41 protein-coding genes (1 of these 41 running past the window's edge) are annotated in these 57671 nt (G+C 42.9%); 22 read left to right on the top strand and 19 right to left on the bottom strand.

Features of this window, described 5'->3' with window-relative positions:
• From D9603_RS11660 to D9603_RS11640, 5 genes are all read left to right on the top strand, one after another.
• On the top strand, positions 1–594 hold the 3' portion of the coding sequence (locus D9603_RS11660; protein ID WP_128731438.1) for a D-hexose-6-phosphate mutarotase. Its footprint begins 258 nt before the window's first position; the window shows 594 of its 852 coding nt (coding positions 259–852); its start codon lies off the left edge, out of view; the stop codon is at positions 592–594.
• A gap of 390 nt (positions 595–984) precedes the next feature.
• On the top strand, positions 985–2334 hold the full coding sequence (locus tag D9603_RS11655) for a sigma-54 dependent transcriptional regulator (RefSeq protein WP_128731437.1): 1350 nt from the start codon (positions 985–987) through the stop codon (positions 2332–2334).
• Positions 2312–3583, top strand: coding sequence for an ATP-binding protein (locus D9603_RS11650; protein ID WP_128731436.1), 1272 nt, complete (start codon positions 2312–2314; stop codon positions 3581–3583). The genes D9603_RS11655 and D9603_RS11650 overlap by 23 nt, the downstream gene beginning before the upstream one ends.
• A 61-nt stretch (positions 3584–3644) precedes the next feature.
• Positions 3645–3881 (top strand): hypothetical protein, encoded by a 237-nt coding sequence (locus D9603_RS11645; RefSeq protein WP_125250737.1) that lies wholly within the window; start codon positions 3645–3647, stop codon positions 3879–3881.
• A 91-nt stretch (positions 3882–3972) separates the two neighbouring features.
• Positions 3973–6783: a hypothetical protein gene (locus tag D9603_RS11640; RefSeq protein WP_128731435.1), complete on the top strand. Its 2811-nt coding sequence runs from the start codon at positions 3973–3975 to the stop codon at positions 6781–6783.
• A gap of 78 nt (positions 6784–6861) precedes the next feature.
• On the opposite strand, the gene D9603_RS11635 is transcribed toward D9603_RS11640, so the two are convergent.
• Complete coding sequence (locus D9603_RS11635) at positions 6862–8673, bottom strand: PKD domain-containing protein (protein ID WP_128731434.1); 1812 nt, start codon at positions 8671–8673, stop codon at positions 6862–6864.
• A gap of 386 nt (positions 8674–9059) precedes the next feature.
• Complete coding sequence (locus D9603_RS11630) at positions 9060–10217, bottom strand: hypothetical protein (protein ID WP_128731433.1); 1158 nt, start codon at positions 10215–10217, stop codon at positions 9060–9062.
• A gap of 213 nt (positions 10218–10430) precedes the next feature.
• Between D9603_RS11630 and D9603_RS11625 the strand changes: the two genes are divergently transcribed.
• Positions 10431–11045 carry a PQ-loop domain-containing transporter gene (locus tag D9603_RS11625; protein ID WP_128731432.1) on the top strand — a complete coding sequence of 205 codons (615 nt, stop codon included), beginning with the start codon at positions 10431–10433 and terminating at the stop codon, positions 11043–11045.
• Between the two features lie 135 nt (positions 11046–11180).
• Here the strand turns inward: D9603_RS11625 and D9603_RS11620 are convergent, their stop codons facing one another.
• Positions 11181–13685, bottom strand: coding sequence for a zinc-dependent metalloprotease (locus D9603_RS11620; protein WP_128731431.1), 2505 nt, complete (start codon positions 13683–13685; stop codon positions 11181–11183).
• A 262-nt stretch (positions 13686–13947) separates the two neighbouring features.
• Here D9603_RS11620 and D9603_RS11615 point away from each other — a divergent pair, with 262 nt between their 5' ends.
• The 7 genes from D9603_RS11615 to D9603_RS11585 all read left to right on the top strand — a co-directional run bounded on the left by D9603_RS11615 (position 13948) and on the right by D9603_RS11585 (position 27480).
• The gene (locus D9603_RS11615; protein ID WP_128731430.1) at positions 13948–15189 is read left to right on the top strand and encodes an HlyD family efflux transporter periplasmic adaptor subunit; all 1242 of its coding nucleotides are present in this window, start codon (positions 13948–13950) and stop codon (positions 15187–15189) included.
• Positions 15190–15199: 10 nt separating this feature from the next.
• The gene (locus D9603_RS11610) at positions 15200–15904 is read left to right on the top strand and encodes an ABC transporter ATP-binding protein (RefSeq protein ID WP_125250832.1); all 705 of its coding nucleotides are present in this window, start codon (positions 15200–15202) and stop codon (positions 15902–15904) included.
• 10 nt (positions 15905–15914) lie between these two features.
• Positions 15915–18302 carry an ABC transporter permease gene (locus D9603_RS11605; RefSeq protein ID WP_128731429.1) on the top strand — a complete coding sequence of 796 codons (2388 nt, stop codon included), beginning with the start codon at positions 15915–15917 and terminating at the stop codon, positions 18300–18302.
• Positions 18302–20686, top strand: a complete 2385-nt coding sequence (locus tag D9603_RS11600) for an ABC transporter permease (protein ID WP_128731428.1) — start codon at positions 18302–18304, stop codon at positions 20684–20686. Before D9603_RS11605 ends, D9603_RS11600 begins: the two co-directional genes overlap by 1 nt.
• Positions 20687–20923: 237 nt before the next feature.
• On the top strand, positions 20924–22093 hold the full coding sequence (locus tag D9603_RS11595; protein ID WP_128731427.1) for an efflux RND transporter periplasmic adaptor subunit: 1170 nt from the start codon (positions 20924–20926) through the stop codon (positions 22091–22093).
• Positions 22094–22108: 15 nt separating this feature from the next.
• On the top strand, positions 22109–25264 hold the full coding sequence (locus D9603_RS11590; RefSeq protein ID WP_128731426.1) for an efflux RND transporter permease subunit: 3156 nt from the start codon (positions 22109–22111) through the stop codon (positions 25262–25264).
• A gap of 152 nt (positions 25265–25416) precedes the next feature.
• Positions 25417–27480: a S9 family peptidase gene (locus D9603_RS11585; RefSeq protein WP_128731425.1), complete on the top strand. Its 2064-nt coding sequence runs from the start codon at positions 25417–25419 to the stop codon at positions 27478–27480.
• A 123-nt stretch (positions 27481–27603) separates the two neighbouring features.
• On the opposite strand, the gene D9603_RS11580 is transcribed toward D9603_RS11585, so the two are convergent.
• Complete coding sequence (locus D9603_RS11580) at positions 27604–28077, bottom strand: Dps family protein (protein ID WP_125250725.1); 474 nt, start codon at positions 28075–28077, stop codon at positions 27604–27606.
• Between the two features lie 373 nt (positions 28078–28450).
• Here D9603_RS11580 and D9603_RS11575 point away from each other — a divergent pair, with 373 nt between their 5' ends.
• Positions 28451–28660 (top strand): hypothetical protein, encoded by a 210-nt coding sequence (locus D9603_RS11575; RefSeq protein WP_125250724.1) that lies wholly within the window; start codon positions 28451–28453, stop codon positions 28658–28660.
• On the opposite strand, the gene D9603_RS11570 is transcribed toward D9603_RS11575, so the two are convergent.
• Together D9603_RS11570 and D9603_RS11565 are read right to left on the bottom strand one after the other, a co-directional pair.
• Positions 28657–29298 carry an alpha/beta fold hydrolase gene (locus D9603_RS11570; RefSeq protein ID WP_128731424.1) on the bottom strand — a complete coding sequence of 214 codons (642 nt, stop codon included), beginning with the start codon at positions 29296–29298 and terminating at the stop codon, positions 28657–28659. The genes D9603_RS11575 and D9603_RS11570 overlap by 4 nt on opposite strands.
• 67 nt (positions 29299–29365) lie before the next feature.
• Positions 29366–30526 (bottom strand): porin, encoded by a 1161-nt coding sequence (locus D9603_RS11565; RefSeq protein ID WP_128731423.1) that lies wholly within the window; start codon positions 30524–30526, stop codon positions 29366–29368.
• An 85-nt stretch (positions 30527–30611) separates the two neighbouring features.
• On the opposite strand from D9603_RS11565, the gene D9603_RS11560 reads away from it, so the two are divergent.
• Both D9603_RS11560 and ylqF read left to right on the top strand, forming a co-directional pair.
• Positions 30612–32495, top strand: a complete 1884-nt coding sequence (locus D9603_RS11560) for a methyl-accepting chemotaxis protein (RefSeq protein ID WP_128731422.1) — start codon at positions 30612–30614, stop codon at positions 32493–32495.
• Positions 32496–33143: 648 nt separating this feature from the next.
• Positions 33144–34088, top strand: coding sequence for a ribosome biogenesis GTPase YlqF (gene ylqF, locus D9603_RS11555; protein WP_128731421.1), 945 nt, complete (start codon positions 33144–33146; stop codon positions 34086–34088).
• On the opposite strand, the gene D9603_RS11550 is transcribed toward ylqF, so the two are convergent.
• Entirely contained in the window at positions 34085–35494 is a 1410-nt protein-coding gene (locus tag D9603_RS11550; protein WP_128731420.1) for a sensor domain-containing diguanylate cyclase, read from the bottom strand. The two genes, ylqF and D9603_RS11550, sit on opposite strands and share 4 nt — an antisense overlap.
• Before the next feature lie 2426 nt (positions 35495–37920).
• Between D9603_RS11550 and fusA the strand changes: the two genes are divergently transcribed.
• A complete protein-coding gene (gene fusA, locus D9603_RS11545) occupies positions 37921–40008 on the top strand; it encodes an elongation factor G (protein WP_128731419.1) in 2088 nt (695 codons plus the stop codon).
• 247 nt (positions 40009–40255) lie between these two features.
• Positions 40256–40645 (top strand): hypothetical protein, encoded by a 390-nt coding sequence (locus D9603_RS11540; RefSeq protein ID WP_128731418.1) that lies wholly within the window; start codon positions 40256–40258, stop codon positions 40643–40645.
• Positions 40646–40929: 284 nt separating this feature from the next.
• On the opposite strand, the gene hemB is transcribed toward D9603_RS11540, so the two are convergent.
• From hemB to D9603_RS11485, 11 genes are all read right to left on the bottom strand, one after another.
• Positions 40930–41940, bottom strand: coding sequence for a porphobilinogen synthase (hemB, locus tag D9603_RS11535; protein ID WP_125250716.1), 1011 nt, complete (start codon positions 41938–41940; stop codon positions 40930–40932).
• 1 nt (position 41941) lies between these two features.
• A complete protein-coding gene (locus D9603_RS11530) occupies positions 41942–43771 on the bottom strand; it encodes a diguanylate cyclase (RefSeq protein ID WP_128731417.1) in 1830 nt (609 codons plus the stop codon).
• Between the two features lie 17 nt (positions 43772–43788).
• Positions 43789–44565 (bottom strand): TatD family hydrolase, encoded by a 777-nt coding sequence (locus D9603_RS11525; protein ID WP_128731416.1) that lies wholly within the window; start codon positions 44563–44565, stop codon positions 43789–43791.
• The gene (locus tag D9603_RS11520; RefSeq protein ID WP_128731415.1) at positions 44565–45077 is read right to left on the bottom strand and encodes a hypothetical protein; all 513 of its coding nucleotides are present in this window, start codon (positions 45075–45077) and stop codon (positions 44565–44567) included. The genes D9603_RS11525 and D9603_RS11520 overlap by 1 nt, the downstream gene beginning before the upstream one ends.
• Entirely contained in the window at positions 45074–45817 is a 744-nt protein-coding gene (gene tatC / locus D9603_RS11515) for a twin-arginine translocase subunit TatC (protein WP_128731414.1), read from the bottom strand. The genes D9603_RS11520 and tatC overlap by 4 nt, the downstream gene beginning before the upstream one ends.
• Before the next feature lie 111 nt (positions 45818–45928).
• On the bottom strand, positions 45929–46237 hold the full coding sequence (tatB, locus tag D9603_RS11510) for a Sec-independent protein translocase protein TatB (RefSeq protein ID WP_125250711.1): 309 nt from the start codon (positions 46235–46237) through the stop codon (positions 45929–45931).
• 5 nt (positions 46238–46242) lie between these two features.
• Entirely contained in the window at positions 46243–46491 is a 249-nt protein-coding gene (tatA, locus tag D9603_RS11505; RefSeq protein WP_125250710.1) for a Sec-independent protein translocase subunit TatA, read from the bottom strand.
• 60 nt (positions 46492–46551) lie between these two features.
• Positions 46552–48156 carry a ubiquinone biosynthesis regulatory protein kinase UbiB gene (gene ubiB, locus D9603_RS11500; protein ID WP_128731413.1) on the bottom strand — a complete coding sequence of 535 codons (1605 nt, stop codon included), beginning with the start codon at positions 48154–48156 and terminating at the stop codon, positions 46552–46554.
• A 1-nt stretch (position 48157) separates the two neighbouring features.
• Positions 48158–48772, bottom strand: coding sequence for an SCP2 sterol-binding domain-containing protein (locus D9603_RS11495; protein WP_125250708.1), 615 nt, complete (start codon positions 48770–48772; stop codon positions 48158–48160).
• Between the two features lie 8 nt (positions 48773–48780).
• Entirely contained in the window at positions 48781–49536 is a 756-nt protein-coding gene (gene ubiE, locus D9603_RS11490; protein WP_125250707.1) for a bifunctional demethylmenaquinone methyltransferase/2-methoxy-6-polyprenyl-1,4-benzoquinol methylase UbiE, read from the bottom strand.
• Between the two features lie 273 nt (positions 49537–49809).
• On the bottom strand, positions 49810–50811 hold the full coding sequence (locus D9603_RS11485; RefSeq protein ID WP_128731412.1) for a GGDEF domain-containing protein: 1002 nt from the start codon (positions 50809–50811) through the stop codon (positions 49810–49812).
• Positions 50812–51186: 375 nt separating this feature from the next.
• Here D9603_RS11485 and D9603_RS11480 point away from each other — a divergent pair, with 375 nt between their 5' ends.
• On the top strand, positions 51187–52965 hold the full coding sequence (locus tag D9603_RS11480; RefSeq protein ID WP_128731411.1) for a DUF885 domain-containing protein: 1779 nt from the start codon (positions 51187–51189) through the stop codon (positions 52963–52965).
• Between the two features lie 65 nt (positions 52966–53030).
• On the opposite strand, the gene mtnK is transcribed toward D9603_RS11480, so the two are convergent.
• Positions 53031–54233, bottom strand: a complete 1203-nt coding sequence (gene mtnK, locus D9603_RS11475) for an S-methyl-5-thioribose kinase (RefSeq protein ID WP_128731410.1) — start codon at positions 54231–54233, stop codon at positions 53031–53033.
• A 119-nt stretch (positions 54234–54352) separates the two neighbouring features.
• Here mtnK and mtnA point away from each other — a divergent pair, with 119 nt between their 5' ends.
• From mtnA to D9603_RS11465, 3 genes are all read left to right on the top strand, one after another.
• A complete protein-coding gene (gene mtnA, locus D9603_RS11470; RefSeq protein ID WP_128731409.1) occupies positions 54353–55375 on the top strand; it encodes an S-methyl-5-thioribose-1-phosphate isomerase in 1023 nt (340 codons plus the stop codon).
• 80 nt (positions 55376–55455) lie between these two features.
• Entirely contained in the window at positions 55456–55986 is a 531-nt protein-coding gene (locus D9603_RS22120) for a hypothetical protein (RefSeq protein ID WP_241651646.1), read from the top strand.
• Positions 55987–55989: 3 nt separating this feature from the next.
• Entirely contained in the window at positions 55990–57399 is a 1410-nt protein-coding gene (locus D9603_RS11465) for a S9 family peptidase (protein WP_241651645.1), read from the top strand.
• The last annotated feature ends 272 nt before the right edge of the window (positions 57400–57671 follow it).

The raw sequence follows: 57671 nt of genomic DNA, 5'->3' as shown, positions 1-57671 counted from the left end.
GTCGCGCGTAAATTGGTCTGGCGTGCTGATAGTGTGATAGAAAACGACAACGAAATTATCGTAAAACTCACTTTGCCAATGACCTTGGTCGAAGCGCAATATTGGCCCCATCAATCAACATTAGCAGTTGAATTTGTGCTTTCAGATAAACTGGCTGTGCGACTGACCAATACGAATACAGGTGATGTGCCTTTCACTCTGACACAAGCTTTACACACCTATTTTCCGACACCAGAGATTGGCAGCACCACGGTGGATGGGTTACAAGGTGCTAAGTATATTGAGTTTGGTGAAGGCCCATATGAGCAAAATGAGATAGTGAGTTTTGCGCGCGAAACAGACATGGTTTATACCCAAGCGGGCGCAGTACAAACGATTAATACCCCAGCTGGAATTATTGAAGTAAAACGTGAGCAATCTAGCTCTTGTGTATTGTGGAACCCCTGGATTGAGAAATCACAACGCCTAAGTAATTTTAATGACGGGGAGTACCACAACATGCTGTGCTTGGAAGCTGCGAATGTTATGGACGATGCTGTACAGTTGGCACCTGGAGAAAGTCATACACTAGGCACGGTGCTGCGCTGGTTATAACGCGTGTTTGTGTGTGCTTTGCTTCTAAATCAAACACTAACGGCATTAAATGTTGTTATTTAGTACAAACTAAATAGCATAAGGATGTACAGGTCGTAGTGATAGCGGTGATACCGACTAGGTTTCCTCGGTGAAAAGTAGCCCACTTAACTAAGCAAATAACTGAGCAACCTGAATTCGGGATAATAACTTGAACTCTAGCAGCTGTTACCTCTTACTACAGCGTTAAATTTGTTTAGCTATTGACGCACAAATTTGCTTTGTATCAAGAAAGAACTGCGAGCTAGCGTGATATTACATCTTTTGAGCTCAGGTTCAGTATTGGCATAAATGAAATCTTTGCGGAGTAACTTCGCTCCGCAAAAGCAATAAAAGAATAAAAACTCTGCTATGGAAAATCCGACCATCTTGGTTATTGACGACAACGCTGAAGTTCGTCTAAGTGCTGCATTTTTTTTGGAAGATCAGGGTTTTAATGTAATTGAAGCCGACACACCTGAGCTTGCTAAAACACTCATTACTAAACACAAGGTTGCCCTTGCGCTGTTAGATATGAATTTTGCTCGCGATACCACCTCGGGAAATGAAGGTATTGCTTTTTTACAGTGGTTACAGTCACAGCACATTACGCTGCCGGTGATCTGCATTACCGGTTGGGGGAATGTGACCTTGGCTGTATCTGCAATGCAGCTTGGTGCGTGTGACTTCATCGAAAAACCATGGGATAACCAGCAATTACTACAAGCAATACAACAACAACTCACCATCACGGCAAAGCAAACGAATATCACGTCGCAGGTGCCTACTACCTCAGAGTTCCAGTGGCAATCTAGCGTGATGCGCTCGCTGTATAAGCAGCTTGAAAAAGTTGCGAAAACACAGGCGCGAGTATTATTGACAGGACCAAGCGGAACTGGAAAAAGCCATTTAGCTCACTGGTTACATCAACACTCTGAGCGATCTCAAAAACCTTGGGTGGAGGTTAACATGGGCGCTGTACCTGCATCTTTGTTTGAGAGTGAAATGTTTGGTCACAGTAAAGGTGCCTTTACTGATGCAAAACAGCATCGGGTAGGGCGCTTTACGATGGCACAAGGCGGAACATTATTTCTTGATGAAATAGTGACGATCCCACTACCGTTGCAAGCCAAATTGTTACGCGTTTTAGAAAATGGCAGTTTTGAAGTCGTTGGAAGCAGTCAAACTCAACAAGCGGATTGCAGGCTCATTTGCGCAACTAATGCCAATCTTGAGCAGATGGTTAGCGCCGGTGAGTTTAGAGAAGACTTATTTTACCGTATTAATACCATAGTGATTGAGGTGCCACCACTGGCTGAACGACATGGGGATATCGTACCGTTGGCTGAATTTTTTATTGCCAAGTACAGCCAGCAATATGGTGAACCTGTAAGGCAATTAAGCGATGAAGCTAAGGCGGCATTGGTAGAACATACTTGGCCGGGTAATATTCGAGAATTGAGTCACGTGATAGAGCGGGCAGTGTTGATGGCTGAAGGTGGTTATATTGCGCTAAGCGATTGCCAATTACGGTTTAAACATGCGCCTTCAATCGTGCCGAGTGGTTCTGGACAGACTTTACAACAAGTCGAGCGCGATATGATAGAGCAAGCGATGCAGCGCGCTCAAGGAAACGTCGCCGTTGCGGCTAAAGCCTTAGGGTTAACTGCTTCTTCGCTTTATAGGCGGTTAGAAAAGTATGGCCTTAAAACTGCTAACTAGTGCCGAACAGCGGCTCAACTGGTATTGCACCGTATTAACCCTAAGTTGCTCGATACTTGTGCTGCTATTACTTATTCAGTCTCCATTACATATCGTATGGGTCGGGGTGATAGTATCGAGTGTCTTTATCTTGTTAAGCGCTTTACAACTGCGGGTGTTATCCCATTGTCGGCGTATTATCACACGTGCCAATTGGCAGCTAGAAGCCATAGCACAGAGCGACTTTACTCAAACAATGAAGCCCCACTATAAAACAGGTGTGGTTGCTGAGTTTGAGCAACGGCTGTTGGCACTAAGTACTCAGCTTCATACTCAAAAGCGTCGTTATCATAGCCAACAATTTATTATTTATCAGCTAATTGACAGCTTAAATACGCCCATTTTAATGTTTGATGATAACTTGAAATTAGCGTATGCCAATGGCGCTTTTTCGTCACTTTATCATCGTCCATGGCAAGAATGTAAAGGCGTAAATGTCACTCAATTTGGACTAATGCAGCAGGATGGGCATTGGCAGTTTCGAGATCCCACAAAACAGTCGCGATGGCAGCTACACAGGAGTGAATTTTTTCAAGAGGGTAAGCAGTTTTCTTTATTGGTGGCGTTAGATATTACCAAAGCTCTGCGTCAGCAAGAGCTGGCAGCATGGCAGCACCTGATCCGAGTTATCAGCCATGAAATCCATAATAGTTTGACACCGGTGAGCTCTTTAGCGCAAACGTTACTGGCTAAAGCACAGAATGATAGAGATAAACAGGCGCTGAGTGTGATCGGTCAGCGTTGCCAGCACCTACGGCAATTCGTTGGCCAATATGCAAAAGTCACACAAACGCCAGAGTTAACCCGAGAGCCGATCTCTGTGAAGATGTTGCTATCGTCGGTGGCAGCCTTGTTTGAGTCAACTGACATCGAAGTAAATTGTACTGTGAGTAGCTTACAACTAGATAAAGCGCTGATTGAGCAAGTATTGATTAACCTAGTCAAAAATGCCATTGAGGCATGCACAACAGAGGCACAATTAACGTTAAAAGCGTATTACCAGCAGCAACAGGCCGTTATTGAAGTGCTTGATAATGGTCCTGGTTTTGCTAATTTGGATAATATTCTTACACCATTTTATTCGACCAAAGCTGCTGGCCAAGGCATTGGATTGACTTTTAGCCGTAATATAGTGGAGCTACATGATGGACAACTGGTGTGTGAAAATACAGAGACAGGTGGACAAGTAAAAATGATCTTTTCTATTTGATAATAGTTATCATTAGCATATAATAAATGTTGTCTTCGAAATCTCAGCAAGGAGCTTTTATATGCTATTCACCTACCTATTGGCTTGTGCATTTATGTTTGTCGCGAATAGTTACTCCAAGTCTTGTCAACCTCAAGGGCAAACCAAAGCGAAATGTGCGGTGCTGTTAAGCGCAACTTTGATTGCGGCTGCAAAGTGGCAAGCTGGACTGAGTACGACAGTGATATTTTTTGTATTTGCGGTTTCTCTGGGTGTACTCAGTCTGTTTATAACGCTGGCGCAGCCACAGCAACAATAACGAAACTTAACGACTAACAAGTATAAAAATCACACTTTTTCTCTCAATATCTTGATAAGCTAGGCATAATCTAAGCGTTTTAGGACAGGTTATGCGTGCTCTACTCGTCGTATTAGTCGCTGTGGCAAATTTTGGTGCACAGGCTCAATGGCTAACCATTAAAACTGATAATTTTAATGTCCACTATCCCCGTTCATTGCAACACTGGGCCTATTCAGCGGCAAATGAACTAGAAATTGTAAGAGAGAAAGTGCTAGCCCAGCAAGGGCGGGCATTGGATGAGCGTGCTGATGTGGTGATCTATGACCCTGATAATGCGGCAAATGGCTTTGCGTTACCTAGCACAGATAAACCAATGATGGCACTGCTGGCAACGCCTCCCCAATCCGATTCCTTTATCGCAAACAACATGAGCTGGCAACAGCTTTTGATTTTGCATGAATATATCCATTTGGTACACCTTTCTCAGCCGAGCCGCAACCTGTGGCGTCAGCATCTGCGTGATTGGCACGATATTACTGACTTGCTGGATGCAGTACTACCACGCTGGGTGAGTGAAGGGTATGCCACTTTGTTGGAGTCAAGATTGACGGGTCGTGGACGGCTGTACGACAACTACAGTGAGAGCGTTGTGCGCTACTATGCGCAGCAGGGGGCATTGCCGACTTATGGTGCGTTAAACAATGGTGATAAATCTTATCTTTCTAATTCTATGGCGTATTTAGTGGGTGTACGTTTTTTAGCATGGTTGGAAGATAATTATGGTGCGCAGACTCTCGATGCGGTATGGACAAGAGTGCAAGCGCTTGAGTCTCGTAATTTTGAAACTGCTTTTCGAGGCGCGTTTGGAAAATCTGCCAATCAGTTATATCGACGCTTTGTTGTTGAGTACAGTTATCAAGCTATGCAGCAAGAATTGGCACTGCCACCAACAGCAAGCCAGTTGTGGCAGACGTTTTCATTTGATGCCAGAGATATTGTGTTTTCGCCGGATCGAAGCCGGTTCTTAGTGGTAGAGCAAGACCATAACCGTCGAGTGACACTAGGGATTTATGAAGCTAAAGACAATGACGAAGCTGCTGAGCAATTCAACATGCGCAATCAAGCCATCTTGGCTGCTGATCCAGAAGACGTACCGGATATTAAACCGGAAGTCTTTCCAAAAAAGCGTCTTGCACAATTTAATTCTCATAACTTTGGTGGGATCTATCACCCACAATGGCTCAATGATAAGCACATTTATTTTGTCGCAAAAACACCAACTTCAGAGCATACCTTCGTCAATGATTTGTTCTTGTGGCAAAGTGATACAGGTGTATTAAAGCAGCTAACCCGTGGTACTGGTATTCGCCGTTTTAGTATTATTGATGCGAATACTATCATCGCTGAGGTATCGCGTCAGGGCTATTCTCAATTAATGAAAATAGCGCTGGATTCTGGCGAGCTGACTCCGATCACTACAGCAAAACTTGGTGATGTCTATGATTTCCCTGTATTAGTTGAAAATAACTCGACATTAGCCTATTTGCGCGTGTCTCCAAATAAACGTTGGCAGCTGGTAGTTGAAGATCTTACAGGCAATTTAATTGATATTGTCTATCTACCAAAGCAGCACCAATATCTAACGGCATTACATTGGTCAGGCGATGAACATAAACTCTATTTCATCTCAGGGCTTGAAGGTCATATGAAAGTGATGCGTTATGATTTGTCGAGCCGCAAACTTGAAACCTTACCGAAAAACGCAAAGCCACTCAAGCAAGTATTGGTACACTCTCAAAAGGTATTTGTTAGTTATGCGGCTCCTGATGGCGTCAAATTGGCGCAAATTGTTTCACCGCGTTGGCAAGTCGTTCGGGTATCGGAGCCCGTCGATAATGCTGAGCGAAAAGCGCAGCATAAACATCAACTACCACCTGCGAAAATAGATCAAACAGCACACGAGGCCGTGGCGTATTCGGCATCTGAACAGTCTTACTCCATTGCTTTATCCGGTGCACTACACAGCGCTGCCTTTGACAGTGTTGGCGTGGCATTAAAAGGACAAGATGTGTTGAGGCAGCTTTCATGGCAGTTGGGGATTGAGAAAAGCATTAATAATGGAGCGTTATTGGGAGGGTTTGCTCAGCTTGAATACTATCAACATAATTGGAAAACAACGCTAGATGCGGGGTATCAAGATCTCGCACCGGATAAGCAATCCAATGCAATATTAGGAAAGGGGAATGAAGCTCGCTTTAAGCAATTTGCGCTCACATCTAGCTATCGTTTTGGTGACATACTCAATAATGTAACGCCTGAATTTGGTGTAATTCGGATACAACAGGGTGACACTGTTTGGAACGGCAGCCGCTATGGGGCAAACGGCAATTTGGTTTGGGATGCACAGCAACACGGTACTGCGCTGCATGTATCTGCTAGTCAATGGTTGGGAGAGCTAAATGGCTTTGATTACCAAGTAAACTTATTCGCAAAAGCGTGGCATATTCCTTTCTATGCTTCGGTTGATAGTCGTTATAGTAATAGTCTCCCTATTTCACTTGGCGGTGGTCAGTTGACAAGTACCTCAGTTAGTAACGGTTTGAACGCCATAAGTGAGCCAATGTTACCTTATTTGTTTGCCACAGGTAGTCGCTATTTGGGTTACGAATTTGCGACCTCATGGCAGCAAGGTAGACCTAAATTATTCTATAAGCAGCATCAAGTTGATAGAAGCGTTATTGGGCAAAGCTACGGGATAAAAATGCAATCATCATTATCAAAAACCGTGTTAGGCAGAGCCGCAAATTTTGCCCCTGCGGGCTTAACCGATCTGTATTTTAGTGCTGGTATTGGTCGCGTAGAAGGGCATAACATGGCAAATGAAAACCGAGTTTGGCTCGGAGTTTGGTACGAGTTGTAGTCAAAAAAGCGGGGGCAAACCCCGCTCTATGTGCTTTACACTGCAATTTATACCAGTTTACTATTGTAACTAACGGTATTAGTTATGGTCTGCGACAATCTGTAATCCTGAGTATGCGTTGTAACCACGGATCATCACCCAATAACGACCAGCCCCTTCATTTAAATTGCAAGACTCATTGTTACCGTAGCGGTAAGGTCGACAAGTCCAATTGCTGGTAGTTGGCTCTTGACCTTTGAGGACATACAGGTCTGCATCACCTGTTCCGCCACTAATATTGAAGGTCACTGTATTTACCCCCGCCGGTGCATCATAGTAGAAAAACATCTCACTACCGCTGCTTCCCGACAAGTTGCTTTTTGCCACACCTTTGAAAAGCTTTTGCTCTTCACCTGGTAGGCTCACAGTTACTTGCTGACTAGTTGATGCCGTTGCACCAGTATTGTCCGTTATCGTGAGCTCAACATTGTAGCTACCCGAACCTGTAAAACTGTGTGATGCTTGCGCACCTAATGCAGTTGCACCGTCACTAAACTGCCAACTATATTGTGTGATGGCACCATCGGGTGAGCTGGAACTTGAACCATCGAAACTACACGAAAGGTCAGTACAGTTATAGGTAAACAAGGCGATTGGTGTGGGATCGGTTGTGCCATTATCCCCAACCGGGATCTGACCACCGAAGTGGCTAGAAACTTGCGGCCAGATCAGGCTAATTTTGGCACCTTTGTTAGTACAGCCACCTAAATGGTGCAGTGCGACAACATTGTTAGTTGCAGCTGCCAGTACTGGAGAGCCTGAAGAGCCACCAATAGTGTCACAATAATAGCCGATATCTGTGCCCGTTCCCCTACCATTGGCATTTGCTTGGTTCACAGAGCAAAGGCCGCTATTGTCTTGGTCTGACTCAATTGACAACTCTTTTGGATTGCCAGAACCGTGTTGTGGGATATAAATACGCTCGCCTTGAGATGGGTTGCGCACATCAAGCCCAAAGTAGCCAAACGGCTGTGCTTTGGCGAAATCATTAATGGTGAAAAGCGTATAGTCTAGGGTGTAATCTGTTTTTAGGAAGTCTTTACCCGTCACTTTAACGACCGTTTCACGTTGGCTTCCATTACAGCTTGTGTTTTGATAGTTAAACCAGACCTCAGTATTTGCCAGCTCTGATGCAGAGCCAACACAGTGATTATTGGTAAACATGCGGTTATCAGCCCCGACACGCCAACCCGTACATAAGCCACTACCATTCATTAATAGCCTAGCCACAGGACGTGAGCGCTCAAACTCCACTGGGTGTGACTGCGCCCAGCACTGTACATCTTTACGCTCCATGGCACCACAGGTAGATAGAGTAGTGACATCGGTTGCACTCTCAAGATAGTTTTGACCTTCAACACCATGATAGTAAAAATCGATCTCAGGGATTTTATCGGTTTTACCTGCACCTGGGATATACTCAACGATGACCTTATCAGCAGACACCGACATCGCTGAAAATTGTGTTATGCCATCATCAGATATCGTAGGGTCGATGGTGGCAGCACGAAGATTGTCTTGGCTGTAAGCGTAGTATTCGGCATTGTTTTCTGAACGCACAATGAGTTTGCCACCTTGTTCAAGGTTCAGGTTTTTAAAGTGTAGCTTGATATAACTGGCGCCAGGGTGGGAGACTGTCTGGACAATTGCAGCTGAAGCGTTAGCTATGCTGGGACTTTGCTGCGATACGAGTGGTAAATGTAGATCATACTTCTTACCAATAGTTGCTTTACTCACCTTACTGGTGTATTCCATCATTTGGTTTTCTGTTAATGGTGCCTGTGCCATTGCCTGCGCCATTGCCAGACCAGAGGCCAAACCCAATACGGCAGTAATCATTTGTCGTTGCATTGTTATTCCTTTTGAGTGTGATTAGCGTAGATTGCTTAGTGGGTGATTGGTCATTGCGAGCCATTTGGTCTTATACCAATTAGCCTTAATACTTGCTCTGTTTGAAGGAGTTAACTGCGTAAAAATTTCTAACTTAGAGCAACTAAGTAGCGAAATTTTTATCTTGCCGATAGCAGGACGCGGTAGCGGTGTTATCGACAAGAGTTTCTCGCCTCAAAATAGACTACGTAATTACGGTAACTGGTATAACCTACGTGCACTATAGCGCACAAATTTAGCACGTTTTTTAAACACCCATACACCAAAGTAGAAACGACTGTGTGGATTGTAAAGTTTTTATTCACAAAATATACAAATAATTTACCTTGTGCGTTGATAATATTGCTTTATTGCATCATCAGTTGCGTTAGCATGTTTTGTTTCGCGCTATAAAGTGTTTTTTTGTATGTTTCTCTGGACTTATTAATTGCCTGATCAAAATATACTAATGCCGCTTGAAGGTTACCTTCTAAATAAGCGATTTTACCCAGCTCAGCATGGATCTCAGGCAGGTAGTGGTAGTTTAATAGCAGTGGCTCAATGAGCTTTTTAGCCTTGCTATAGTTTTGCTTATCAATATAACTCGAAGCCAGAGTTAGTGTGTCAAAAGGAGAGGCAGGACTGCGCTCGAGTTGTGCCAAAATAGATTCTCTCAAGGCGGTTTGATCCGCAGGTATATAGTTTAAATAATTAAGAAGTAGGTTAGTGCTAGTAAGTTGCTGCTGTGCTGCGTAGGCGTAAATTTGTTTTGCACGTACTCTATCGCCTACGTGTTTGTGTAACAGCGCGGAAATGTTAATTGTTTCTGGATCATTGGGTGCATACTCAAGTGCTGCCATCAGTAGCGAGTAAGCTTTGTCATAGTCTGCTGCTAATAAAGCTGAAACAGCCAAGTTGGTATAAAACTTTGCAACCAGATCTGCATAGGTTGCATTGCCAGAAAACACACTGTCTTGATTGGGAAAATAGTCAATAATGGTACCCGAAGAAAAAAATATCATACTATCGTTTTCTTGCTCTCTTGGGGTGATCAATTTGGTTTTAAAATGGCTGGAGGTCAGGACAAAGCTTTTATTTTTTTGGTAAACAGGGTAGCTATCAACTTTAGCATAACTGGTTTTTATCCCTAAAACATTGGCATAAGCTTGAGATACAATTGCTAACGAAATACAGTTTCCTGAGCGTTGTGAGAGGGCATCTTTGGCGATAAATGTTGCGCCATCATAGCTAAAGTCACCAATCTTATTTTGTAAAAAGTTACCGAGTAACTCATCTATGGTGATGTCACTATTTTTGTGTTTTTCTACATATTGCCACAGTGCTTGCACTTCACTCTGCGGCAGTGAAAAGATAGCTTGCTCTGATACTACAGGTTGAGGAGTGAATAATGCGTGATTAAATAATGAGGCAACCGTCATACTTGGTTTATCAGCTGTAGAAGAAGTCGGTGTTGAGCTACACCCGAGCAGTCCAATCGCGGTAAGTACTACAAATAGCCATTTCATTGTGAGTTCCCTGTATTTATTTTTATACGCCTGTATTTTAACCTTGCCAACACACTCAATACTGATCTCGCCATCATTCTTGTATTTTAAAAGTTAGCTCTTAAAATGCGCGCCTTCAAAAAATAAAACCTTAAAAATCATTATTTTACGGTTTTTTAGTAAAGGTTTTACAGCACTTTAACTTAGCAACATTTTATACATTTGGAGTTTGCATTGAGCGAGTATTTACCGATCGTTTCCTCTTTCGTTTTGGTTTTAAGCTTTATTCCTTTGATTGGGAAAATCCGTAAAAATCGCAGTGCGTCAGGTGTATCGCTGTTGATGATGAGCTTTGGTGTTGCGCAAAGCACTTACTTTATTGCTTACAACGTCTTTTTTGAACGTTTCTTTATGGTGCTGCCTTTTGTGGTCACTGGATTACTAAGTGCTTTAATTTTATATTATTTTATTCGCTATAATGCAAGCACCAAACAGCGTAATCAACTTGCATTGTTACTGGGTGCATCGGCGTTGCCATTTACATTATTAATGATTACCAATTTTGCCGCATCGGTGGTATTTGAAGCGCTCACTTATCTTGGCCTGGTTATGAGCTCTATTCGTGTGATGCCACAAACATATAAAACGCTAAAAAGTGGTGATGTTTCTAATTTAAGTGCAAGGTATTTTTCTCTGCAATTCTTGGCTGGTGGAATAGGACTAGCGGCGGAGTTGAGCCTTGCTCATGTCAGCGTGGCACATGTGATGATGTTTGTGATGATCTTACTTACTAATGCGGCTCAGCTTGGCTGCATCCAATATTATCGCTCTCGCCCAGCATTGGCTTGAGCGATGTAATACCAGTTAGCGCTAAAATTGGCTGCTAGAAAGGCATTAATTATCCGAAGCTCAGGTTATTTAGAGCAACTAAATAGCAAAATAAGAGCGTAGCAATCGCCACGCTCATTTCGTTCTAAATCGCTATTACACTTCTAACGCTTTAGTGATTAAGCGATCAAGATACGCTTTGTGTGCTTTCGTCGCTTGATCAGCGCCCCATGAGGTGTCCTTGTCCAAAATAAGTTGCAATTGATACAGCGCAGCTGATTTTGCCAAATTGTCGTACTTACTCGCTTTCGTTAGACCTGCAACTTTAATAAGTCGATTTACATACTCAATTTGTAGGTTGCGGCTTAGTGTTGTTGCATGCTTGTCAGCAACAAAAATAGCAGCACTAAGATCATTTAAAAACTCGTTAAGGCTATACTGGTTACCGTAGTAGGCAGAGTCACTGATACGCTGTAACACGTTTGCGTGGAGCACTTGATCAAGCACTGACTTTTGCATACCTAGTACCATTTTATGCACTTTTGGATCTTCGTTCTTACCGTAGTGATTAAAACCGCGACGCTGAGCCTGCATATAGTTGTATAATGGCTGCATGTTTTTTAGCACGTTAGGTGCAAACACCATGTCTTTTAACGCCGCCATTGCTGCTTTTTGACGCGCTTGTGGCACTGGCATGAATGGCTTAGTGTCATTCTCAGTACCAACTACTTGACGTTCAACATATACCCCACCAATTTGACGAGAGATAACTCGAGCTTGGCCGCTGTACTGGCTAAACAAGATGTTAGCTGAGGTTAATAGTTGCTGATGTGACTGGCCTGAGACTCTCGCTTTATCTTTTAGCTCAGTGAATAGTTGGTTGATCAGTGTCATACGATCTACACCATACGTCACAGGGTCTGATGATAGATCCCCAATCATGACTCGAGGGTCTATATGACGTCCAGGTGCACGCATATCGTCAGCATCATTACCAAAAGCGAGGGCATGTTCACCAGAGCGAGATAGAATCTTTTCAAGTCGTAGTTGTTCTTGCGCTTCATCTTGTAGTGCAGGGCTATAACCAAACTCTATCGCCCAATTATCATATGGACCTGGTTTCGTTTGGAAAATATCACCTTGTTTCATTCCCACAGGCGCGATGTTTGCTGGTGCATAGTCCATCACCGAGCCCGTTAACACCCCTTGTGTTTTTGATGCGTCATGGATCTCTTTTGGTCCCCACAAAATCGAAGACTTCATATTGTGATTGAGTCCTAAGGTGTGGCCAACTTCATGTAGGATCAGTTGCACTAGACCTTGACGTAACATTTCTTTACGCTCAATGTCTGCGCCTGTTGCAAGGCTGGCTGTCATTAATTGGCCTTGCATCTCATGTCCTAAAGAGCAGTGCAGGGCATGATGCTCGGGATCTGCGCTTTGGCTTGCTTGCCCCTGTGAGTACAGAGAATCGTAGATCCAGCGGTTACGCATGAATACATACTCTAACATGATGTCTGAGCCAAGAATTTGACCTGTTAGTGGGTGTGCAGTAGCAGGTCCATAACCGCCAAATGGTGGGCGAGGAGAGGAAGTCCAGCGCAACACATTATAATTGATGTCTCCTGCATCCCAGTCAGCGTCATCAGGTTGTACTTTTACGACAATAGCATTTTTAAAACCAACTTTTTCAAACGCACTATTCCAAGCCAATACCCCTTCTCGAACAGTATCTCGCCACTCAAGTGGTGTGGTATTTTCTATCCACCATACAATCGGCTCTACTGGTTCTGAAAGCGCTGCATTTGGGTCTTTTTTCACGAGATCCCAACGTTTGATCACATCTTTGTAAGGCGTCCAATCTGGAGATGTTTGCACATCAAATTGATTGGTGAAATATCCGATACGGGCATCATCGTAACGCGGTTGATAGTCATTCTCTGGCAATGCAACAAAACTGTGCTGAACTTTTAATGTCACAAAACGAGGGTCAGTAATGGCATTTGAGCCTCTGACTTTAGGCTCTGGGTTGCTAAATACATAGTCGACGACGATATCTAGATTATTACTGTAAGGACGGTGTTTTACGATCCGTGATTTCTTCGCATCTAGCTTTCCTAGTGCGAACCGTTTACTGGCATTTTTATCGTTAGCACGTTTCCACGGAGAAACTTTATGAAGAGACTCGCTTAAAAATAGCTTGTCAGCTTTAAATAAAATTTTATCGTCTTCTGCTTTTTCAATCTTAATGCTCGCCAATACTGCTTCACTGATATTCGCATCACTAGCATTAGCAATGGCTGAGTTATCATCAAAGACAAAACGAGGAGTTTTACTGATGATATCAATGCGATCAAAATGTCTTCTAAACTCAATCAGCTTAGTTTCGCGGTAACCACCACGGTAGTGACCGGCATCTGTGACGCCATCAACGGTATGTGCAAAATATAGAAATGGGGTATTGAGCTGAGACGCATTCAGCTGCATCAGGTATTCACCTGTTTTGTTGTCTTGATAAAGTGGAAATAACGCATCGATACTGGTTTTATTTTCAATCAGCGAGGCGATGGTTTTCTCTTCTTCTTTTTTGTCTTTTTTAGCGAAGCTAGGCGCGCTGGCAAATGTCAGAGCGAGCGCAATACTCAATGCTGTTTTTCTCATGTTGTTAGACCAAAAATTATAAAAATTTGAGTGTACCTAAAACATTTTGTGATGTCAGAAACTCCAGTCCAAATGAATGTAACAAAAGATAAATCGCCCTGTAATCAACACAACAAATCCGCTCCGATTCCGAAATAGGTGATACGATATCGGAGATTACACTAGACCTTGAGTTATAGTTTTAATTTAAGTTTTTGATATATATGGGTATTATTTTTTGGCACAGTTTTCGCTCCTAACAGATGGTCTGTAAGGAGGGAAAATGGATTTAGTTAAACCAGCAAAGCCTAAGAAAACCAAATTTTATGTCATCGCGAGCATTGTGGTGAGCATCATCATGTGTCTTGTTGTGTGGCAGTTGCTTGACTCTAAACATCGCATAGCGCGCAGTGAGGTGCTTATTGCACAGGTGCAACAAGGGCCACTGAATTTATCGGTGGATAGCTTTGGGAAGTTACGTAGTGCGCAGCAGCACTTACTAAATGCACAAACTGCCGCCATTGTGAAAGCGCTCTACCATAAAGCTGGTGCGGTTGTGGAGGCGGGCGAAGCCATTGTTGAATTAACTAGTCCAGATCTTGATTTGCAAGTACAGCAAGCGATGCAAGCATTGCGTCAATCAAAGACAGGGTATGAGCAGCTAGCGCTCTCACAACAAAGAGAATTGCTCAATGAACAAACTCTGTTGACGCAAAAACAAGGAGCGTTAAAAACTTTGATACTACGTCACCGAGCGGAGCGAGACTTGGCCCAGCAGGGGATTATTTCGGCACTGACGTTTGCCCAAACACAAACCAGCTTGAGCACCTTAGAGCATGAGATCACCATGCTAGAAAAGCGTTCACAGCAACTGGAAGCGCTACATACTTCAGCGCTTGCTTTAGCGAATGAAGAAATTGCCATTCGTGAGCAGGAATTACAAAACCTATTGGACAAACAGAAGCAGCTTGTTATTCGAGCAAGTACTTCTGGCATGATAGAGCGGATGCCTTTGGCGCTAGGGCAGCGAGTCAATGTTGGTGATATGGTGGCGCTTATCGGGTCAAATCAATCGCTTGTCGCTGTGTTATCTGTCCCGCAATCGCAAGTACGCTGGATTGAAACAGGTCAAGTCGTCACGGTAAAAATGCAAAACGATAGGGTAAAGGGCAATGTTATTCGCATTGACCCTGTGGTGACAGATAACACAGTGGAAGTCGAAGTAAGTTTGCCCAATAATTTGCCAAAACAAGCGCGTGCGCAGCTGAGTATTTCAGCGAGCATTGCCATTAAGCACATCAAAGACGCAATTTATGTGCAGCGACCAGCTAATGCCAAAGACAATCAAACTCACACGCTGTTCAAGCTAAACGGTAAACACACCGCTCACCCAGTGCCAGTCCAATTTGGTACTTCAACAGGAAAATATATTGTTATAGATTCTGGCGTCTCAGCTGGAAGCGAACTTATCATTTCTGACCTAGCACACCTTGCTAGCTTAGGTGAAACGATCTCATTAAATTAGGAATATCATGATGATAGTGCTAAAAAATATAAATAAAGTATTCGAAACTGAAGAACTTCAAACACATGCACTGAGAAACATCTCACTGGTCGTTGACCAAGGTGATTTTATTTCGATTTCTGGCCCTTCTGGATGTGGCAAATCGACGCTACTTTCAATTATGGGGTTAATTGAGCGCGCAACCAGCGGAGTATATTCCATCGGCGGTCACGATGTGACGTCATTAACACTCGATCAGGCTGCTGAACTACGTAATGAGCATATTGGCTTTGTATTTCAGTCTTTTAATCTCATTGATGAAATATCGGTGTTCGACAATGTGGCATTGCCGCTAAAGTATCGGAGCAAGAAACTCACTAAGTCAGAAATAAAACAAAGCGTTGAGTCTTGTTTGCAAAAAGTTGGCTTGTCACACCGAGCGCAGCATACCCCAAATCAGCTTTCAGGTGGCCAGCAACAACGTGTAGCGATAGCGCGTGCGCTGGTAACTGAGCCAACGATTTTACTTGTCGATGAACCCACAGGTAACTTGGACTCAAAAAGTGGCGACCAAGTGATGCAGTTAATTGCTGAGTTACACCAGCAGGGCACCACAATATGCATGGTGACTCACGATCCCCGTTATGCCGATATGGCCCCTAAGCAGGTGAAGTTGTTTGACGGTGAACTGTTAGGTACCGTCGCATCAACACAGCCCTTAGATCAGAGTGCCTAGCGAGGGTGATATGAAACTAAAAAATTTATCTCAGTTAGGGGTATATCATGTTGGGGTGATAACCACGTTGAGCTGTGTGTTTATGGTTATGTTAGTGGCAATGGCGATGTTACATAGTTTGTACTTGTCTGCGTTGCCATACCCAGACTCTGAACGCATCGTTAAGCTGGAATATCCGATGTTTGATGAAAAAGGTGATGAAAGCAGCGAAGCTTTTAACTACCCCTCTTTGATGCACTTATACGAGCATAAACCAGAGTCAATTGAGCAACTTGCATTGGTACACTACGGTGAGCAGTTATTAACTTCGCATGCACACATGCCACGTGTAGAAACTGCTTATGTATCACCAGAGTGGTTTAACATTTTTGATATGCCATTGGCATTAGGACGCGCGATAACGGAGCCTGCAACCCAAAGCAATCCAGTTGCGGTGTTGAGTTTTGAAGCATGGCAGACACACTTTAACGGCGACCCTAATATTCTCAATACAACCGTCAAGCTTGATGAACAACAATTTACCATTGTAGGTGTGGTGGCACAGGATTTTACAGAACCTAACTTAAAAATGTTGTCCCACCGAACAGCAGTATGGTTACCTTGGCAATACAATTTAACCTCAGAAGAGGCTAAGCCTTATTGGTGGAATCGTTACCCATTAAATTTGATGGTGGGAAAGTTGGCACCCACGACAACACACCAAGAGGTTTCACTTTCTCTTTCTAATGAAATGAATACGTTATGGCAAAGCAAGGTGAGTGAAAGTGAATACTTTGCGGGGTGGAGTATCGGAGTCAGGGCGGTTCCATTGAAAACCATAATGCTTGGTAAATCTCCTATTTTGTTGGTTGGTATATTTGCCGCATCGCTCGGTCTACTCGCCATTGCACTGCTGAATATTTGTAATTTGTATTTGGCTAGACTCAGCCAGATCCAGCGAAAATTAGCTATTCAAGCTGTTGTTGGGGCCAAGGTAAAAGACATTGCATGGTCACAATGGCTGCCATTATTAAAGCTGTGTTTTGGCTCTGTGGTGATAGCCATAATTGTGGGCTATTTTCTGTGTGAGTTGCTACAGCAACAATTACTTGGTCTGTTACCACAAGCACAACTGATAACACTAACATGGCAAAGCGTTGCGGCGCTGTGCATGGTTGCGTTACTAACAAGTGGTTTGCTGCTAGGTGGTGGTATGTCTGCGATACGTTATCAGCGGTTGGCGAAAGTACTAAAGCAAAGTGGTAAAGGAAGCGCTGTGGTAGTCAGCAAGCGCGTACAAACATTAATGGCCATCAGCCAGCTCAGCCTTTCTGTCATGTTGATTTTCTTTTGTTTGCAAGTGGGGCTGTCCGCATTGAGTCACTTACAGCAGTCCTACGCGGTGGACTTAGAAAATAAGTATGAAATGGTATTGTATGCGCCAGACAGTATGTCCGCATCTGAATACCAACAGGTAATGCACCAAGCCAGTGAGGTATTAGCCAATTCACCTGAAGTTACAGCTGTCAGTCGTAGTCGCTCACCTATAGAGTTAGGTTCAGGAACTTGGTCACTCCAAGAAGTGACTACGCTTGAACGCGTGCACCCTGTTGGGCGAGTTATTGATAGCCAATACTTCGAATTTTTCTCGTTAGAATTATTAGAAGGGCGGTTTTTTGATAGTGAAGAGGTGCGCAGCGGTGAGCAACAACTCATCATTAATAAAACCTTTGCAGAGCAACTTGGTGGACAAGAGCAGGCACTTGGAAAGTTTCTCAGTTTCAATATTACAGATGACAGCGCCGCTTTTGAAATTATTGGCATCGTCGCCGATTTAGTCGAACCCGGAAAGCCACTGCAACCACATGTCTACAACGCGGTACTTGGCCAAAATAATATACTATTACAGACTACTATCCCGGTGAACAAAGCACACTTTTCAGCATTGCTAGCGCAAGTACACCCAGCTTTAAAAATATTTAGCTTTAAGTCTTTGGCTAAGCAGCGAGAGCAATATTTATTAACTGACACATTAGTAACCTATGGTGCACTGTTTCTATTTTCGTTGGTATTGCTTTTGGTTGTGGTCGGTTTAGCTGGTGTCTATCGCTATGGGCAGTCGCTCAGGTCTACTTATTACGCTACAAAGATGGTAATAGGGGCTAAATTTCAAGATTTACGAATAGAAGTGCTGTATACCCATGTACAACATCTTGGCGTTGCAATTTGTATCGCGTTAGCTGGGGTTTTTTTGTTGTCTTGGTATTTTCAACAGCCCTTTTCTGTTGTCGACTTCATACTCGCTTCGATTGGCATCGTTATTACATCTAGTGTGTGCTTACTTACCTCGTTGCAACGTTTGCTGCGCATGCCTTTGAGTGTGCTCATAGATCAGTCTACCGCGACCAAGGAGGTGTAATGAAATATTGGCATGCACAACTCAGTCGAGCCAAACTTAACGTGGTTTTGGTCATCTTATTGAGTTTATCTTTTGCTGCGTTAATGATGAGCGTTGCGCTATCTTGGCACGCATATCAGCCTTTGCCCTACCCGCAAAGTGACAAGCTGATGTGGTTGCGTTCAGACATGGTAGGTGACGATCAAAAAGTGGTCATGGCGCAAGCGATGTCTACGCCCGTTGCATGGCAATTAGCACAGGATAAAAAGGTTTTTGAACAGGCCTCTGCGGTATTTTACAGCCAAGGACTACTTCGAGGCGCGCTCGTTGAGCCCAAGGTATCGACCACTTATGTGCATCAAGAGTTTTTCTCCTTATTTGACATGTCGCTTAAACGAGGGCGGTGGTTTTCTCAATCAGATACATTAGGCGAAACGTTGAATGAAGCTGTGGTTAGCGAATGCTTTGCCCAGCAGCATTTATCCGGTGATGCGTTGATTGGTCAAACACTACAACTAGATGAGCGATATTTCACTATTGTAGGCGTTGCCGCGTGTGATGACCAAGAGCCTCAGTTATTTCAGTCTAATCAAGGTAGTGATGTTTTTCTGCCTTTTGCTTTGGCCATAGGGGAAGGTATCTCTGATCTGGATCATTTAGCAGTAAGAAGTGATGTGTTTCTTGTTGGTCGAGTGCCAAAGAGTAAGGACGTTGAGCTACACCTTGCTGTGCAACAGGCAAACCTACAAAGCGCATTTAAGCAGGCGCAAATTCAGCAAGGATTACCAGGAGGAGTTGAACTTGTATTTGCTTTACAGCCATTGGTGAATAAACTCAAAGGCCAGTTAAAAACGACAATGCACTGGCTGACGTTTGCTAGTGTCGCGTTATTGTTGATTACTTTAGTGAATACTTTTTCGCTATACCTTTTAGATTTTAAATCAAAGCAAACACAACTGGCGCTAGCGATCACAATGGGTGCCAAGCGCGCTGACTTAAAGCGAGCACAATGGTGTTATATCGCGTTCATATTTTTACTGTCATCAGCGATTGCAGCGGTGATAGCGCAAGGGGGACTTGGACTATTTCGCGTTTGGACACAAGCGAGCTTGGCTCATGTTACATGGTTATCTGTACCATGGTGGAGCATTCTGAGTGTTATCGCTTTTAGTCAGCTATGTGCATGGGTGTTTGTGTCATTAGCATTATCTCAAGTTTCATTTCGAGATATTCGTAGTCAACTCAGTGGCTCGGGCAAAGGACAAACCAAGCAATTACCAAACTGGGTTGGCCAGAGTTTACTTGGTACACAAATGGGCATTGGCGCCATTACGATGGGGCTAGCATTTTGGCTGCTGAGTTATTTTGGTGGTCAATTACTTACCCATAGTGGTTTTAACGCTGAATCACTTTATTTTGTTGAGCTACAGCAAAGTGACTATGCTCGGAGCGATGACGCTATACAAGCGAGATATAACCAAGCAAAGATCAATTTAGCAGCATTAAATAATCACCCAGATATAGACAGTGCAGCGCTAGCAGCAGTCATTCCTCATGAATTTGTATTTTTAGAGCCATTAAGTCGCGGTGACGATGGTACTAATATGATAACGGCTTATTTACAGCTTATTGGTGAAAACTATTTTGTCACTACGGGTCAACGTTTTATTGCCGGTGGTGGGTTTAATCAAGATGACTTGAGTACAACAGATACTGGACAAAAGGTGATCATCAACCAAAAGCTAGCACAGATGTTGGAGCTCAATAGCAATGATGTTGGCACGACGCTATACGACAGGCATCAGCGTCCGATAAAACTAGTCGGCATCGTTGAGAATACCTTCAGTCATAGTTTACAAGTGCAACCACTTGCCTACCTGCCATTTAACTTTATCAACGGTAATATTATCGTGCGCGCAAAAGCGAATGCTTCGCTGGAATTAAACACGATAACTGAGCTTTATAAGGCACATAACCCAAGCCAGTCTATCTTGAGACTCGTAGACATAAAGGCGCGCATGCAGCAACTGAACAAATCCGCTATGTTGAGTTTTTGGGCAGGGTTAGCGATAGCTGTGGTAATGCTGTTTCAAGTCGTTGCGGGTATGTATGGCTTAATTGGGTATTTAGCTATTCTTAGTGCGCCTGTTTTTTCGATTAAATGTTTAGTCGGAGCCAAAGTCAGGGATATTTTAGTCGAGCAATGTAAAGTGCGCGCATATTTGATAATACCAGTGATGATCTGCGCATACATACTGTCTTTAGCTATAGGTCGCGCGTTTGGTATTTTAACTGCGCAGTTATGGATCTATATGATAGTTGCGTGCGTATTTACCAGTTGTATTATTTTTATACTTGAACTTTATCATGTTTCTCAACAAGCAAACCCCAAAGAACCCCAGTAGTTTTTAACTAGAACAGAAACTTTTTGTTGTGAAATCTGCAATAGTGATACGAAATGTTGGCGCTGTAGGTAACTTGGAGCTTGGCGTTAATTGTTTGAAATAAATAAACAATACTCCAGGTTTCAGGCGCATTGATAGGAGGTGTGGGCAAGGTGTAACAGATTCTTACAAATGTCACATCCGAGAACGCGCTAAACTTGTTACTATACGGTCAGGAAATTATCAATAGGTACTGTCATGCAAGCTAAAACTCTAAAATGGATTCTACCCTTTACCGTGCTTATAGCCGGTGTTGTCGGCTTTAATGTCGTCAATGCGGTTGCTAAAAGTGAGCCTGAGAAACAAGAAGTTGATTCTCGTCCTGTTGTTGAAGTGGAAACCTTAGCCGCGCAAGATCATCAAGTGGTGATACAAAGCTATGGGGAAGTCAAACCGCTTGAAAGCACTCAACTGTCTATCCAAGTATCGGGAGAAGTAGAGTACTGGCATCCAAGCTTTGTCGAGGGTGGTATAGTGCAAAAAGGCGAAGTGCTATTGCGAATTGAGCAAGATAATTATGAGGCAGCTGTACTCCAAGCGGAAGCTGAATTGGCACGAGCAGAAGCGCAGTTAATTGAAGAGCAAGCGCAAGCGGATGTTGCCGCAGATGAAGCGAGACGATTTCCAACCAAAAAACATACCGACCTATTCTTACGCAAGCCCCAAGTGATGAGTGCAAAGGCGTCAGTTAAATCAGCCAAAGCAGCACTACAACGCGCTAGAAGAGATCTTGAAAATTGTGAAGTTATTGCCCCTTATAATGCCTTGGTGGTGAGTAAGCAGGTGGGCCTTGGTCAGTTTGTTTCTATGGGTAGCTCGGTTGGCATTTTAAATAATATTGAAACAGCGGAAGTTATTATTCCGATCGCGGGGTTTGATTCCGTATTTTTACCTGAGCGTGTATCTGGACTGGCAGCAACAGTTTATCAGCGAGGTGCTAATGCCTTTAGCCGTGAAGCTGTTATAGACAGAGACTTGGGCACGGTTGATCAGCAGACTCGGATGAATAACTTAGTGGTGCGTATTGAAGACCCTTATGGGCTAACAACTGGTCAGCCAGCAGTGAAGTACGGCACTTATGTACAGGTTAGCTTTGCAGGTAAAACGTTAAAGCAAATCTACCGTCTACCTCAAGAAATCGTGAATAATCAATCCATTTGGTTGCTTAATCAAGACAACCAACTTGAGCCTCGAAAGGTGCAGGTGATCCGCGAAGAGGGTAAGTTTTTCTTGATTGGTGATGGCATTACGAGTCACGACAAAGTGGTTATGACACCACCAGAGTACCCGCAAAAGGGCATGGAAGTAAAAGTAGCAGGCACGGATCAGCCAGCAAAGCCAAGTAGTAGTCAGCCGGAAAAGCTGTAACAGCAAGGAGCGACCATGAGTGATATAGAAAAAGCACCGCAGCGCGGGATTATTGCTTACTTTGCGAATAACCCAGTAGCAGCGAATTTGTTGATGGTTTTTATACTGATAATGGGCTTTATCAGTTACATGACTATTCAAAGGCAAATGTTTCCCAACTTCGAAATTAACTATGTGACAGTGTCAGCTGTTTATCCAGGAGCTTCTCCTCAAGAAATTGAGGAAGGTATCCTAGTTAAGATTGAGGAAGCATTAAAAGACGTTACCGAAATTAAAAAAGGGGTGTACCGTGCTGCTCGTGGTAGCGGTAGTGCGCAGCTAGAGATCTACAAAGATGAAGACCTCACCGAGGTTGAAGATAAAATTCGCTCTAGAGTCAACAGTATTGCGACGTTCCCTGCATCTATGGAGCCCGCTCAAGTACAGTTGGTGGAGTTTCGTCAAGATGTTGTGAATGTTGCCCTTGCTGGTAATTTGCCATTAAATGCGCTTAAGCCAATAGCGAAAGAGATTGAGGACGAGCTATTAGAGATCCCAACTATTTCCCTAGTTGACCGCTCAACACCTAACTACGAGATTGGCATTGAAGTGGACCCTGATGCGCTGCGTCGTTTTAACTTAACTATCAGTGATGTGAGCAATGCTATACGTCGTTACTCAACTAACATTTCGGCTGGGCAAATTAGAACAGACTCCGGCATTATTGCGGTGCGTGTGGAAAACCAAATGTACCGTGGTAATGAGTTTAGAAATATCCCCGTTAAAGTCGGCGATAATGGCGCGAAGATTTACCTGCAAGACATTGCAGAAATCAAAGATGGTCTTACCGAAGGCGAGTACTACTTTCGATTAAATGGTGAGAATGCCGTATTCTTGTCGGTAAAAGCGACGAAAGACCAAAATATGATCCCAATCGCGCAAGCGGTACATAAATACATAGAAGAAAAAAACCAAACCTTACCTTCAGGTCTACGTCTTGAACCTATTGTGGATATGACGTACTACCTTAACGCACGATTAGAAATGATGAAGAGCAATATGCTGCAAGGTGCCCTGCTGGTTGCCATTATGTTGACACTTTTCTTGCGCTTCAAGTTGGCTCTTTGGGTGATGATTGGCTTACCTGTGTGTTTCTTAGGGGCGTTTTTGTTTATGCCAGCCCTTGGGATCAGTATCAATATTATCTCTTTGTTTGCCTTTATTATGGTACTGGGTATTGTGGTGGACGATGCTATTGTCATAGGAGAATCCGCCTATTCAGAGATCGAGCGCAAAGGTCACAGTGTAAAGAATGTGGTGATTGGTGCTAAGCGCGTAGCGACTCCAGCAACGTTCGGCGTATTGACGACGATTGCGGTGTTTGCGCCTATGCTGTTTTCTTCAGGCCCTGAAAGCGCATTTTTTAAATCAATTTCAGGCGTGATTATATTATGTTTGATATTCAGTTTAATAGAATCTAAGTGGATCTTACCTGCGCATATCGCCCACACTAAGATTAAGCCAATGCGTGCCAACAGCCGCCGCGCTGCGTTTAACAAAAAGTTTTTTGCCTTTGTAAATGGGCCTTATAAACGTTTTATTGAGCGTTGTGTTGAGTGGCGCTGGACTGTACTGCTGAGCTTTGTTGCGATGTTGGTGTTCAGCTTAAGTTTGGTGACTTCAAACCTTGTGCGCTTTATTCCGTTCCCGAAAGTGCCTGAAGACTATCCGAAAATAGAAATCACCATGAACGATAATGTATCGGATGAACAAACGATTGCAGCAATGCAGGCAATTGAGTTGATGGTACGTAACGTGGATAAAGAGATTGTTCAAGAGTTTGGCCAAGGCATTATCAAAGATGTATACGCTTGGAACCAAAGTCGAACTAAGGGCTCGGTGCTTGCGACATTAGTTGAAGAGGATCTTAGACCATTTACAGCCTTTGAGTTGGCACGTCGTTGGCGTGAAGCGATGCCAGAAATTACCGCAGTAAAATCAATCATTGTATACGATAGTGTTGGTGAGCAAAGCGGTGGCGAAGGCGAATTTGGTTATCGCCTACTCGGCTCTGATATAGACACGCTTAATGCGGCTGGCAGACAGCTTATAGCCATGCTGCAACAACAGCCTGGGCTATTTGATATTAGCTCAAGTATTGACCCTGCAAGCAAGGAAGTGCAAATAGCATTGAAGCCAGTTGCCTATGAATTAGGCTTACAACTTTCAGATGTTGCCATTCAAGTAGGCAATAGCTTCTATGGTGGTGAGGCGCAGCGCGTGATTCGTGACGGTGAAGAAATTAAAGTGATGGTACGTTACCCAGAGCTTGACCGTAGGGCACTTGCTTCACTCAAGCGCACAATCATTACCACCGCAAAAGGTAAAGAAGTCATGCTTGGTGACGTAGTCGAATTTATTGAAAAGCCAGGGATCAACTATATTCGTCGTGAAGATGGGTTTAGAACTGTTTATGTTTACGGCAGTATTGATGAAGAGCTGATCGAGCCTGATGCTGTGGTGAAGAATATTGAAGACAACATTTTACCTGATCTGCTCAAACAGTTCCCTGGTGTGAAAACCAAATTGGGTGGCTCTGTTGAAGAGCGCCAAGCGCAAACCAGTGAGCAAATCCTCTTCTTCGCCGCGGGTATGCTGATGGTATATATCCTCTTAGCTGTGCCGCTGAAAAGTTACGCACAGCCACTGATCGTAATGTCGGTTATCCCATTTAGTTTAGTCGGTGCGCTGTGGGGGCATTTAATCTTTGGCTTAGATATGAGTACCATGTCGATGTTTGGCTTGGTTGCAGCCGCAGGGGTTGTTATTAACGATTCCTTGGTAATGACAGATTATATTAACCAAGCTCGTGCAGAAGGTGTGCGGATCAAAGATGCGGTAGTTGAGGCCGGCTGTGCTCGCTTTAGGGCTATCACCCTAACATCCATCACGACCTTTGCTGGTGTGATGCCCATCATCTTTGAAACAAGCTTGCAGGCGCGCTTTGTGATCCCTATGGCTGTTTCACTAGGGTTCGCGGTGTTATTTGCAACGCTGATAACACTGGTGTTAGTACCTGCTTTATATCTTATCTTGGCCGATGTACAAGCTGCGGGTGCTCGTCTAAAAGGAAAAATCAGACGTAAACCACTGACTGATGATGAACCACTAGACGAAGCTGAGATCCAGTAATTCAGTATTATTATTAGTCATTCAAAAGGCCGAGCCATATAGCTCGGCCTTTTTGTTTACGCCTTATGTCTGCCTTGGAATTGCTTGGAGAATTAAGCTGATTGATATTACACTGGCAAAAAATGATAGAAATTTAGGATGAACACTAGGTGATGGATAAAACACAACCTCTAGCCAAAAAGTTACCAAAATCTTTGCTAAATCATGATCATGAACGTATCGATAACTACTACTGGATGCGGGATGATGAGCGTAAAAATGACGAAGTGTTGGCGCATTTAAATGCGGAAAATGCCCACTGTGATGCACTAATGGCACCGCACCAAACATTACAGTCACAGCTATTTGAAGAAATGAAAGGACGTATAGTAAAAGATGATAGCTCAGTGCCCTCAAAAGATGGCAGTTACTGGTATGTCAGTGAAGTGAATGGTGATGAGGAATATGCCAAGCACTATCGCGCGTCGCAAGAAGATCTGTCAGATAAAACCTTATTGCTTGATGTCAACCAACTAGCGCAAGGCAACGAGTTTTATGATGTCGGAGATATTACCGTAAGCCCGCATGAACAGCTGCTAGCCTATAGTGAAGACACTGATGGTCGCCGCATCTATACAATTAAGTTTTTGGATCTTACTACCAATACACTACTTCCTGATGTACTGCATAACACAGAAGGTCAGGTAGTGTGGGCTAACGATAATAAGACACTGTTTTACGTTAAAAAAGATGAGCAAACATTACTGGGATTCCAAGTATATCGTCACGTACTGGGCACACCGCAAAGCGATGATATTTTAGTATTTGAAGAGCAAGACCGCCAATTTTATATGGGGCTAGGTAAAAGTCGAGATGACAGTGCGATCTTCATTTATCTTGCTGCTACAGAAACCAGCGATCAGCTTATATTAGACGCGAATGACCCAATTGGAGAGTTTAAAACGCTACTCCCAAGAGTGGAGGGTCATGAGTATGGCCTTGAAAAGATGGGAGAGTTTTATTATATCCTGACAAATAAAGCGGCTAAAAACTTTCGCTTAATGCGTGCCACCGAGCAAACTATCGCTGATATTGAGCAGTGGGAAGAGGTGGTAGCACATCGAGAGCATGTCTTATTAGAGGGACTAGAGTTATTTAATAGCCACTTTGTTCTGACCGAGCGCGAGCAAGGGCAAATTCGCTTTGTTGTACATGACTATCAGGGGCAGAGTTATCATCTTAGCTTTGATGATGCTTGTTATTACGCAACGATTGGAAGTAACCCTGAACCCAGTGCAACCAGCGTTCGTATCCATTACTCAAGCATGACAACGCCTAGCTCTGTGTATGATTGCAACCTAACAAGCGGTAAAAAAACATTAAAAAAACAACAACAGGTGCTAGGTGATTTTAAACCTGAGTATTATCACTCTGAGCGCTTACATATTACTGCTAGAGACGGTGTAAAAGTCCCGGTATCCTTGGTTTATCGTAAAGATAAGTTTCAACAAGATGGCAGTAACCCTTTGCTGCAATATGGCTACGGTTCTTATGGGATCACGATAGACCCGAACTTTTCAAGTCAGATTTTAAGTTTGTTAGACAGAGGTTTTGTTTATGCGATTGCACATATACGTGGCTCTGAAATGCTAGGTCGCCAGTGGTATGAGCAAGGCAAAAAAGCGGATAAACAAAATACCTTCAACGACTTTATTGACGTAACTAAGGCATTGGTTGAGCAAGGTTATGGTGATAAAGACAAGGTATTTGCATCTGGTGGTAGCGCTGGTGGTTTATTGATGGGGGCAATTGCAAATCAAGCGCCAGAACTCTATCTCGGCTTAGGCTGTCATGTGCCGTTTTTAGATGTGTTAACTACCATGTTGGATGAATCTATTCCCCTGACCACGAATGAATATGACGAATGGGGTAACCCGAACTTCCAAGCGGATTATCAGACGATATTGGCTTACTCACCCTATGACAACATCGAGGCAAAAGCTTATCCCCATATTCTGGTTACTACAGGCCTTCATGATTCACAAGTACAGTATTGGGAGCCGATGAAGTGGGTAGCCAAGCTTAGGGAATATAAAACGGACGATAACTTGCTATTGTTTAAAACGGATATGGAAGCAGGGCATGGCGGAGCTTCTGGGCGATTTAAAAGCTTGCATGAACGTGCTTTAGAAATGGCATTTTTTATAAGTTTGCTGGACACACATAGCCAAGCTTAATTGCTCATATAGTATCACGGCCAAACTCGCTTTTACCCAAAGGCTAAGCGAGTTTGGTCGCAGTCAGTTATACCGCTAGGTAATGGCGTATTTAAAGAATGAATGCTCTTTCAAGCAAATGGGCTAGTTTAAATACGCTTTTAGCATCCAAACCAACTTTTCTTGCTCTTTGATATAGTCGCTCATGAGCGCTGCGGTTCCTTCGTCTTCAGCATCACCTGCTTGGGCTAAGATCTCACGCTGCATGGCGATGAGTGTTGTGTAACCTTTAAGTAGAGTCTCAAGCGCTTGTGTACCGTCGCTGATCCCTTTGGCTTCGCTAATTTTGCTGGTTTCTAAGTAATCTGAGAACGCATGTAGTGGATTTCCTTCAATCGTTAAAATACGTTCAGCAATTTCATCTACTTTTTCCAGAAGTAATGTATAGATTTCTTCGAATTTTAGGTGTAGTTCAAAGAACTCACGACCTTTGATGTTCCAATGAAAGCCTCGCGCATTCATGTATTGAATTTGATAGCTACTCAGTAGTGTATTCAAAGCAGTAACTAAAGCTTGGCTTTTGTCTTTGTCTAAACCGATAGAATTAATGTTTGTCATGCGATGCTCCTTGTTGATTTACAGTCAGTATGGCGCAACCGTGATGAATTGCCCAATGATTAAAATCAAACCATTTAATCTAAAAAATCAATCGTTATCATGAAAACACATCAAATATTAATACAAGATGACCTGTATCAGATCGTTAGAAAATAGTGAAAAAGTGGCGCCACCGTTGGGGAATAAAGTTTGCCAACTTTTTCCTGAAAATCGACAAGGTTGAATAAAATTTGATCCAAAACAAAACGTAAAGCCGCTAGGTCTTTTGGCGGTTTTAAAATTGATTTAGGTCAAAATATCAACGAAGTAGAAGCGCATAATCAGGTCATCAAGGCACACAAAGTAGCGTGTCTAACTACTTGAGGAAATGAGTATGAAAGGCAAAACAACATCCGAACACAAAATGGAAATCGTCGTCGTCGTTATCGCTTTAGTGGCTTTTGTAGTTGGTCTAGTTGGTCACTTGGCAGGTGCAAGTATTGCGAATTCTGATACCTTTGGTTACATCGCTGCGCCGGTTCCATTAGTCGTTGGGTTGATTGCATTTATTGCATATAAAGTGGCTGCAAGCGCAGAGCACTAGGGGTTTTTCAATAAATCGCATATATAATCCATGACTGCGCGAGAATAAATTAGGCTGGTGTGGCTGAGGTGAAATACTTTATGTTCAGCCATACCATTGAGTTTAGTTTCTTCTAGCAGCACAGTGCCGTCTGATTGACTGCCTTTTTGTAGCAATGGCATTAGCCCGATGGGCAAGTCTCCGGCAATACTGTAAAGCTTGGCGTTAAATGGCCAATCTTGGTTACGAGACAACAAAAACTCCACACTGTTTTTTAACAGTAACTCTAGGCCTTTGTCGTGCATATGCTTGGCAATGGCACTACCCTTGTGTGGTGTCCCCAACGTCACCACTTTTTTTACCTGTGTACTTGCCACTGAATTGCGCTCTAAATAAGCACGGGCGACCAAGCCTCCCATCGAGTGACAAACTAACGCAGCTGGGTGGTTACCAATAAAGTCGTCTATCGCCTTGCAGATCTTGTCGAGATTGGGGGTTAAGGTGTTGTAACTCAAGTTTAAGATACGATAGCCAGATCTTTCCAAACGTGCGCTAAGGGGCTTCATTACAAAGCCTGACATATACAATCCGTGTAACACAACAACACATTGTATTTGTTGTGTTACGACGTTTTCTAAAGGAATGGGAGAGTGACGCATGTTGCTCCTGAAAACGTGAATACCCCGAGGTTTGGCTTAAGTGTATCACTCTCACTTGAATACTTGGTTATTCAAATTGCCATTCTTGTTTGTAATCATACCGAAAGCCAATAGAGATTGAATCCATATCTTCTTGATTATCATAAGACTTATTCAAATATTCAAGGTGTATTCTCAGTGGTGCAGTGGGAAGCCACTCCAATGTGATGTTGTAACCGTCAAAACTTTGATTGAGCGGATCGAATTGGTAGTAACCATCATCAAAATTAAAGTAACCAGTTTTTAGCTTGTAATGCTTTGATAGTTGATACGCTAAGGAAACATCAAAGGTATGCCCTTGCCTTGAAGCAAGAGAACTATTGCGCTCATACTCTTTATCTTGATAAGCCACAGCAGCGTATAAATCAGGCGTGAATTGATAAGCAAGTGCACCAGACCACAACCGGTTTTCACCGATATGCAGTTCGTTGTCATATACATCATTATGCTGATAGGTAATAGCAGCATGTAGCCCTGCTTGGTCGTAACTTAATCCGGTATTGAATAAGTCGCTTTGATTATCGCCCTTGTCGCCGTTGAATTGCCCTGCAGCAATAAACGTCATTGAACCAACGTGGTAGCGATAGGTTACGAGGTTGTCGACGAAAAAAATACTTTCAGGGTCGTAGGCAAAGGGACTGCTTGCGTGATTAAAAATATCAACATACTCAGCGATAAATAGATACTGTGCAGGTCGTTGTTTTCCAATCCCAAAGCGTCCAAATGGCGTGCCCAATGCAGTATAGGCACGTCTAGATTTACCGAAGTTTCCTTCATTTGCCAGATCTATTCCCCATTCACCATGAAGCTCAGCTTGCCAGCCAGGCATAAATTCATGGGTGACCTTAATCCCTGCGTGAGACAGTGCGTCGCGAACATCCCAATTGCTCTCGTCATTTTCATTAAGCAACCCAAATGTTGGTCTTATTGTGGCGTAGGTACGGAGTGTGGTTTTTGGCAAAGTCGTAGTCGCTTGGGAAGACTGTTGTGCCGGAGGTGGCTTTACTGTAGGTTCGGGCGGAGTAACTTTTTTTTGTATCATAAACCGTGCTTTCAAATCAGCAAGCTGGCGCTCTAAGTTTTGAATATCGGCCATAGTGACGGGTTGCTCAGAAGCCTGTAATTTTGTCGGAGTCAACAAACAAGCAATGCTTATTAGTGCGGTTGAGGTTGCTAAAGTAAAATTCATCGTTTTTACATCTCTCAGTTGCTAATAATCGAATTATAGACAACACTTTCGATATTCGAGTACTTTTTATTCAGGTTGTTGAAATATGAAGATCCGGACTAAGTTTTCTGTGGCTTCCGCCGTTGTGATCTTGTTAATAATATCTGTAACGACCCTCTCTACTTATTGGTTTGTCAGTGAATCAGTAAAAGCTAAAACGCATGCTTACGTAACTGACAGTACGAAACTGTTGGCAATTAGTATTGAAAACTGGCTCGCGGGCAAAGCTAACCAGATTAATGTAATAAAGAGCCAAATAGAACAAAATTTTAGTGAAGAGCACTTTCAGCAAGCCTTGAACACCCCCGTATTCAAAAGCGAATTTTTACTTGCTTTTGGGACGTTAGCAACCGAAGAGGGATTAAGGTCTAACAATCCTGCGCGCAAAAACCCTCCCGGTGTTGACTTCAGAGAACGCGCTTGGTATCAGCTGGGTAAAAACCAAAATAAAACAGTCTACACCAGCCCTTACACTGACGCGGCAACGGGAGAGCTGTTGCTGTCTGTGGTATCGCCCATCATGGCTGCCGGCCGCTTCAAAGGAGTAATAGGTGGAGATTTAAGCCTTAAAACGATTGCAAGTAGTGTCAATCTGGTGAACTTTGACGACACTGGGTATGCCTTTTTGGTTGATCGTGCAGGTCGAGTAATTTCACATCATGATGTTGATTTTAATGGTAAAAAGATGGAGCAGGTGTATTCAAACTTGCGTCTATCCGGCGTCGGTGAGTTGCAAGAAGTGGATACCAAAGATGGTAGTCGGCTTTTTTATTTACATCCATTAGATAATACCTACGGAACAGATTGGTATCTTGCGGTACTTATCGACAAAGCAAAAGCATATAAAACATTAACGGAAATTACTCTGAACTCATTGATTATTGCTGTTTTGGCAGTATTTATTGGTGTGGTATGCGTTAGAACACTGGCAATACATCTACTGAAGCCACTTCATGATTTAGAAACCGCAATCACTGGTATGGCAAGTGGGGGAGGCGATTTAACCCAGCGCTTGAGAATAGTTAATGAAGACGAATGTGGTGTGGTAGCACAGCAGTTTAATGTGTTTTTAGGTTTTTTACATGGGTTAGTGGGCCGGGTCAAAGAACGTGCTGATGATGTCGTACTAAGTAGCGATGCAGCAAAAGAGCTGGCGACACATTCATCGAGTCGGCTGGATAAACAAGTGAGCCTAATTGAAAATCTAGCAACAGCAATGAACGAAATGAGCACCACTTCAACGGAGATAGCAGGTAATGCACAACAGGCAGCAAGTTCTATTACTTCGGTTAATGAAAAAACTTCCGAGGGGCGGGAGATCTTCTTTCAAGCCCGCGGTCAAATTAATGCGCTAGCAGATGATATCACTGCATCTTATGAACTCAGTACTCAACTTGCTGAGTATAGCCAGAGTATTGAAAATATTTTGTCAGTTATCAACGGGATCGCAGAGCAGACTAATTTGTTAGCATTAAATGCAGCAATTGAGGCTGCACGGGCAGGTGAGCAAGGGCGAGGGTTTGCGGTAGTCGCAGATGAGGTACGCTCTTTAGCATCAAAGACTCAGGAATCAACGACTGAAATTAAGTCGATGATAGATCAAATCCAAGTGTCATCAACACAAGTGCAGCAGTCAATGGGTAGTAGTCGTGATAAAACTCAGCAATGTGTGTCGCAAACAGAGCAAGCCACGCACATGCTGGAAGAAATCTCAGAAGCCGTGAAAGAATTGATGGATCGTAATATTCAAATCGCCACCGCCATTGAAGAGCAAAGCGTAGTGATAGAAGAAATAAATAAAAATACAATACATATCAACGATATTAGTGTTGAAGTTGGTAGCTTTGCAGACAAACAGTACAGCGCCAGCGAAGAGCTTGCTAAAAATGCCCATGAGCAAGAAACGTTACTGTCGAAGTTCACGTTGTGATTTTATCATTACAACATAGCGTAAAGCGTTTGTAAGTCGATCATCCCTGTGATGCTTGAGTTTTTCTTACTTGGTCAATCGGTAAAAAAGGTCGCCGACTCGAACGCAATGTGTCTAGCTGGTAGGAGGCTTTAGTTTCTTGCATGGGAGTCGTGTTCGAAGAGCAAATAATCATCGTGAGTATTAATCTCCAGACAACCGCCCAAGGTAGATAAATAAGCGCTTCATAATTATCGTATATAAAACTAACATGCTTAAAACCTGCACTATAGCGCGATATATGTTCAATTAGTGCTAGGGAGCATATAATGTATATAATTACACCCAGTGAAATAATCCATCAAAGCTAGTGAGCTTTACTTTAGTTTAGTTGCGCTCGCGTCTTCGTAATTACCATTTTTTGATAAACACTTTTGGTATACATCACGAGTTATACAGAATTAACTCGTCATTACCCCAATTCTTCTACTTTATAGTAGAATAGGAGCTTTAGTGATGAGGTACTGCTGCTGTATTAAAAGCGTTTAGTACCCTATGTTGATCCGAAGTGCTGCGGCTGTCAGATGCAAATAGCACATCAAGGCGGTGAGTTGAGCGCAACGTATTCAATATATGAGCTTTTAAAGTTAATTAATACAGGTGGTTAAAATGGCAATACAGTGGTTCCCAGGACATATGAATAAAGCGCGCAATGAGATCAAAGAAATCATGCCGCAGATGGACGTCATTATTGAAGTGCTGGATGCCCGTATTCCATATAGCAGTGAAAACCCGATGGTGAGCCAGTTACGTGGTGATAAGCCTGTTATCAAAATCATGAATAAAGCAGATCTGGCCGACCCTGAATTAACCAAGCAGTGGATGGAGTACTTTGAGCGTGAGAGTGGCGTAAAAGCGCTGGCGTTTGGTCATGACAAGGCGAATGAAGTGCAGCGCATTAATGCGCTTTGCAAAAAGCTTGCGCCCCATAAAGTCGGTCAAGACAAGCAGCTAAAAGCGATGATAATGGGTATTCCAAATGTGGGTAAGTCAACGCTTATCAATACCCTTGCCGGTCGAATTGTTGCAAAAACGGGTAATGAACCAGCAGTAACCAAAGCGCAACAGCGAATTAAACTTGAAGACGGTATTATGCTGTACGATACGCCTGGGATGCTATGGCCAAAAGTGGAAAATGAAAATTCAGGCTATCGTCTGGCAGCGACAGGCGCTATTCGTGATACCGCGATTAATTATGAAGAGGTGGCAAGTTACACTGCTGAGTACTTATTAACTGCATACCCTGAGCTATTGAAGCTGCGCTACAAACTGGATGAATTGCCTGATTGTGATTGGACATTTATCGAGATGGCGGGTCGTAAGCGAGGCTGTGTTAAGGGTGGAAATCAGGTAGATACTCACAAAATGTCAGAGATCCTCATTAATGAGTTGCGCGATGCCGTTATCGGCAGGATCACCATGGAAACACCAGAAATGCGTGAGTCAGAAGAACAAATGGTCGCTGAATTGAGAGCTCAAGCAGAAGCCAAAAAGGCTGCTCGCGAAGAAGAGAAGCGTCAGCGCCGCGCGAGGGCTCGAAAAAATCGCCGCTAAGCGGCGAATTTGGTTTGATTTCGACCTTGCTTAGCTTGATAAAGCGCGGCATCAGCGCGCTTTATAAAACCATCTTCCGATTCATCAATGTGATATTGTGCAACGCCAATACTGACAGTGACTTTTACCTCACACTCAGCTCTCTCCAGAGCGATATGAATTTTCTCAGCTACCGCAATTCCTTCATCTAACGTCGTTTTTGGCAGCAAAACCATAAACTCTTCACCACCCCAGCGACACAATAAGCCGTTGTTTTCTATTTGGCGTTTACACACAGTTGCGAAACATTGCAGCACCCTATCACCGACAACATGGCCATGTCGGTCGTTAACTTGCTTAAAATGGTCAATATCCATCATCAGCATAACAACGGGGGTTGATTGGTTTCTGGATTTCGCAAGGTGATGTTGTAGCTGCGGCTCGAAAGCTTGGCGATTAAAGGTGTCTGTGAGTTTGTCGTATTTAGCCATTTTTTCTAAGCGCTTTTGATAATGGTTAAATGTTAAGTGTGCAACGACCAGTATAAATATCGTAACAAAACTACCGACCCATAAATTCGTAGTAAGAATGTCATCTATACCGTTGGATTTATCAACTTTCTGCTCAACAATTAAATGCCATCCAATAGAATCCAAGTAACGCGAATGGACAAATTTTGTATGGCTTTGCGACTCAATGATAAATTGATATTCAGATTGTTTAAGTAATGTTGTTGCTTGTGATGGGAAATGGTCATGAATGCTGGTGCCAGACAACACAGTATCATTAAAAAATAGTACTCTACCTTTATGATCGATAAAGTAGAACTTACGCTCATAAGTATTTTCATACTGCGTGATTAAGTGATGTAAATCAGCCAACAACACACCCACTCCGACAATACCCAGCACCTCATCGTCAAGTTCTATTTTGTGATTAACGTAGACGATAGCTTCACTATTATCCCTTGGGTCAATGTCTACATTGAGAGAATAGGGGGAGTCACTGTGAAGACTCTCGCGGTACCAGTCATTTTGTTTTTCACGAATATCTAATTGCTCTGTTGAGCCATTCGCATGATAGTAAGTAAGGCGTTTATCATCGACTAAAAAACTGGTTCTGGCTTGGTGCAGTGCGCGGGTGTCAGCAAGGTAAGTGAAGATGAGATCTGAGTTACGTTGCTCAGATTGCAGCCACTGTCTAATAAATACATTGTTCGCCATTTGCTGAGATACAATGATTGGTGCTTGCAAACGTTTTTGTAAATCTAAATCGACGAGGTGACTGGTAAGTGGTAGAGCGTCATCGCTAATCCCGTGATAAAGAGACTGTTTTGCATGCTCAATACTGATCCAGCTTGTAAAGATGAAGCCTACCAACAGTAGCAAACTTAACAACATATTGTAACGATAGCGTCTCGCGTTCATATTATTGTTATTTTTGGAAAAGTAGCATGATACGAGTTTGGCTAACAGAAAGCGATTACACGCTATTACAGCTTAATTTGAAGTCGAGGGATTAAGCGTGAGTGAGAAATAAAAAAGCCCTGAGCAGGGCTTTTTAAGTTCATATCTACCGTCACCGATATGAGCAATGTAGCAAGTAATGGTTGCCAGTGACACACATCAAGGGGCGTTGTAGCGCATCACCGACAACACGATTCAGGGTCGAATCAGCAAGAGTATGAGCTCTTGTTGAGATTGATTATCAATTAGATTTACTCAAACGTCAATATCTTTTTGAAAATAATTCTCATTATCGATTTTTTGGGGGAGTGAGTGACAAACCTGAGGTTCGGATAAGGAATCCTCTTATATTAATCAGTCTTGATATTTGCTCATTTTGAAGACGTAAATCTGACGCTAACTGTGCTAAAAGTTTTTTATTTATGACAACTAAATAGCAAAATTTTTGCCTTGCTTAAAAGTGAACTTAACCCAGCTAGCGCTGCTATACAGGTATTAATTATCTGCGGATTAGGTTAGCTAGAGTGAAGGGTTATAATATCTTGGATTTAGGGCATAAAAAAAGCCCTGAGCAGGGCTTTTTAAGTTCATATCTACCGTCACCGATATGAGCAATGTAGCAAGTAAATTGTGAGAATGGACTTAGTCAGCTTTAGGGGCGACCGAGTTAAGTTCATTCAAGCCATTAACGTTGGCAATCCGTGTTTCAGGGTCGAGAAACAAACTAGAGTACTATTGCCAAATTAGGAGTACATCGGGTGGATGGTTAATAGATATCATCAACACATCTAACTAAGTTGGCTAAACAACACGCTTCCGTCTTGTTGATATTGATTATCAGTTAGATTTGGTGGTGAGTCAATAGTTTTTTGAAAATAATTCTCATTAATATCTTTGTGATGTGTAGAGTGTGCATTTAATACTGTTGGGGGTCTACTACAGATGTCTTCGCTGTTTTAGGCGGTCTTTTATGTCATGACAGGTTGTTATACCAATTAGACTTAATCCTTGCTCAATTTGAAGGCGTAAATCTGACGCTAACCGCGTTAAGAATTTCGATTTAGAACAACTAAATAGCAAAATTTTTGCTTTGCCTACATGGCGGGGAGGTACCTTGGCGAGAATTGGAGGCGGCAGCGGGTTATCGACTAGATTTTATCGCCTCAACATAGGCTACTTAATTAAGATAATTGGTATTAGCTTACATCTCGCAATTTAAATAGCCTTAAAATAAAAAAAGCCCTGAAAAGGGCTTTTTGATTTCATATCTACCGTCACCGATATGAGCAATGTAGCAAGTAAAAAGTGGAGTTAGCGTCTAAATACGAGGAGCAATGCAAGTGCCTGCTAACATCCTAGGTAGTTATGGTTACCAGCCATGTTTCGGGTCAAGAAACTAGTGTATTAACAAGTTGAGCCGTCACTCCCTTCTTGTTGATATTGATTATCAATTAGATCTAGGTTGCTGTCAACACTCTTTTTGAAAATAATTCTTATTTAGATCTAAGTGTATGTAAATCAATCAAATATAAACTTTTAGAGGTGTATGTTTTTTTATTGTGTATATTTGGTTGTTTTTTTCCAGATGTTTACTTTTGCTCCCCTATACGAGACTCAAAAACAAACCACATGCTGCTAGATATCGTTGTATTTCTGTTCAACTCCTGCATTCTTTTATGGCTATTATTAGTTGTCATTAGCGTGCGGATATAAAGTGGAGAGTGGTTATATTTTCAGACTGGCAAGTTAACTTAGGCTTTGAATAACCAATGTCTTTTTAGTGTTTCGTGCTAACAGCGTCGGAATCACTTCCAACAGCCAATAAGTTTATGTGTAAATTCACGTAACCTATCGGATACAAATTAGCCGGATATGAGAGTTGAGCTACTTTCAAAGTATTCTGGTTTAATAAGGTAATAATTGATAAAACGATAATACCAATTTTCTTAATTAAGTAGCCTATGTTGAGGCGATAAAATCTAGTCGATAACCCGCTGCCGCCTCCAATTCTCGCCAAGGTACCTCCCCGCCATGTAGGCAAAGCAAAAATTTTGCTATTTAGTTGTTCTAAATCGAAATTCTTAACGCGGTTAGCGTCAGATTTACGCCTTCACATTGAGCAAGGATTAAGCCTAATTGGTATAAACTAGCTTATTCTTTCTCTGATCCTCAAGCTAAGCGATGTAAAATATAGGTGTCAATATGTCATGTCATCGCCAAAAATGCTGCTCTAAGAAGTGAGGTACAGGTAAATCATCCTCGAAAATTTCGCATTAGAAACTTTTTCGCGAATTGATTGCATTTTAAACGACTTCAAGGATGATGTTCGCTACAAGAGGTGATATACTCCCGCCGAATAATTTTTCTACTTTAAATAGAGTAAAACAATGGCAGATTTATCGAAATACAGAAACATTGGTATTTTCGCGCACGTTGATGCGGGTAAAACTACCACCACTGAGCGTATTCTAAAGCTTACTGGTAAAATCCACAAAACTGGTGAAGTACACGACGGTGAGTCTACTACCGACTTCATGGAGCAGGAAGCTGAGCGTGGTATTACTATCCAATCAGCAGCGGTAACTTGTGAGTGGAAAGGCCACCGTTTAAACGTTATCGATACTCCTGGACACGTTGACTTCACAGTAGAAGTATACCGTTCACTTAAAGTACTTGACGGTGGTATCGGTGTATTCTGTGGTTCTGGTGGTGTTGAGCCGCAATCAGAAACTAACTGGCGTTATGCGAACGAATCAGAAGTTGCACGTGTAATCTTCGTAAACAAACTAGACCGTATGGGTGCAGACTTTTATCGTGTAGTTGGTCAGGTTGAAAAAGTACTTGGCGCTAACCCACTAGTGATGACGCTTCCAATTGGTATCGAAGACCAATTCACAGGTGTAGTAGACGTACTTGAGAAGAAAGCGTACGTTTGGGATGACACAGGTCTTCCAGAAAACTACGAAGTTACTGACGTTCCTGCGGACATGGTAGACAAAGTTGAAGAATACCATGAGATGCTAGTTGAGTCTGCTGTTGAGCAAGACGACGACCTAATGGAAGCATACATGGAAGGTGAAACTCCTTCACTAGAGCAAATCAAAGCATGTATCCGTAAAGGTACTCGCGATCTTGCATTCTTCCCTACATACTGTGGTTCTGCGTTTAAGAACAAAGGTATGCAGCTAGTACTAGACGCAGTTGTTGATTACCTACCGTCTCCAACTGAAGTTGATCCACAGCCTCTAACAGATCCTGAAACTGGTGAGCCTACTGGTGACGTTGCGACAGTTGATGCAGAAGAGCCACTTAAAGCGCTTGCGTTCAAAATCATGGACGACCGTTTCGGTGCACTTACGTTCATCCGTATCTACGCTGGTCGCATGAAAAAAGGTGACACGATCCTTAACTCTGCAACTGGTAAAACTGAGCGTATCGGCCGTATGGTTGAGATGCAAGCAGACGAGCGTAACGAACTTACTGAAGCACAAGCGGGTGACATCATCGCTGTTGTAGGTATGAAGAACGTTCAAACTGGTCACACGCTATGTGATCCTAAGCACGAATGTACTCTAGAAGCGATGATCTTCCCTGATCCGGTAATCTCTATTGCTGTTGCACCTAAAGATAAAGGTGGTAACGAGAAGATGGGTATCGCTATCGGTAAGATGGTTGCAGAAGATCCGTCATTCCAGGTTGAGACTGACGAAGATTCAGGTGAAACTATCCTTAAAGGTATGGGTGAACTTCACCTAGACATCAAGGTAGACATCCTTAAGCGTACTTACGGCGTTGAGCTAGTTGTTGGTCAGCCTCAGGTTGCTTACCGTGAAACTATCACGCAAGAAGTTGAAGACAGCTACACGCACAAGAAGCAGTCTGGTGGTTCTGGTCAGTTCGGTAAGATCGACTACCGCATCAAGCCTGGTGAAGTTGGTTCTGGTTTCACGTTCTCATCTTCAGTTGTTGGTGGTAACGTACCTAAAGAATTCTGGCCAGCAGTTGAGAAAGGCTTCGCGTCAATGATGGAAGAAGGTGTTCTAGCTGGCTTCCCTGTACTAGACGTTGAAGTTGAGCTATTCGACGGTGGTTTCCACGCAGTTGACTCATCAGCAATCGCATTCGAAATCGCAGCTAAAGGCGCTTTCCGTCAGTCTATCCCTAAAGCGGGTGCACAACTTCTTGAGCCAATCATGAAAGTTGACGTGTTCACGCCAGAAGACAACGTAGGTGACGTAATTGGTGACCTTAACCGTCGTCGCGGTATGATCAAAGATCAAGAAGCTGGCGCAATGGGCGTTCGTATCAAGGGTGAAGTACCACTATCTGAAATGTTCGGATACATCGGTCACCTACGTACTATCACGTCTGGTCGTGGTCAGTTCTCTATGGAATTCTCACACTACGCTCCGTGTCCAGCAAATGTTGCTGAAGCGGTAATCGCAGCTGAGAAAGAGAAAAAAGCAGCTAAGTAATAAATTACTTATTCTGTCAGAAAAGGCCGCCTTCTGCGGCCTTTTTTATTTTTTAAATTCAATAGGTTAAACTAGGAATATTCCCTCTACAACTCGTCACTTTTAATTCATATTTTATTAATTCTAAAGTTCTTGCTTTAGGAACATTGCCACTTTATCATTACGGTTTGTCGAATAAACATAGCCCCATAATGGCATTGACATTGTCTGTGGGAATGTTTGGTTGGGTAAATAAAGGAGATACTCAATGAGAACCATAGAATTGGAAATTAACTGGCTTTTTTACGTAATTTCATTATCACTGATATGGCTAAGTCACACAGCCTTTTCTACGTTTGGTATTCCTGCGTCATTGCTTCAAATTGTTACCATGTTACTATTACTGTCTGTGCTAACAACACTTGCCTTCTCACTAACGGGAAAGCGCTTTTTACATATTGACAAAGTAGGTGTTAGTTATAGCTGCTTTGGTAAAACACACTATATCCATGCTGAGCATATCAAGTCTATTAAATTACGCTCTTTTGGAGTGTTGAGCATCCCTGAAGTTTACCTAGATAACGGTACTGTTAAACGCTTTTTAAGCTGGAAGATGACCCGCGAAGAGCTGAATAAAGCAGATACAATATTACACTGATAATCTACAAAGAGTGTTGCTATTCTCAACATATAAAATTACGCTAGGTAACACCACTTCAGCGTAATTCTTGCTCATCTAGAGAGTAAATCAGGTGCTACAATTGGCTACTCAGAACGGCATTCATTATCCGAAGTTCAGGTTAGCTAAGTAACCAAATCTTTGCCTTATCTATATGGACATAGGTACTTTGGCGGCAGCGATATGCTTGATAAAACTCCAAAGTTCAAAATGAGCACTTATCCAAGCTAGTTGGGATACGTGCTCATCTACTTAATTGCAGATTATTTTTCGTTTAGCCAAATAGCTGCTTGCTTTGCAAAGTAAGTTAAAATGCCATCTGCGCCTGCACGTTTGAATGCTAAAAGGGACTCAAGCACCACTGGTTTTTCTGCCAGCCAGCCGTTATCAATTGCAGCTTTGTGCATTGCATATTCGCCACTGACTTGGTAAGCAAATGTAGGTACTCCAAATTCATCTTTTACACGTCTAACAACATCAAGATATGGCATGCCTGGTTTGACCATAACCATGTCCGCACCTTCTTGTAGGTCAAGGGCAACTTCCCTGAGTGCTTCGTCTGAATTTGCAGGATCCATTTGATAGGTTTTCTTGTCGGCACCTTTAAGATTACCAGCTGACCCAATCGCATCGCGGAAGGGGCCGTAATAACTTGAAGCATATTTAGCTGAATAAGCCATAATACGCGTATGGATGAAACCACATTCCTCAAGCGCCTCTCTTACAGCACCAATTCGGCCATCCATCATATCGGAGGGGGCAACCACATCTGCGCCGGCTTCAGCATGGGATAAGGCCTGTTTGACCAGTACTTCAATGGTCTCCTCGTTCATTACATAGCCATCGTCATCTAAAATGCCATCTTGACCGTGGACGGTGAACGGATCTAGTGCAACATCGGTAATCACACCAAGCTCTGGACATTCAGCCTTTATAGCTCTTACTGCCCGTTGCGCTATCCCTTCAGGGTTATAAGCTTCCTCTGCAAGCAGAGATTTATGTTCAGCTGGCGTCACAGGAAATAGTGCAATGGCAGGTACACCAAGCGCCACGAGTTGTTTAGCTTCTTCAACAAGTAAGTCAATTGATAAACGTTCGATACCTGGCATAGAGGGAATAGCTTCGCGCTTTGATTCTCCATCCAATACGAAAACTGGATAAATCAAGTCATTGACTGTCAGCGTGTTTTCGCTCATTAGACGTCTTGAAAAGTCATCGCGACGCATTCTGCGCATGCGAGTAAGGGGGAAAAGATCAAGTCCTGATTGAGCCACGTTAATTCTCCTGATTGGTTTGAAAAGTAATAACACGATTTCGGCCTTGCTGTTTAGCTTGATATAAGGCTTTGTCCGCATTATCAGTATAAAGTTGTGGGTTATGTGGATCTGAAACAATAGCACTATAAACACCAGCACTTGTTGTCATCGTTAGCTGATGCTCACCAATTTCAATAACAAGCTCAGCGGTTGCCATTCTTACACGTTCTGCAACTTCGCAGGCACCCGCTTCTGATGTGTTGGGTAGGAGCAAAATAAACTCTTCTCCACCATAACGGAATACTTCATCATGTGGTCGGCGTAAATGTGATTTAATCAAGTTAGCGAATTCGCAAATGGCTTGATCACCTGCTAAATGACCATATTGGTCGTTAATTTTTTTAAAGTGGTCTATATCAAAAATGATCAGACTCAGTACTGTTTGTTCTCGTCTAGAACGGCGCGCTTCCATTTGAAGGCGCTTATCAAAATAGCCGCGATTTTTTACTTTAGTTAAGGGATCTTCCATGTTCATACGCTCAAGTTCGCGATTTTTATCTTCGAGTTCGCGTAACGTTACCTGAAGCTCAAAAGTGCGTGATTCAATACTGGACTCCAAATCATATTGTGCCTGCTCTTGTAGTTTTAGTTTTTCTTTTAGTAGTGCATCTTCAGCTTGCGTGTGTGCGAGGCGGCGCTGCTGGCTGGCGAGTTTTTCATCTCTTTGATGAATGTATAGATGAACCACAAGGTAGCAAAGTAGTGTTGTTTCAAGGGTAAAAATACCGAAGTAGCCAACATGATGTAAGAAACTGCCTGACTGAATGCCAACTTCCACCGTGAGTGGGTAGCTAACCAAAATAAAGTGGCACAAGAGCACTGCAAGTAGCGCATTTCTGCGTGGATGAGTAAGGCGCGCAACACTATAAGTAAGTAGGATTGTGATTATTAAGCTGACACTCAACGCCAGCAGAATTGAAAATGAAACAGGTAGCGTAATTATGCCTATAAACAACAATACAACCACAAGCTTCACCCAGCTATCTGAAAGCGTTGGATGAGATAGCAGCTGTTTTCCCGAACAAAAATGCAGTTGAGGTAATAGTAATAGGCTTAGTGACAGAGTCATTATGCCTTGACCGTATTGTTGGAACCATTGCCAAGAAGAATAAAAATATCGATATCCAAACCCATAAAGGTGGGCATTAAGCAGCCATACTAGCGAAGTAAATACAGTGGCGTATAAGAAGTAACGCTTTCTGGTCACGTTATACAAAGTAACATTGGTTAATGCTAGTGCTAAGATGAAGCCTGCTAGAATACCAAAAATTAAATTAAATTTACTTTTGTGTTTGAGATACGCGTTGGGCTCCCAAATTGTGATTGGCGCATTTATCACCCCTTCATCACTGAGCTGTAGATATAATTGACTCTGTGTTTGCGGCTGTAATTCTAGTGGTACAATCAATGCCTCGTATTTTAAGGGGCGCTTTATTAAGGGCAGCGCATCGCCACTGTCTACAGTTAAAATAGGGTGGTTTGGCCTGACGTGATAAGCGGTTACAGCATCTAATAGATTATTATTAATGCTCACCAGTATTGGCTTCACAGCGCTGCTTGCATTATGCAGCTCTATCTTAAGCCAAAGGTACTTTTTATTAGGTCTAAGTCCTGTTGGCAGGCGGGCGCTTTGGTGCCACTCTACTGGCTCTGAGAGCAGCTCATTTAATGATGCGTATTTACTCAGCGTATAATCCAGTTTGACTCGATGTTCGGCATCAAACGATTCAGATATCGTCACCGCAGAGCACGCAATAAAACTTGATAACAATAGGAGTAAAGACAGCATCAGGCGTAGCAATGGTTTTACCTCACAAACAGTTGTTTAAAGTTTTGAGTCGTGGCCTGCATGATGGTTTGCGCTGAACACTGCTTAAGATGTGCGATTTGGTCAGCCACATAGGATAGAAACATCGGCTCATTACGCCGCGATTTGGGCTTTGGTGTAATGGTTCTCGGAAGTAAATAGGGAGCATCCGTTTCTATCAATAGCCGATCTAGAGGAATATATTGTAGTAACTGTTGCAGGTCTTGGCCTCTTCTTTCATCACAGATCCAGCCTGTAATACCAATCATTAGTCCATAATCTAGATAGTTTTTCAGCGCGGTTTTATCACCGGTAAAACAGTGTAATACACCTTCAACCTTAACTTCGTTGAGCAATGGCATCAACGCTGAGTGGGCCTCTCTTTCATGCAAATAAACGGGAAAGTTGGCCGCCTGTGCAAGGTGCAGTTGTGTTAAGCATACTGACTGCTGGATTGGTCTGGGTGAAAAGTCGCGATTAAAATCAAGACCACACTCACCAACGGCCACAACATGATGACTACTGGTTAATAACGCACTCAGATCATCGTAGAGGCTATCTGGTGCATGTCTGGCATCATGAGGGTGTACGCCCACCGAACAAAACAATTGGTGCTTTTCGGCAAGTTCTATACTTTCTTTACTACTTTGCAGGTCGCAACCAATAGCCAGCATAGAACTTACCCCAGCACTTTTAGCTCTGGCGATCACGGACGGTAGATCGGCCGAAAATTGTGAGCTGGTTAAATTAACTCCAGCATCAATCATGGTGCTCATTAATTAACTCGTTTGACGCGCGTAGTGCGATTAAGCCCCGCTTTTTTCATTAAGAAAGAACCAAAAGATGCGCGCTCAATGATTACTGTGTCACCAGCATCGACAAAGAAAGTTTCTGATTTTACTTGTTTCCACACTTGGCCATTGTCTAATGTGAATACCATTCTATTTCTCGCTTTTTCGGTAATTTCAGTGACTTTGGCTGTGATTTCTTCAATGTCCTCGCTGGCGGCTTTGACGCGGCGCTCTAAGCCAAAACCTTCCTCTACTGATTGTGGTGTAGGTGCTGTATTAGCCAGAGACTCAACTTGCTTTTGCACAGTAGGCTGCGCCGATGTTTTAGCAACTTGTGGCTTGCTAATGGGCTTATTCGCGATCACGTTGTCGTAACACATCAGGCGGTTGAAATCATTTTCAATTAAGGTACACGCTTTTAGTGCTTGAGTATTTATTGTTTCAGCGGCACACAATGAAGAAAATCCCATTGCAAACAGCATCATGGTTTTTTTCATTCTTCTGACTCCTGTTGTTGTGGTTTGGTGCTGTAAAATCTAGCTAAAATCAATCCGACCTCAAACAATAGTAACATGGGTAATGCTAACAAAGTTTGAGATAGAACATCTGGGGGGGTTAAAAACATGGCGATAACGAAGGTGCCCACGACCACATAGGGTCGCTTTGCTTTTAGGCTCGCGGTTGTTGTCATACCACTCCAGCAAATAAGCATAATGGCTACTGGAATTTCAAAGGCGATCCCAAAAGCAAAAAATAGCTTAAGAATAAACCCCAAATAGCTGCTAATATCCGGTGATAGCGTCATCATCTCAGGGCCTACGCTAGTAAAAAAGCCTAGAATGATAGGCATAACGACGAAGTAGCAAAATGCGATACCACCATAAAAAAGTAGCACGCTAGATAGCAAAATAGGGATCAGCATACGCTTTTCGTGCTGGTACAAGCCCGGTGCAATAAACCCCCATATTTGGTGCAAAATAAATGGCACTGCAGCAAATAAAGAAACAAATAATGTTAGCTTGAATGGCGCAAAGAAAGGTGCAGTTACATCGGTGGCAATCATGGTGGTGTTGCTTGGTAAACTCTCCACCAGTGGAGCTGCAACAAAGGCATAAATGTCATTGGCAAAGTACACCAATGCGACAAAAATAATAAAAACGCTCATTAGCGCTTTCATTAAGCGGTTTCGTAGCTCAACTAAATGGGCGATAAATCCACTTTGGGCTGATTCTGTCATGTAGCTTGACTCGTAAGAAGTAAAATGCAAATTAGACTAGCTGATGGACGAAACTTGGGCCGCGGTAGCCCAAGCTTTGCAATGACTCAACTACTCAATAGTAAGATTGAATTAGTTTTTATTGTTGTTGTCAGTTGGTTTAAAAGAGTGCTTAACTGATTCAGCAGCATCTCGTAACTCTTGAACGGACTGTTTGAGCTCGGGGGCTAAGTCTTGCATTCCCATTTGTTCCGCTTTTTTTAAATTATTATGTAGCTCGTGCACTCTAAGCTCTTCGCTCACCTCAGCTTTTACTGAGTTGGTGAAAGATTTCACAGTTTTGATCCACCTAGCTACAGTGCGGATTGCGACAGGAAGACGTTCAGGGCCAAGTACTATCAGACCAACGATAAGTACAACCACTAACTCCCACATACCCATTTCAATTACACCTTATTCTTTTCTTTCTCTGAGGCAGGCTGTGCTTGTTGAGTTGTTGTGTTATTTAGTTTTTCGGGTTCAGCCTCTGGTTTAGACTCTGTCGCTGAATCTTCATCAGAGACGGCCTTTTTAAACCCCTTTATTGCGCCGCCTAAATCACTGCCGATACCACGCAGCTTTTTAGTTCCAAATAACAAAACAATGATGGCTAAAATAATAAGTAATTGCCAAATACTAATCCCACCGAATCCCATACTAACTCCATTGATACTTACAGCTTAAGAATAATGATTATACGCCTAGCGAGCAAAAAATCACCCTGTTTTACGCCAAGCGGTAACAAATACTAACAAGGCGATTATTGCCACAATAGCACTTGCTAAATACTTATCGGATATATAACTCAGTCCTGATACCACTGTTAGGCTACTTGCCACTAAACCTAATAATAGCGGTTTAGTTGCAGTATCAGCTGTTTTTGTGACAACTTGAGGTGGCCTGCGCTTGAGACTTTGATAAATTAAATCAGGTAGTTCTGGCATTTTTTCTGCCCAAAACGGCAGATTGGCGTAGAGTTTCTTCGCTACTGCTAATGGACCAACCTGTTCCTGAACCCAGTTTTCTAAGAAGGGTTTAGCAGTCTTCCATAAGTCAAGCTGGGGGTAAAGTTGACGTCCAAGGCCTTCGACGTAAAGCAACGTTTTTTGTAGTAATACTAGCTGTGGTTGTACTTCCATATTAAAGCGTCTAGCAGTATTAAATAAGTTCACCAGTACATGACCAAAAGAGATCTCCGCAAGTGGCTTATTAAAGATAGGCTCGCAAACAGTGCGAATGGCAAATTCAAACTCTTCCACACAGGTGTCTGCGGGTACCCAGCCTGAATCTACATGGAGCTGTGCAACTTGGCGGTAATCACGGTTAAAAAAAGCGATAAAGTTTTCGGCTAAATAACGCTTATCTTCACGATTTAACGTACCAACAATCCCGCAATCAATGCCAATATATTTTGGATTGTGTGGGTTTTCGCGAGAGACAAATATGTTCCCAGGGTGCATGTCTGCGTGAAAAAAACTGTCTCGGAATACCTGAGTGAAAAAGACCTCGACACCACGCTCTGCGAGCAGCTTCATGTTTGTACCTTGTGCAAGAAGCGCTTCGGTATCTGAAACCGCAATGCCATAGATACGTTCCATTACGAGGATATTTTTTCTTGAGTAATCGCTGTAAACTTCTGGAATGTATAAAGAATCAGAATCTTCGAAGTTACGTCTAAGCTGAATGGCGTTGGCGCCCTCACGCATTAAGTCTAACTCGTCCAGTAAGGTTTTTTTATATTCTCGTACCACCTCTACTGGGCGAAGTCGCTTTCCTTCACTAAGTAAGTTGACGACCACTTTGGCAAAGCGCTCCATCAGGGATAAATCAGCGTGAATCTGTTTCTCAATGTCGGGACGAATAACCTTAATCACGACATCTTTGACGTCATCTTGGTGATGTAACTTGGCTGCATGCACTTGTGCAATTGATGCAGAAGCGAGAGGTTGTGCTTCGAACTCTACAAAGTGCTCGTGTATATCGCTGATCTCCAAAGCGTCTTCAATTAGCTGTTGTGCAAGCTTCGGATCAAAAGGCTGTACTTGGTCTTGAAGGAATGCCAGCTCTTGGGCTATTTCAGGCGGCAATAAGTCGCGGCGAGTTGACAGCATTTGACCAAACTTGATCCACACCGGCCCAAGTGTCTGTAAGGCAAGGCGAAGGCGTGTCCCAATAGGTTTGTCTTTGTGCTTGTTACGCATCCAGAATAAGCTAGCTCGCGCAGCTTTGCCGTACCAAGGCTGTTTGTGTGCAGGAATTAATTCGTCTAGGCCATAATCTAAAAACGTTTTTGTGATCTGATGCAAGCGAAGGAGAGACAAGCTAATTTCCTTTGGAGTTTTGAAGTAAAGTATTGATACGTTGCGCGACGCTCTCTAACTGGCCATTCACGGAACGCACTTGCTGCTTAAACTGTTCAAATTCGAGTGGATGAGGAGATACCTTGAGCTCATCCTGAAGCAGCTCACTGAGCGTCACTTTAGCAACTTGTGCATCTTGCTGAGCTCGCTTGCGGATAGTGTTGATACTATCCACAATGACTTGTGCGGGGGCATCACCAAGATACTGAGCAAGGTGCTCCGCCCAATCAATATCCAAAGCCGCAAGAGCGTTACTATACAATTGTGCTAAAGCGAGATCGCCATCTAGATCGAGTTTATCTTGACGTATTAGTGCGGTTAGCTTACTTGGATCTGTGAGTTCAAGCAGCGTAGCGCAGTCTGCGCTAATGGTGCAATCAGCGTTGCCATCAAAAGGGCATAATACATGAATGTGTTCACCGGTATTGGTGATAGCTAAATGCAGATGCAAATCGCGAACCTCAACACTCAGTATTTTGTGACGTCCTTTACTTAATGCACCTTGCAACTCAGATGAGAGTGTTAGGGCTTTATTTAGCGCCGCTTCAATTACGGCGCCAAGTAGCGATGCAAGCACGGAGACTCCTAAAATTTAAAACCACGATGAAGCGCGACAATACCGCCGGTCATGTTTTGATAATCAGTTTGTTCAAACCCAGCGTCATCCATCATAGCCTTTAACGTGTCTTGATCTGGGTGCATACGGATAGACTCTGCAAGGTAGCGATATGATTCGCTGTCATTTGCTACTAACTTACCCATCGCAGGCAGTAGAGTGAATGAGTACATATCATAGAGTTTTGCCAGCGCTTCGTTATCGGTTTTGGAAAACTCTAATACCAGTAAGCGGCCACCTGGTTTGAGTATGCGATACATAGAGCGTAGCGCTTTATCTTTATCAGTGACATTACGTAAGCCAAATGCGATGGTGATGACATCAAAGGTGTTGTCGTCAAAAGGAAGCATTTCGGCATTCATTTGCACGTATTCTATGTTACTGACCAACCCGAGATCGCGCAGCTTTTCACGGCCAACTTTCAGCATCGAGTCATTGATGTCACCTAAGATGACCTGCCCCTTGTCACCAACTAACTCACTAAACTTGGCAGTTAAGTCGCCTGTTCCGCCAGCTAAGTCTAAGACTTTGTGGCCAGCCCGAACACCTGAACAAGCGATAGTTTGACGTTTCCACAAGCGATGAATACCAAAAGACATCAGGTCGTTCATGATGTCATATTTTGCTGCGACAGAATGAAACACGTCTGCAACCATAGAAGCTTTTTTGTCTGCTTCTACTGTTTTATATCCAAAGTGGGTGGTGTTGTCTTGTGATTCTTTCATGCGGATTCCATCAATACACGGTAACTGTGTCATTAGTGTACTTGATAGGTAGCTGTAGGTGCAATTTCTTATCTACCTTGTCAGGCTGATAATGTTCACAAAAACAAAGATAAGTGTACTTTGACCTGGGCTTTGGATAATTAATGTTTTGCTAGCAACCTGGATTAGCGCTCCCTGTGTTGAGTTTGCTAGGTTTATAGCTTCAATACGGAAGTATTTTAAAATCACGGAAAAACCGAGGGTTTGGCATTGCTATCCACGCTTTGTGTCGTATTAGTGGCTTATATAACAGTGCTGACCTAGAGATTGAGCTTTTTGCGCGGCAAAACTGGCACGTTTAGCCAAGATATTGAAGTCATGTTCAGGTGCAAGTTGTGCAATTCCCAGTGCCAAAGAGAGGTTAGGCAGTGGCATTTTGCCTTTGGTGCTGACAAACTTTAGGCGCTCCACGCCTTTGCGTACTTTTTCCGCGATTACACTGGCTGTGTCTAAGTCAACATCAGCGAGAATGATAGTAAATTCTTTTTTACCAGTGCGCCCCGGTAGGCCGCTTTCTACCACATAACGCTTAATATTATTCGCAACCCGATTAAGCACAACTTCGCTGACTACATCGCCAAAACGAGTAGAAAACGCATCAAGATTATCAACTTGTATTGATAACGCGCACACAGACTTTTGCTGTGATTGCCACAGCGCCACTTTTTGATGAAGATAATGGCGTTTATATAGCCCTGTTTGTGGGTCTAATAGGTGATGCTTGCGCAAGTCTAAAAGTAATTGTTGGTTTCGTTCGTAATCTTGGCGCGCTTTTATTAACGCTTGTTTAAAGAGCTTGTGTTGTTTTAGCAATAGCTCGGTTTGCTTAGTAAGTGTAGAAAGTGCACGCTTACTTTTTTGAATGTTGTGTTCATCTAAATTATGAATACATTGGCTCACCTGCTGTGCAAAGCGAATAATATGCTTCTGTGAGCTCTCGGTATTTTCATGGAGCTCAGTAACTAATGAATCTACGCCTTCAAGTAATTCAGACTGCACTTTTTGGCCAGGGTCTAAAAATTGATAGTAAAGTTGCTCGATTAGTACACAGTCAATCTTAGTATTGCTTTTGATGGTTTTAGCTAGGGTTTCATTAAGAGGCTTATTGATAGCACTGATATAAGTATATGCAACCTGATAATTCAGAGGAGTAGGCGGCAAATGATGCTGCTCTAAAAATAGGCACACCTGTGTCATTTTTTCTTGGGCAACAGCCATGGGATCATGGAACATCATTTCATTTACCACAACAATTTATTATCAAACGTTAATGAACAACCACCAACTCCATCGGTATCACTCTTGTCCTAATTGCACTAGAGCTACATTAATCTGTATCGTTCGAATTGAAAAGCAAAAAGTTTGTCTACGAAATAGAAAATTTACATTTTTTTGTTGATTTGCTGATTTTATCAGCAATTTTTATTAGGTTGAGTGATTTGTATCCGATCTTAGTTCTTCGTGGTTTTGTCGAATTAAGTTGCATCTGTGGCCTGACTCTCCTAATTTGAACGCTCATAAGTTCGTTCTACCATAACAAATACTCAAAACAGCAGTTTTTAGCAGCGAAAGTGCAAGTATTGAGACATAACAAGTATCGAGGAAGTTAGCGTGTTATCACCAAAAATAAAACTGTGGGCTAAGCGTTCAAGCATTGCCATATGTCTGTCTGTTACTTTGTCTGGTTGTGCCATTACAGGTATTGATAAGAATGCTGATTTTACTCAGTTAGCAGGCGATGTGATGAAGTTTAGAAGTGATAACAACGCCTATGGACGTGGTGACGTCAACGCAGAGTTTTTGCTGCCAAACTTAAGCGCGCAACAGCTTAGTACACAGTATCAACAACGACTCGATTTTCTCGCGCAATTAGATGATATTGATAAAACGCAACTCAGTGAAGAAAACCAGATAAACATCACCATATTGCGTAATCAAATACAAAATAGTGTCGATGAATATCATTTTAACAGTCACTATATGCCACTAACTTCTGAATATGGTTTCCATTCTGGGCTGTCTTTTATGATTTCAAATCATAATTTTAAGAAACGTTCCGGTTATGAGCTATATCTTGCTCGTTTGCAGCAAGTTCCTCGCTATTTTCAGCAAAATATCCATTGGATGAAACAGGGCATGGCAATTGGTCTGACACAACCAAAGGCGGTGCTAGAAGGCTATGAAAGCTCTATTGAAGCATATATCGTAGATGAAGTGACTAAATCTGAATTCTATGCGCCTTTTAAACACAATCAAGCAGGGTTGTCTGACTCTGAATTTAGTGCGTTACAGCAACGCGCAAAGCATATCATCAAAGCAGATGTGATAAGTGCTTATCAAGACTACCTTGACTTTTTTGTTAGAGAATATCGGCCTGCTGCTAGAACAACAATAGGTATTTCAGCCACTCCAAATGGTGAAGCTTTTTATGCCAATCGAGCCAAATACTACACAACCACAGATATGTCACCGCAACAAATACATGAGTTGGGGTTAAAAGAAGTTGCCCGGATCCGTGCTGAAATGGAAAAAATCATCAACAGGGTTGGCTTTAAAGGTAGCTTTGCTGATTTTGTTCAATTTTTAAGAACAGATCCGCAATTTTATGCAAAAACGCCTGAAGCGTTATTAAAAGAAGCGGCGTATATTGCAAAAAAGATGGATGCGCAGTTACCTAAGCTCTTTCATACATTGCCACGTAAGCCATATGGCGTAGCACCAGTTCCTGCGAGTATTGCACCAAAATACACAACAGGGCGTTACTCAGGTGCGCGCAGCGATACTGATGCTGGTTATTACTGGGTAAATACCTATGCTTTGGATAAGCGTCCTTTGTATGTGCTAGAGGCACTGACACTGCATGAAGCTGTGCCGGGGCATCACCTTCAGATCGCATTAAATGCAGAATTAGACTATCTTCCCGAATATCGCCGCAACGAATATATTTCTGCATTTGGTGAAGGGTGGGGACTATATGCTGAATTTTTGGGAATTGAAGCCGGTTTTTATCAAGACCCATACAGTGACTTTGGCCGTTTAACTTACGAAATGTGGCGCGCCGCACGCTTGGTAGTTGATACTGGTATGCACATGTTTGGCTGGAGTCGTGAAAAAGCGATGAACTTTATGAAAGACAACACGGCACTATCATTACATAATGTTAAAACAGAGACAGACCGTTATATCTCTTGGCCAGGGCAGGCATTGTCATACAAAATAGGTGAGCTAACCATTAAACGTTTACGCCGAAAGGCGGAAAAAGCACTGGGTGATCAATTCGATATTCGAGAATTTCACCATCAAATCTTACGTCATGGATCCGTTCCGTTATTTGTTTTAGAAGAGCAAATAGGTAAATATATTGAAACGACTATGGGTCAAGCGCAGTAAATGTTTAGCAGCCCAAAGTAGACGCTTTGGGCTGCCATTTGCGTTAGACCCTGCCTGATTTTTGATTAATTCACAAAGCTAATGATTAATTGATAAACATCTTCAGTGGTGTGACACTTATTGGCGTTTAATATCAGTTGTTCGCCTAGCTGTAGCGCTCGCTTTTGTACTTCAAGGCGCGCAGTATCGTCTTCAATGTCATCTATATCTGTGACATGAGCAAGGCCGATAGTGCGGCGGATCAACTCACAGCCACAATACCCAACCGCATCTTGCAGAACTTTTGTTAGAAAATACTCAGCATATCCTTCAGCTTGCAATGATAAATCACGAGTTTGCGTTTTTGCCAGCTTTAGCCAAGTTGCATAAAAGCCAGACAAGGTACTGGCAATACAATCCAGTAAGTATACCTGCATATTGCGGCGCTTTGGCAGTGCTTCAATCCGTGCATGTTGGGCGCAATAATTCAGTAGTAGGTTGCCAATAAATGAGCCTAAATCAAATCCGATTGGGCCGAAAAAGCCAAATTCTGGATCGATAAACTTAGTTTGCTCAGCACTTACAAAGATACTTCCGGTATGAACATCTCCATGAAGCAAGGTTTCTGGGGCGTTTAAGAATTGTGCTTTGAGTTTGGCAATTTCTATCAGTAGTGCTTTGTTATGACGCAGTGCATTGACTGAGGTTTGTAAAGCGCTAGGAAAATGGTTCCGCTCGGTATCACGGTATGGGTCATCAAAAAATAAATCTTCAGTGATGGCACACAACTCTGGGTTGGTAAACTCAGTGACTAAGGCTTTTTTCTCGCTAGGTTCAAGATAAAAACTAGAAAAGTAGAAGCTGGTTTTCGCCAAGTATGTTGCGATGTCTTGGCTAAGCTGTGGGAAAGTATGTGCTTGATTTAGCTCGCCACGTAAAATGTGTAACTGACCTAAATCTTCTAATATGGTTGCGGCCAACTCTGAATTGTGGTGTAAGACTTTGGCAGTGGTAGTTGGGCAAATCTCACCGTGGCGGCGTAGTACGCTAGCTTCTATCCTTGCTCTGTCCAATGTTAATGGCCAGCTTTCTCCTACACAGCGAGCATATGGTAAGGCTTGTTTAACAATGATGCTATTGCGCTGAGTGTCTTGGACGCGAAATACCAAATTTAAATTACCATCACCAAACTCATAGCAAGATAAGGTTTCACCTTCTGCAAAAAAGCCGCCTAAGTGAGTGACATAATCAATCACTTTTTCAGCATCAAACGCAACATAACCTGACATGTTTTTGAACCTTGATAATATTTGTTTATAGCATTCTATATTTTTAAATGTTTAGATGTCTATACTTCTTTAGATCTTGATGTAAAATGTTCGGGGTAGTGTTAACAGAGCGCAATGTTATGAAAACTTTAATTGCACGCAGCCTTAAATTTGAAGCCGGGGCTGTAAAAGTACTAGATCAATATTTACTGCCACACCAGCAGGTATGGCATGAGTGTCGAGATGTCGCGACCATGAGCGATTTGATCCTGACACTCAAGGTTCGTGGTGCGCCGCTCATAGGCTTAGCAGCAAGTCTATTAGTTGCATATCTTAGTGAGCAAGGTGAAGATAAAGTTACGATCGCCCATGCCATTAATACACTAGAGGCAACGCGCCCAACAGCAGTAAATTTAATGCACGCAATGGCTAAATTACGTAGCGTACTGGATAAACCTGACTGGCAAACACAATTGGTGACAACAGCAGAGCAGTTGTTTGAAGAAGATGCAGCACTGTGCGATCGGATGGCAACGATAGGCGCTACTTTGGTGAATGCTGGTGATAATATTTTAACGCATTGCAATACCGGGGCATTGGCTACCGCAGGTGTAGGAACAGCGCTGGGTGTGATACACCATGCGGCAAAACAACATCGCAATATTCACGTCTGGGTTGATGAAACAAGGCCTTTACTCCAAGGCGGTAGGCTAACGGCATTTGAGTTACAAGCATGGCAAATTCCATATACACTCATTTGTGACAATATGGCGGCGAGTTTAATGGCTGCGGGTAAAGTAGATAAGATTTTCGTTGGTGCGGATCGCATCGCAGCTAATGGTGATGTTGCTAATAAAGTAGGTACATATAATCTGGCGGTATTAGCACATTTTCATCAGATCCCTTTTTATGTTGTGGCACCAGTTACCACGGTAGACAGCCGATGCTTAAGTGGCGAACAGATCCCAATTGAACAACGAGAAAGAGCAGAGGTGATGGGAGTAAGTGGCAGTTTTGGTCACTGCCAATGGGCGCCGGATAATGCTGAGGTATACAACCCGGCATTTGATGTTACTCCGGCAAGCTTAATTACCGGTTGGGTGTTAGATACCGGGCTGTATTCTGCTAGTGATGTTGAAAGTGGGGTCTTTTCACTAGGTTAACGCTTGTAAGTGTTTGTTACTCAAGTCACTCTATTGCTACACTGTACCCGTTTAATTTTGAATGGAGGTAGTGAATTAGGATGAAAAAGTTTCTGATATTAGCTGTTGGTTTACTCGCGACACAGGCGCTCGCAAAATCAGTAGTCCCACTTGAACACTTTAGTAAAGGCAGTGAATTTTCTGATGTACAAATATCGCCCAATGGCGAATATCTGAGCTTCATTACAAAGCGGGAGGGGAAAAACACGCTTGGCTTTTTGCAGCTAGATAAATTTAAGCTGCTCCATGCTGTTCGATTTGACGACAACGCGCAAATAGGTCGATATGAGTGGGTTAATGACAATAGAGTGGTGCTTGAAAAACAGTACATCCGTGGCTGGAAAGATCACCCAGAATATCATGGTGAATTATTTGGCGTGAATGCAGACGGCAGCCGTGGTAAATACTTGGTTGGGTATCAAGGAGAAGGCCAAACAGGGTCGCGACTGCGTAAAGCAACCCCCCTTTACGGGACATCTTATATTCTTGACCCATTGGTTAATGACGAAGATAAGATGTTGATTGTGACTTACCCCTGGAGCGGTTCCAAAGAGCCGGTAACACGAGTGTAAGAAGTGAATGTTCATACCGGTGTTAGACGCAAAGTTACGGCCTCACCAAGAAAAATGGGGAGTTTCTTAACAGATCATCATGGCGAAGTTCGCGCTGTCGTGACACAAGATGATGATGGGTACTCATCAGTGTACACTCGCACAGCAAAACAGTCAGATTGGGTTGAGCTAAAACTTGCTGATGAGTTAGACGATTTTTGGATGCATGGGTTTGATAAAACGGGTAAATCAGTTTATCTATCAGCATCTAAAAATGGTGAGCCGAAAGCGTTTTATCAGTTAAACTTAGAAAGTAAAGCGCTAACACATATTTTCCAAGATAAAGAAGTTGACCCAACTAAGGTGTGGGTTGACCCGCTTGATAAATCTCCTTTTGCGATAGAACTAGATCCAGGCTATCCGACGTACGCATTTATTGATGATAATGCTAACTGGAGTCAGCGTTTGAAATCATTGGTGGCATCGATCCCAGGTAATCAAATTCGTATTGTTAGTAGTACCAGAGATGGCGAGCAAGTCGTGGTATTTGCAAGTAGCGATACCAATCCTGGAGATTATTATTTATATAATAGCAAAGAGAATAAGATGCGTTATCTGGCATCTGCTAGGCAATGGATAGCACCTGCAAAAATGTCCAACATGGAAGCCATCGCATTTACCAGCCGTGACGGACTGACCATTAATGGTTATCTGACTACACCACTTGGAAAAGAGAAAAAGAACTTGCCTCTGATAGTTATGCCGCATGGTGGCCCGCATGGCCCAAGGGACTTCTGGCAATTTGATCCTGAAGTGCAAATGTTGTCAAGTCGTGGTATCGCAGTGTTACAGGTGAATTTTAGAGGCTCGGGTGGTTATGGTGAAGCATTTGAGAGACTAGGTTATCAGAAGTGGGGTAAAGAAATTCAATACGACATCATTGATGGAACCAAAGATCTAATCGCAAAGGGCATCGTAGACGACAAACGGATCTGTATTATGGGGGCAAGTTTTGGCGGTTATTCTGCATTGCAAAGCGCAATATTAGAACCTGACTTATTCCAATGCGCAGTCGGTGTTGTTGGTGTATACGATTTACCACTGATGTTTGAAGAAGGTGACGTAGCTCAGCGCAGCTCAGGGGTCGCATATTTAGAGCGTGTACTCGGGACTGATGAAAAACAGCTAAAGGCGTTTTCGCCAAGTTACAACGCAGATAAGCTAAAAGTTCCCGTGCTTATTGTTCATGGTGGTGAAGACCAACGGGCACCTATCGAGCAGGCTGAGTCTATCATTGATGCTTTAAAAGAAGCGAAAGTACCGCATCAATATTACTTGCTGGAAGATGAGGGTCATGGGTTTTACAAACCAGAACATCGCTTGAAGTACTACCAAAAAGTGCTGGCATTTTTGGAGCAACCGCTGAAGCTGTAGACAACAAAGAATCTAATAAAAGCCTGACTTTGATACTGTATTGAAGTCAGGCTTTTTTATGGCCTTATATATTCGGCTCAGGTTTATGCCAATTTGCCTTAATGCTTGTTCGATTAGACAAAACAAATTTTTGTCTTGCCTACTGGAGGTAGATACCTCGCTGTGAGCAGGACGCGGAAGCGGTGTTATCGACAAGGTTTGCTCGCTTCAACATAGACCACTTAATAAAGATAATTGGTATAAGTAACCCGAGATCGGTTTAAGCCATCAGT

This window comes from Pseudoalteromonas sp. PS5 (assembly GCF_004103255.1).
Lineage (GTDB): Bacteria > Pseudomonadota > Gammaproteobacteria > Enterobacterales > Alteromonadaceae > Pseudoalteromonas > Pseudoalteromonas peptidolytica.
Note: the sequence above shows the minus strand (reverse complement) of the source record. Positions and strands in the feature narration are given on the sequence as shown.

Coding starts and splice junctions, on each gene's coding strand:
- D9603_RS11655 (WP_128731437.1), top strand. CDS start 985: ATGGAAAATCCGACCATCTTGGTTATTGACGACAACGCTGAAGTTCGT.
- D9603_RS11650 (WP_128731436.1), top strand. CDS start 2,312: ATGGCCTTAAAACTGCTAACTAGTGCCGAACAGCGGCTCAACTGGTAT.
- D9603_RS11645 (WP_125250737.1), top strand. CDS start 3,645: ATGCTATTCACCTACCTATTGGCTTGTGCATTTATGTTTGTCGCGAAT.
- D9603_RS11640 (WP_128731435.1), top strand. CDS start 3,973: ATGCGTGCTCTACTCGTCGTATTAGTCGCTGTGGCAAATTTTGGTGCA.
- D9603_RS11635 (WP_128731434.1), bottom strand. CDS start 8,673: ATGCAACGACAAATGATTACTGCCGTATTGGGTTTGGCCTCTGGTCTG.
- D9603_RS11630 (WP_128731433.1), bottom strand. CDS start 10,217: ATGAAATGGCTATTTGTAGTACTTACCGCGATTGGACTGCTCGGGTGT.
- D9603_RS11620 (WP_128731431.1), bottom strand. CDS start 13,685: ATGAGAAAAACAGCATTGAGTATTGCGCTCGCTCTGACATTTGCCAGC.
- D9603_RS11615 (WP_128731430.1), top strand. CDS start 13,948: ATGGATTTAGTTAAACCAGCAAAGCCTAAGAAAACCAAATTTTATGTC.
- D9603_RS11610 (WP_125250832.1), top strand. CDS start 15,200: ATGATAGTGCTAAAAAATATAAATAAAGTATTCGAAACTGAAGAACTT.
- D9603_RS11605 (WP_128731429.1), top strand. CDS start 15,915: ATGAAACTAAAAAATTTATCTCAGTTAGGGGTATATCATGTTGGGGTG.
- D9603_RS11600 (WP_128731428.1), top strand. CDS start 18,302: ATGAAATATTGGCATGCACAACTCAGTCGAGCCAAACTTAACGTGGTT.
- D9603_RS11595 (WP_128731427.1), top strand. CDS start 20,924: ATGCAAGCTAAAACTCTAAAATGGATTCTACCCTTTACCGTGCTTATA.
- D9603_RS11590 (WP_128731426.1), top strand. CDS start 22,109: ATGAGTGATATAGAAAAAGCACCGCAGCGCGGGATTATTGCTTACTTT.
- D9603_RS11585 (WP_128731425.1), top strand. CDS start 25,417: ATGGATAAAACACAACCTCTAGCCAAAAAGTTACCAAAATCTTTGCTA.
- D9603_RS11580 (WP_125250725.1), bottom strand. CDS start 28,077: ATGACAAACATTAATTCTATCGGTTTAGACAAAGACAAAAGCCAAGCT.
- D9603_RS11575 (WP_125250724.1), top strand. CDS start 28,451: ATGAAAGGCAAAACAACATCCGAACACAAAATGGAAATCGTCGTCGTC.
- D9603_RS11570 (WP_128731424.1), bottom strand. CDS start 29,298: ATGCGTCACTCTCCCATTCCTTTAGAAAACGTCGTAACACAACAAATA.
- D9603_RS11565 (WP_128731423.1), bottom strand. CDS start 30,526: ATGAATTTTACTTTAGCAACCTCAACCGCACTAATAAGCATTGCTTGT.
- D9603_RS11560 (WP_128731422.1), top strand. CDS start 30,612: ATGAAGATCCGGACTAAGTTTTCTGTGGCTTCCGCCGTTGTGATCTTG.
- ylqF (WP_128731421.1), top strand. CDS start 33,144: ATGGCAATACAGTGGTTCCCAGGACATATGAATAAAGCGCGCAATGAG.
- D9603_RS11550 (WP_128731420.1), bottom strand. CDS start 35,494: ATGAACGCGAGACGCTATCGTTACAATATGTTGTTAAGTTTGCTACTG.
- fusA (WP_128731419.1), top strand. CDS start 37,921: ATGGCAGATTTATCGAAATACAGAAACATTGGTATTTTCGCGCACGTT.
- D9603_RS11540 (WP_128731418.1), top strand. CDS start 40,256: ATGAGAACCATAGAATTGGAAATTAACTGGCTTTTTTACGTAATTTCA.
- D9603_RS11530 (WP_128731417.1), bottom strand. CDS start 43,771: ATGCTGTCTTTACTCCTATTGTTATCAAGTTTTATTGCGTGCTCTGCG.
- D9603_RS11525 (WP_128731416.1), bottom strand. CDS start 44,565: ATGAGCACCATGATTGATGCTGGAGTTAATTTAACCAGCTCACAATTT.
- D9603_RS11520 (WP_128731415.1), bottom strand. CDS start 45,077: ATGAAAAAAACCATGATGCTGTTTGCAATGGGATTTTCTTCATTGTGT.
- tatC (WP_128731414.1), bottom strand. CDS start 45,817: ATGACAGAATCAGCCCAAAGTGGATTTATCGCCCATTTAGTTGAGCTA.
- tatB (WP_125250711.1), bottom strand. CDS start 46,237: ATGGGTATGTGGGAGTTAGTGGTTGTACTTATCGTTGGTCTGATAGTA.
- tatA (WP_125250710.1), bottom strand. CDS start 46,491: ATGGGATTCGGTGGGATTAGTATTTGGCAATTACTTATTATTTTAGCC.
- ubiE (WP_125250707.1), bottom strand. CDS start 49,536: ATGAAAGAATCACAAGACAACACCACCCACTTTGGATATAAAACAGTA.
- D9603_RS11485 (WP_128731412.1), bottom strand. CDS start 50,811: ATGATGTTCCATGATCCCATGGCTGTTGCCCAAGAAAAAATGACACAG.
- mtnK (WP_128731410.1), bottom strand. CDS start 54,233: ATGTCAGGTTATGTTGCGTTTGATGCTGAAAAAGTGATTGATTATGTC.
- mtnA (WP_128731409.1), top strand. CDS start 54,353: ATGAAAACTTTAATTGCACGCAGCCTTAAATTTGAAGCCGGGGCTGTA.
- D9603_RS22120 (WP_241651646.1), top strand. CDS start 55,456: ATGAAAAAGTTTCTGATATTAGCTGTTGGTTTACTCGCGACACAGGCG.